At 64.7% G+C, this 49,823-nt stretch carries 44 protein-coding genes, 2 tRNA genes, 3 pseudogenes and 1 other annotated feature (1 of these 50 running past the window's edge); of the genes and pseudogenes, 22 read left to right on the top strand and 27 right to left on the bottom strand.

Annotated features, from left to right (window positions below):
* Positions 1-160: 160 nt before the first annotated feature.
* The gene (gene maiA, locus GBZ48_RS18555) at positions 161-796 is read right to left on the bottom strand and encodes a maleylacetoacetate isomerase (RefSeq protein WP_174472347.1); all 636 of its coding nucleotides are present in this window, start codon (positions 794-796) and stop codon (positions 161-163) included.
* A 10-nt stretch (positions 797-806) separates the two neighbouring features.
* Positions 807-998 carry a hypothetical protein gene (locus tag GBZ48_RS18550; protein ID WP_174472346.1) on the bottom strand — a complete coding sequence of 64 codons (192 nt, stop codon included), beginning with the start codon at positions 996-998 and terminating at the stop codon, positions 807-809.
* A 127-nt stretch (positions 999-1,125) separates the two neighbouring features.
* On the opposite strand from GBZ48_RS18550, the gene GBZ48_RS18545 reads away from it, so the two are divergent.
* A complete protein-coding gene (locus GBZ48_RS18545) occupies positions 1,126-1,632 on the top strand; it encodes a MarR family winged helix-turn-helix transcriptional regulator (RefSeq protein WP_174472345.1) in 507 nt (168 codons plus the stop codon).
* A 42-nt stretch (positions 1,633-1,674) separates the two neighbouring features.
* On the opposite strand, the gene GBZ48_RS18540 is transcribed toward GBZ48_RS18545, so the two are convergent.
* Together GBZ48_RS18540 and GBZ48_RS18535 are read right to left on the bottom strand one after the other, a co-directional pair.
* Positions 1,675-3,456, bottom strand: coding sequence for a cytochrome c biogenesis protein DipZ (locus tag GBZ48_RS18540; RefSeq protein WP_174472344.1), 1,782 nt, complete (start codon positions 3,454-3,456; stop codon positions 1,675-1,677).
* A gap of 50 nt (positions 3,457-3,506) precedes the next feature.
* Positions 3,507-4,277, bottom strand: a complete 771-nt coding sequence (locus tag GBZ48_RS18535; protein WP_174472343.1) for an alpha/beta fold hydrolase — start codon at positions 4,275-4,277, stop codon at positions 3,507-3,509.
* Between the two features lie 226 nt (positions 4,278-4,503).
* Between GBZ48_RS18535 and GBZ48_RS18530 the strand changes: the two genes are divergently transcribed.
* Positions 4,504-5,244, top strand: a complete 741-nt coding sequence (locus GBZ48_RS18530; protein ID WP_174472342.1) for a response regulator — start codon at positions 4,504-4,506, stop codon at positions 5,242-5,244.
* 44 nt (positions 5,245-5,288) lie between these two features.
* Entirely contained in the window at positions 5,289-6,578 is a 1,290-nt protein-coding gene (locus GBZ48_RS18525) for a sensor histidine kinase (RefSeq protein ID WP_209798469.1), read from the top strand.
* Between the two features lie 8 nt (positions 6,579-6,586).
* On the opposite strand, the gene GBZ48_RS18520 is transcribed toward GBZ48_RS18525, so the two are convergent.
* A complete protein-coding gene (locus GBZ48_RS18520) occupies positions 6,587-7,228 on the bottom strand; it encodes a TetR/AcrR family transcriptional regulator (RefSeq protein WP_209798468.1) in 642 nt (213 codons plus the stop codon).
* Between the two features lie 115 nt (positions 7,229-7,343).
* Between GBZ48_RS18520 and GBZ48_RS18515 the strand changes: the two genes are divergently transcribed.
* Both GBZ48_RS18515 and GBZ48_RS18510 read left to right on the top strand, forming a co-directional pair.
* Positions 7,344-8,942 (top strand): ABC-F family ATP-binding cassette domain-containing protein, encoded by a 1,599-nt coding sequence (locus GBZ48_RS18515; protein ID WP_174472339.1) that lies wholly within the window; start codon positions 7,344-7,346, stop codon positions 8,940-8,942.
* Between the two features lie 198 nt (positions 8,943-9,140).
* On the top strand, positions 9,141-10,217 hold the full coding sequence (locus tag GBZ48_RS18510; RefSeq protein ID WP_174472338.1) for an alpha/beta fold hydrolase: 1,077 nt from the start codon (positions 9,141-9,143) through the stop codon (positions 10,215-10,217).
* Between the two features lie 119 nt (positions 10,218-10,336).
* Here the strand turns inward: GBZ48_RS18510 and GBZ48_RS18505 are convergent.
* Both GBZ48_RS18505 and GBZ48_RS18500 read right to left on the bottom strand, forming a co-directional pair.
* A pseudogene (locus GBZ48_RS18505) lies at positions 10,337-10,636 on the bottom strand (transposase); the annotation flags it as partial.
* Between the two features lie 232 nt (positions 10,637-10,868).
* On the bottom strand, positions 10,869-11,144 hold the full coding sequence (locus GBZ48_RS18500; RefSeq protein ID WP_246307279.1) for a LytTR family transcriptional regulator DNA-binding domain-containing protein: 276 nt from the start codon (positions 11,142-11,144) through the stop codon (positions 10,869-10,871).
* A gap of 175 nt (positions 11,145-11,319) precedes the next feature.
* On the opposite strand from GBZ48_RS18500, the pseudogene GBZ48_RS36320 reads away from it, so the two are divergent.
* Positions 11,320-11,484, top strand: a pseudogene (locus tag GBZ48_RS36320) (IS3 family transposase); the annotation flags it as partial.
* Here GBZ48_RS36320 and GBZ48_RS37065 read toward each other — a convergent pair.
* The gene (locus GBZ48_RS37065) at positions 11,459-11,941 is read right to left on the bottom strand and encodes a di-heme oxidoredictase family protein (protein WP_281362440.1); all 483 of its coding nucleotides are present in this window, start codon (positions 11,939-11,941) and stop codon (positions 11,459-11,461) included. The pseudogene GBZ48_RS36320 and the gene GBZ48_RS37065 overlap by 26 nt on opposite strands.
* A gap of 1,790 nt (positions 11,942-13,731) precedes the next feature.
* Between GBZ48_RS37065 and GBZ48_RS18490 the strand changes: the two genes are divergently transcribed.
* The 3 genes from GBZ48_RS18490 to GBZ48_RS18480 all read left to right on the top strand — a co-directional run bounded on the left by GBZ48_RS18490 (position 13,732) and on the right by GBZ48_RS18480 (position 18,201).
* Positions 13,732-15,042: a ferritin-like domain-containing protein gene (locus GBZ48_RS18490; protein WP_174472336.1), complete on the top strand. Its 1,311-nt coding sequence runs from the start codon at positions 13,732-13,734 to the stop codon at positions 15,040-15,042.
* 65 nt (positions 15,043-15,107) lie between these two features.
* Positions 15,108-16,961 (top strand): LodA/GoxA family CTQ-dependent oxidase, encoded by a 1,854-nt coding sequence (locus tag GBZ48_RS18485; protein ID WP_174472335.1) that lies wholly within the window; start codon positions 15,108-15,110, stop codon positions 16,959-16,961.
* 64 nt (positions 16,962-17,025) lie between these two features.
* A complete protein-coding gene (locus GBZ48_RS18480) occupies positions 17,026-18,201 on the top strand; it encodes a tryptophan 7-halogenase (RefSeq protein WP_174472334.1) in 1,176 nt (391 codons plus the stop codon).
* A gap of 22 nt (positions 18,202-18,223) precedes the next feature.
* Here the strand turns inward: GBZ48_RS18480 and GBZ48_RS18475 are convergent, their stop codons facing one another.
* From GBZ48_RS18475 to GBZ48_RS18465, 3 genes are all read right to left on the bottom strand, one after another.
* Entirely contained in the window at positions 18,224-19,882 is a 1,659-nt protein-coding gene (locus GBZ48_RS18475) for a Hint domain-containing protein (protein WP_174472333.1), read from the bottom strand.
* Between the two features lie 526 nt (positions 19,883-20,408).
* Positions 20,409-21,377, bottom strand: a complete 969-nt coding sequence (locus tag GBZ48_RS18470; protein ID WP_174472332.1) for an IS5 family transposase — start codon at positions 21,375-21,377, stop codon at positions 20,409-20,411.
* A 584-nt stretch (positions 21,378-21,961) separates the two neighbouring features.
* Positions 21,962-22,035, bottom strand: a tRNA-Gln gene (locus GBZ48_RS18465).
* Between the two features lie 1,386 nt (positions 22,036-23,421).
* On the opposite strand from GBZ48_RS18465, the gene GBZ48_RS18460 reads away from it, so the two are divergent.
* The 5 genes from GBZ48_RS18460 to GBZ48_RS18440 all read left to right on the top strand — a co-directional run bounded on the left by GBZ48_RS18460 (position 23,422) and on the right by GBZ48_RS18440 (position 26,485).
* Positions 23,422-23,802 (top strand): hypothetical protein, encoded by a 381-nt coding sequence (locus GBZ48_RS18460; protein WP_174472331.1) that lies wholly within the window; start codon positions 23,422-23,424, stop codon positions 23,800-23,802.
* Positions 23,799-24,092 carry a hypothetical protein gene (locus GBZ48_RS18455; protein WP_174472330.1) on the top strand — a complete coding sequence of 98 codons (294 nt, stop codon included), beginning with the start codon at positions 23,799-23,801 and terminating at the stop codon, positions 24,090-24,092. The genes GBZ48_RS18460 and GBZ48_RS18455 overlap by 4 nt, the downstream gene beginning before the upstream one ends.
* A complete protein-coding gene (locus tag GBZ48_RS18450; protein WP_174472329.1) occupies positions 24,089-24,427 on the top strand; it encodes a hypothetical protein in 339 nt (112 codons plus the stop codon). Before GBZ48_RS18455 ends, GBZ48_RS18450 begins: the two co-directional genes overlap by 4 nt.
* Entirely contained in the window at positions 24,424-26,142 is a 1,719-nt protein-coding gene (locus GBZ48_RS18445) for a DEAD/DEAH box helicase (RefSeq protein WP_174472328.1), read from the top strand. The genes GBZ48_RS18450 and GBZ48_RS18445 overlap by 4 nt, the downstream gene beginning before the upstream one ends.
* Positions 26,143-26,281: 139 nt before the next feature.
* The gene (locus GBZ48_RS18440; protein ID WP_174472327.1) at positions 26,282-26,485 is read left to right on the top strand and encodes a hypothetical protein; all 204 of its coding nucleotides are present in this window, start codon (positions 26,282-26,284) and stop codon (positions 26,483-26,485) included.
* A 122-nt stretch (positions 26,486-26,607) separates the two neighbouring features.
* Here GBZ48_RS18440 and GBZ48_RS18435 read toward each other — a convergent pair whose 3' ends face one another.
* Positions 26,608-27,384 carry a metallophosphoesterase gene (locus tag GBZ48_RS18435; RefSeq protein WP_174472326.1) on the bottom strand — a complete coding sequence of 259 codons (777 nt, stop codon included), beginning with the start codon at positions 27,382-27,384 and terminating at the stop codon, positions 26,608-26,610.
* Positions 27,385-27,861: 477 nt separating this feature from the next.
* On the opposite strand from GBZ48_RS18435, the gene GBZ48_RS18430 reads away from it, so the two are divergent.
* Positions 27,862-28,464 carry a hypothetical protein gene (locus GBZ48_RS18430; protein WP_174472325.1) on the top strand — a complete coding sequence of 201 codons (603 nt, stop codon included), beginning with the start codon at positions 27,862-27,864 and terminating at the stop codon, positions 28,462-28,464.
* A 66-nt stretch (positions 28,465-28,530) separates the two neighbouring features.
* Positions 28,531-29,730: a hypothetical protein gene (locus tag GBZ48_RS18425; RefSeq protein WP_174472324.1), complete on the top strand. Its 1,200-nt coding sequence runs from the start codon at positions 28,531-28,533 to the stop codon at positions 29,728-29,730.
* A gap of 1,282 nt (positions 29,731-31,012) precedes the next feature.
* On the opposite strand, the gene GBZ48_RS18420 is transcribed toward GBZ48_RS18425, so the two are convergent.
* From GBZ48_RS18420 to GBZ48_RS18400, 5 genes are all read right to left on the bottom strand, one after another.
* The gene (locus GBZ48_RS18420) at positions 31,013-31,441 is read right to left on the bottom strand and encodes a hypothetical protein (protein WP_174472323.1); all 429 of its coding nucleotides are present in this window, start codon (positions 31,439-31,441) and stop codon (positions 31,013-31,015) included.
* A gap of 478 nt (positions 31,442-31,919) precedes the next feature.
* Positions 31,920-32,013 (bottom strand) — tRNA-Ile (locus GBZ48_RS18415).
* 223 nt (positions 32,014-32,236) lie between these two features.
* Positions 32,237-32,713: a hypothetical protein gene (locus GBZ48_RS18410; protein WP_174472322.1), complete on the bottom strand. Its 477-nt coding sequence runs from the start codon at positions 32,711-32,713 to the stop codon at positions 32,237-32,239.
* A gap of 62 nt (positions 32,714-32,775) precedes the next feature.
* Complete coding sequence (locus GBZ48_RS18405) at positions 32,776-33,813, bottom strand: HIRAN domain-containing protein (protein WP_174472321.1); 1,038 nt, start codon at positions 33,811-33,813, stop codon at positions 32,776-32,778.
* An 82-nt stretch (positions 33,814-33,895) separates the two neighbouring features.
* The gene (locus tag GBZ48_RS18400; protein WP_174472320.1) at positions 33,896-34,276 is read right to left on the bottom strand and encodes a hypothetical protein; all 381 of its coding nucleotides are present in this window, start codon (positions 34,274-34,276) and stop codon (positions 33,896-33,898) included.
* A gap of 134 nt (positions 34,277-34,410) precedes the next feature.
* Between GBZ48_RS18400 and GBZ48_RS18395 the strand changes: the two genes are divergently transcribed.
* Together GBZ48_RS18395 and GBZ48_RS18390 are read left to right on the top strand one after the other, a co-directional pair.
* Complete coding sequence (locus GBZ48_RS18395; protein ID WP_174472319.1) at positions 34,411-34,965, top strand: hypothetical protein; 555 nt, start codon at positions 34,411-34,413, stop codon at positions 34,963-34,965.
* Positions 34,956-37,979, top strand: a complete 3,024-nt coding sequence (locus tag GBZ48_RS18390) for a DotA/TraY family protein (RefSeq protein ID WP_174472318.1) — start codon at positions 34,956-34,958, stop codon at positions 37,977-37,979. The genes GBZ48_RS18395 and GBZ48_RS18390 overlap by 10 nt, the downstream gene beginning before the upstream one ends.
* A gap of 84 nt (positions 37,980-38,063) precedes the next feature.
* Here the strand turns inward: GBZ48_RS18390 and GBZ48_RS18385 are convergent, their stop codons facing one another.
* From GBZ48_RS18385 to GBZ48_RS18375, 3 genes are all read right to left on the bottom strand, one after another.
* Entirely contained in the window at positions 38,064-38,549 is a 486-nt protein-coding gene (locus tag GBZ48_RS18385) for a hypothetical protein (protein WP_174472317.1), read from the bottom strand.
* Positions 38,550-38,662: 113 nt separating this feature from the next.
* Positions 38,663-39,349: a hypothetical protein gene (locus tag GBZ48_RS18380; protein ID WP_174472316.1), complete on the bottom strand. Its 687-nt coding sequence runs from the start codon at positions 39,347-39,349 to the stop codon at positions 38,663-38,665.
* A 38-nt stretch (positions 39,350-39,387) separates the two neighbouring features.
* Positions 39,388-39,681 (bottom strand): SH3 domain-containing protein, encoded by a 294-nt coding sequence (locus tag GBZ48_RS18375; protein WP_174472315.1) that lies wholly within the window; start codon positions 39,679-39,681, stop codon positions 39,388-39,390.
* 123 nt (positions 39,682-39,804) lie between these two features.
* Here GBZ48_RS18375 and GBZ48_RS18370 point away from each other — a divergent pair, with 123 nt between their 5' ends.
* The 4 genes and pseudogenes from GBZ48_RS18370 to GBZ48_RS18355 all read left to right on the top strand — a co-directional run bounded on the left by GBZ48_RS18370 (position 39,805) and on the right by GBZ48_RS18355 (position 42,297).
* Positions 39,805-40,155 carry a helix-turn-helix domain-containing protein gene (locus GBZ48_RS18370; RefSeq protein WP_174472314.1) on the top strand — a complete coding sequence of 117 codons (351 nt, stop codon included), beginning with the start codon at positions 39,805-39,807 and terminating at the stop codon, positions 40,153-40,155.
* Positions 40,156-40,785: 630 nt separating this feature from the next.
* Complete coding sequence (locus tag GBZ48_RS18365; RefSeq protein WP_174472313.1) at positions 40,786-40,956, top strand: hypothetical protein; 171 nt, start codon at positions 40,786-40,788, stop codon at positions 40,954-40,956.
* Between the two features lie 40 nt (positions 40,957-40,996).
* A pseudogene (locus GBZ48_RS18360) lies at positions 40,997-41,722 on the top strand (IS3 family transposase); the annotation flags it as partial.
* Positions 41,101-41,217, top strand: a sequence feature (AL1L pseudoknot). (Overlaps the previous pseudogene by 117 nt.)
* Positions 41,723-41,835: 113 nt before the next feature.
* On the top strand, positions 41,836-42,297 hold the full coding sequence (locus tag GBZ48_RS18355; protein WP_174472312.1) for a hypothetical protein: 462 nt from the start codon (positions 41,836-41,838) through the stop codon (positions 42,295-42,297).
* Between the two features lie 19 nt (positions 42,298-42,316).
* On the opposite strand, the gene GBZ48_RS18350 is transcribed toward GBZ48_RS18355, so the two are convergent.
* The 7 genes from GBZ48_RS18350 to recD2 form a co-directional block, all read right to left on the bottom strand.
* A complete protein-coding gene (locus GBZ48_RS18350; protein WP_246307278.1) occupies positions 42,317-43,399 on the bottom strand; it encodes a type II restriction endonuclease in 1,083 nt (360 codons plus the stop codon).
* Positions 43,400-44,798: 1,399 nt separating this feature from the next.
* Positions 44,799-45,104, bottom strand: coding sequence for a response regulator (locus tag GBZ48_RS18345; protein ID WP_174472311.1), 306 nt, complete (start codon positions 45,102-45,104; stop codon positions 44,799-44,801).
* A 307-nt stretch (positions 45,105-45,411) separates the two neighbouring features.
* The gene (locus tag GBZ48_RS18340) at positions 45,412-46,191 is read right to left on the bottom strand and encodes a hypothetical protein (protein WP_174472310.1); all 780 of its coding nucleotides are present in this window, start codon (positions 46,189-46,191) and stop codon (positions 45,412-45,414) included.
* Positions 46,176-46,694, bottom strand: a complete 519-nt coding sequence (locus GBZ48_RS18335; protein WP_174472309.1) for a hypothetical protein — start codon at positions 46,692-46,694, stop codon at positions 46,176-46,178. Before GBZ48_RS18335 ends, GBZ48_RS18340 begins: the two co-directional genes overlap by 16 nt.
* A gap of 128 nt (positions 46,695-46,822) precedes the next feature.
* Positions 46,823-47,401 (bottom strand): 2OG-Fe(II) oxygenase, encoded by a 579-nt coding sequence (locus tag GBZ48_RS18330; RefSeq protein ID WP_109049144.1) that lies wholly within the window; start codon positions 47,399-47,401, stop codon positions 46,823-46,825.
* Positions 47,402-47,415: 14 nt separating this feature from the next.
* Complete coding sequence (locus GBZ48_RS18325; protein WP_146255436.1) at positions 47,416-48,159, bottom strand: hypothetical protein; 744 nt, start codon at positions 48,157-48,159, stop codon at positions 47,416-47,418.
* A 901-nt stretch (positions 48,160-49,060) separates the two neighbouring features.
* Positions 49,061-49,823 carry the final stretch of an SF1B family DNA helicase RecD2 gene (recD2, locus tag GBZ48_RS18320; RefSeq protein ID WP_174472307.1) on the bottom strand. Its footprint extends 1,421 nt past the window's final position, so the window shows 763 of its 2,184 coding nt (coding positions 1,422-2,184); the start codon falls outside the window, past its right edge — the gene reads right to left on this strand; the stop codon is at positions 49,061-49,063.

Here is a 49,823-nt window from a genome sequence, read left to right as displayed (position 1 = left end):
TGCTCAAGAACGGGCTCGATCACCCGAGAGATCAAGAACGGGCTCGATCACCCGAGAGATGGGCGGGCTCCCGTCCGCCGCCAGCCTCGCCGGTGTCGTGTCAGCGGGCAAGGGAGAGATACAAGAGTTTGGCCCGTCTGGCAGGACCCGTCAGGCACCGTCAGATCCGAGGCAAAGGCGCGTTGGCTGCAAATGCGGGAATGATGCGCAAGGCCGAGATCACGGCAGCGACGCGCGGCCATTGCTCCAGCGCCAACCCCGCCCGCTCCGCGTTGATGGCCTGCGGGAAGAGAACGATGTCCGCGACCGATGGCGCGTTCCCGACAGCGAATTGTCCCTCCGGCTGCCGGGACAGCAGGGCGTCGATTGCAGTCAATCCTTCCTGAATCCAGTGGCGGTTCCAGTCCGCGACAATCGTGGACTGAGCGCCGGGAATAGTGCCCAGCCGCTTCGCCACCCGGGGTGGCAGAAGGGGATGGATGTCCGATGCGATGGCAAGGGCGATCGACCGGGCCAGGGCGCGCTGGGCCGGGTCGGCCGGCAGAAGCGCCGGCTCGGGGAAGCGTTCGTCGAGATATTCGACGATCGCCAGCGACTGCGTGATCAAAACGCCATCGTCGGTCAGCAGCGCCGGCACGAGGCCCTGCGGATTGACCGCCAGATACCCGGGGCTGCGGCTGCGCGCCTCGGCACCAAGGATGGAGATCGGGACGCTGTCGACCTCTACCCCTTTCAGGGCCAGCGCGATCCGCACACGGGCGACGGCCGACGAGATCCGATCTTCGAACAGCTTCATGTCTTGGTCCTCACTGACGGGGAATGGTCACCTGCACCGACGCTTCGGTGGGCCGGTGCGGAAGAACGGCGGCAGAAGAAGGAAGGGGCTGCGGCCGCGAGAGCAGCGCCAGGATGGACGGCGCCTCACGGGGATCGTCGTCCCAGGCGCAGGGGGCGGCGGCGAGCCCGATGGCCGCCGCCGCCGCAAGAAGGACACGCATGGTGCTGTCTCCTACTGTATGGGTGTGATAATCATTATGATCGTAATTACGTCACCACCCCGCACCGGCCGCCTGGACCGGCGGGTGCCGCGATGGTGATCAGGACAACCGATTTCCCGGTGACGACATGAGCCGCAAGACCGCCAGCACTCCCACCACCACCGCCACGCCGGCCGCCACCGCCACGCCGGCCGCCAGGTCGCAAACCGCCCGGCTGGCGGATTTCATGTGCTTCACGATCTATTCGGCCAACCTCGCCTATTCGCGGGCCTACAAGCCGGTGCTGGAGCAGCTTGGCGTCACCTATCCCCAGTACATCACCATCATCGCCCTGTGGGAGGAGGATCGGCAGACCGTCAAGAGCCTCAGCGAGAAGCTGTTCCTGGAACCCAGCACCATGACGCCGATGCTGCAGCGGCTGGAGGCCATGGGCTATGTCACGCGAGCCCGCGACGACGAGGACGAACGCAGCGTCCGCGTTTCCCTCACCGAAGCCGGCCGGCAGCTTCGCGAGAAGGGCCTGGGCTTCGGCGAGTTGACGGTGAAGGCTTCCGGACTTCCGCCCGACGAATTCCGCGCCCTCCAGAAAGCGGTCGCCCGGCTGCGCGACAACCTCCGGGAGGCCAGCAAGTGAAAGAGATCGAATGCGGAGGTTCAAGACCATGCGGGCTTCTCCTCAGCCGAAGGTGAAGGCGTAGGCGTCGACTCCGGGATCGAGAAAGCGCAGCTCGAACGTCCGCTCCCGCACCGCGCCCGCCTGCCGCACCAGCTGATAGAGCCTGGTTTCCGAAACGGTGCCATTACCCTCGGCGTCGATGTCCGTTCCGTGATCCGGCCCGGGCGCCATGCCGTCGACCAAGACCTGGAAGCGGACCGGCCGGCCGTCCCGGGCCGGACCGAGGATGAGGTGCAGGTCGCGGGCCCGGAAGCGGTAGACGATCGCCCCGCCCGCCCGGTTCAGCCGGGCCTGCTCGGGCCCGACCGTCCAGTTGCCCGAAAGCCCCCAGTGGTTCAGCCGCAGCGCGCCAACCGTGTAGTCCTGCGGCCGGTCGATGCCGTCCCGTTCCGGCGACGCGAAGTTCGCAGCCTGCCGGTAGCCGACATAGGTTTCACCGGAGCGGACTTCACCGAGGTCGGCGGGCGCCTGGGCGCCCTGCCCCGCCGGGCTGACCAGCCCGCCATCACCAGCCCGTCCTCCGACAGCCCGGCCTCCGGCTGCCTCCGCCAGCAAGTCCTGGATGACCCGTTCGGTCTGCTCATACCCGCCCTCGCCGAACTGATGATGGCGGATTCGGCCCGTGGCGTCGGCGATATAGAAGGCCGGCCAATAGCTGTTGCCGAACGCCCGCCAGATGCGGAAGTCGTTGTCGACCGCCACCGGGTAGGTGATGGCGAAATCCCGCAGCGCCTTCTGCACATTGCCGATCCGCTTTTCGAAGGCGAACTCCGGGGCATGGACACCGACCACAACCAGCCCCTGGTCCCGGTATTTCTCCGCCCATGCCCGCAGGTATGGCAGCGTGCGGATACAGTTGATGCAGGAGTAGGTCCAGAAATCGATCAGGACGACCTTTCCACGCAGCTCGTCCGTGGTGAGCGGCTTTGAGTTCAGCCAGTCCGTCGCACCGTCCAGGGACGGGAGAACGCCCTCGACCGGCAGGCTGCTGCGGTAGACCCGCCGGGCATCGGCGAGCACCAGACCCGTCGCGGACGTCTCCGGCGCACCCGACGTTGCGGCAGCCGCAGAGGCAGCGGCAGGGTCGAACCGGTCGATCAGCGACTGCTCGACGCCGGACGTTCCGGCATAGGACAGGCGGGCCAGCAGCCCGGTATCGAGCCCCAGGGCGATGACGCCGACACCGGCGAGGACGGCGATGCCGAGTCCCTGGCGGAGCCGCTCCCCAATGCCGAGCGACCGCTTCATCGCCGCCAGCAGCCGGCCGCCGGCAAGGACGGCGAGCGCCAAGGAAGTCGCGGCACCCGCCGCATAGGCCACCAGCAACAGCGTGGTTTGCAGGCTGGCGCCGTGAAGCGCAGCACCGGTGAGGACCAGCCCGAGGATCGGCCCGGCACACGGCGTCCAGAGCAGGCCGGTGGCGACACCCAGCAGAAGCGATCCGGCGACACCGCCCCGGCCGGACAGCCGGTTGCCGGCGGCGACCAGCGGGCGGCTGAGCAGCGTTGCGGCGCGGGGCGACAGGAGCGTCCATCCGAACACCGCCATCAGCGCGATGGCGGCAGCCCGCCCGGCACCATTGGCTTCCACCGCCCAGCCTCCGCCGACGGCGGACAGCGTGGCGACCCCGGCGAAGCTGGCCACCATGCCGAACAGCATTGGCAGGATACCACGGAACAGCGGCTGCCCCGCCCGGGAGAAGACGAAGGGCACGACCGGCAGGATGCAGGGGCTGACGATGGTCAGGGCGCCCGCCAGGAAGGAGACGAGAAAGAGGATCATGGCTGAACCCTTCGATAGGCCGGGCGCGGGTTGATGCCCGGCCCGGCAAATCAGTGGGAGACCGCCTCGGCCGCCTCGACGATCAGGGCGGCGACGGCCTCGGGCTTGGCTGCATAGACGGCATGGCTGGCCTCGACCGACCGGACATGGCTGCCGGCCCGGCGGGCCATTTCCAGTTCCAGCTCGGGGTTGATCGAGCGGTCGGCGGTCGCCACCAGCGCCCAGCTCGGCTTCGATTTCCATGCCGGATCTCCGGCCGGCGTCGTGAAGGCGGCCTTGGCCGCGAACACCTGGGAGCGGGCGAGGAAGGCCGCGTCGGCCGGCGGAAGGTCGGCGGCGAAGGCCCCGGCGAAGGCCGGGGGGTCGAGATAAAGGTAGCCGTCGGCGGTGGCCTTGACGGCACCCGGCGCGGCACCGGCCACCGGTTTGCTCTCGGCCAGTTTGGCGATGCTCTCACCCGTGTCGGGCTCGAAGGCGGCGACATAGACCAGGGCTGCGACATGGCTGTCGTTCCCGGCCTCGCTGATCACCATCCCGCCATAGCTGTGGCCGACGAGGACGGTCGGGCCCGGCTGAAGCGAAAGGACACGGCGGGTGGCCGCGACATCGTCGCCGAGCGAGGTCAGCGGCTGCTGGACGATCGACACGGCATAGCCCTTGGCGGTCAGGATGTCGGACACTGTGCGCCAGCCCGAGCCGTCGGCGAAGGCGCCGTGCACGATGACCACGGACTTCACCGGAGCGGCGGCGGCCGGCGACCAGGGAGCGGCCAACGACAAAGCCAGACCGAACAGGGCAGCCGGAAATTTGCACGGAAGCATGGAGGCATCCCCTCATGTGGTTTGTGTCATAATTATTATTTTGATAAGTATATTGATGGAAGGCAGGCTGTCCAGACGGAGCGATGCGGATGCCGGCTTGCGGCAGGGGGATTTTTGTACCGGCATGTATCGGCCGACGGGGCGGATACAGACCGACACAAACCGCCGGACGCAGGCAGCGCTCTGCCCGTCATAAGACCGCCGAACAGCATCGGGGTTCGACCGAATGGATCACATCGACCACGTCCTGATCGTCGACGACGACCGGGACATCAGGGAACTGGTGTCCGGCTATCTGAAGAGGAACGGCCTGCGCGTAACCCTCGCCGCGGACGGACGGCAGATGCGGTCGTTCCTGGAACGCGACCGGGTGGACCTCATCGTGCTCGACATCATGATGCCGGGCGACGACGGGCTGGTGCTGTGCCGGGAGCTTCGTGCCGGGCGGCATGCCGCGACGCCGGTCCTGATGCTGACCGCGCGCAACGACGAGATGGACCGCATCCTCGGCCTGGAGATGGGGGCCGACGACTATCTGGTGAAGCCGTTCGCCGCGCGCGAGCTGCTGGCCCGCATCAAGGCGATCCTGCGCCGGGCGCGCATGCTGCCGCCCAACCTGCAGATCAGCGAGGCTGGGCAGCTGCTGAGCTTCGGCAACTGGCGGCTCGACACCGTCGCCCGCCATCTGCTCGACCAGGACGGCACCGCCGTCGCGCTGAGCGGTGCCGAATACCGGCTGCTGCGCGTCTTCCTCGACCATCCGCAACGGGTCCTGTCACGCGACCAGCTCCTCAACCTGACGCAGGGGCGCGAGGCGGAGCTGTTCGAACGGTCGATCGACCTGCTGGTCAGCCGGCTCCGGCAGCGGCTGCGCGACGACGCGCGCGAGCCCAGCCACATCAAGACGGTCCGCAACGAAGGCTATGTGCTGGCGATGCCGGTGGAGATCACGAGGGCAAAGTCATGAGGGGCACGGTCATGACAGGGGCAATCCTCCGGTTCAGGCATGTCATGCATCCGCCGCGCACCCTGCGCTGGCGGCTGTTCCTCATTCTCCTGACCGGGCTCGTCTTGGCGCATGGCCTCTCCTTCGGCGCGCTGTTCCTGGAGCGCACCAGCGCCGCCAAGGCGATGATGCTCGGCACGCTGGAGCAGGATGTGGCGACCTCGGTCGCGCTGCTCGACCGCCTGCCACCGGAGGAGCGCGGCCGTTGGCTGGCGGTGCTGGAGCGGCGCACCTACCGCTATGAGCTTGGCCCCGGCCTGCCGGGCGTGCCGGACCTGGGCAGCCGCGGTACGGAGATCGCCCGTGCCATCAACGGCGGTGCCGGCTCCGGCTTCCCGGTGGTGGTCGAAACCATTCCGGGTGGCCGCCCGCATCTCCAGGCCCATGTCACGCTTCGCGACGGCTCACCGGTGACGATCGACGTGACACCGGCGCTCATGCCGCTCGCCGCCTGGCTCCCCCTTCTGCTGGCCGGCCAGCTCCTGCTGCTGGTCCTCTGCACCTGGCTTGCCGTGCGGCAGGCGATCCGCCCGCTGGCGCGCTTCGCCAAGGCTGCCGAGACGCTCGATCCCGGCGGCACGTCGGCACGGCTGGCGGAGGACGGCCCGAGCGAGGTCGCCCATGCCGCGACCGCCTTCAACGCCATGCGCGACAGGATCGCCCATTATCTGGAGGAGCGCGTGCGGATCCTCGCCGCCATTTCCCACGACCTCCAGACGCCGATCACCCGCATGGCGTTGCGGGTCGAGATGGCGGAGGACAGTCCGGAGAAGGAGCGGCTGCTCGGCGATCTGTCGCAGATCGAACGGCTGGTGCGCGAAGGGGTGGCCTATGCGCGCAGCGCCCATGGCGATGTCGAGCCCCCGGCCCGCATCGATGTCGGGTCTTTCGTCGAAAGCCTCGCCTTCGACTATCAGGATATGGGCAAGCCGGTGACCGTCCGCGGGCTTTCCGGTGCGGTCCTGACCACCCGGCCGCACGCGCTGCGCCGCATCCTGACCAACCTGATCGACAACGCCCTGAAATTTGCCGGAGAGGTCGAGATCACGGTGACCCGGGACGGCGCCGGCCGGATCGGCATCGCCGTTCAGGATACCGGCCCCGGCATTCCGGAACATCAGCTCACCGCCGTCCTCCAGCCCTTCTACCGGCTGGAACAGTCGCGCAACCGCGATTCCGGAGGAACCGGCCTGGGACTGGCCATCGCCCACCAGCTGACGCTGGCGATCGGCGGGTCGCTGACGCTGCGGAACCGACCGGTGGGCGGCCTCTGTGCCGAGGTGACGCTCGGCTGACGGGGGAGTCAGCCGCTTCCGAAGGCAGCGGTGAAGACCGCCCAGCGCTCCTCGAACAGACGCAAGAGGGACGGTCCGCCCGCCGTCTCATCATCGCCAAGCCGGATCCGGTTGTTGACGCCCTCCAGCAGGTCGATCAGGATCCCGCAGACCGAAGCTGGATCGCCCGACCGCAATTCGCCCGCCTCTTGCGCGGTGGAAACGAACCCGACCAGCGGTTCCAGCGCATCGCGCGACCAGGAGGCCAGCCGCTCCCGAAGCACCGGCGAGACCGCAGCCTCGGCGCTGACGGAAAGATAGAAGGCGGCATAGTCGCGCGACGACCCGATCTCGACGTAGCGGAACGCGGCACGGCGCAAGGCGCCGAGCGCTCCCTCTCCCTCCTTGCCGGCGGACAGCAGGGCGTCGCGGAAGCGACCGACGTCGCGCCCGACCACCGCTTCGAGAAGGGCGGCCTTGTTGGGGTAACGGCGGTAAAGCGTGTGCTTGGACACGCCGAGTTCGGTGGCAATCTCTTCCAAACCGCTGTTGGCGAAGCCCTTGCGGCAGAAGACGGCCCGTGCGCCATCCAGGATGCGCGCATCGATGGCCGCGGCCTGTTCTCTGGTCGGCCGTCCCCCTGGCTTGCGCCCGCCGGTGTCCACCTTCACGTCCCTTCCGCTCTCCATCCGCCGGCAAAACAGCACAGGTCCGTTGCGTTTTCCATCGCCATCTGTTATCAGCACGATTGCGTGCCGATATTATGAAATCAACAAGGGGCGACGCATGGCCTCCATTTCCCTGTCCCGGATCGGTTGGGCGACGCCTGACGGCCACAGCGTCCTGACCGGTGTCGACCTGAATTTCGGGCAAGAGCGCACCGGCCTCGTCGGGCGGAACGGCGTCGGCAAATCGACCCTGCTGAAACTCATCACTGGGGAACTTCAGCCGCTCGCCGGCACCGTCCGGGTCACCGGCACGCTCGGACTGCTGAAACAGGCGGTCCGACCCGGCGAACGGGAAACGGTGGCCGATCTGTTCGGCGTGACCGGGGCGCTCGCCCTCCTGCGCCGCGCCGAGGCCGGGGCGGCAGGCGTGGAGGAACTGACGGACGCCGACTGGACGCTGGCGGAGCGCATCGCCGCCGCCCTGGCCCGCGTCGGGCTCGATGCCGGTCCCGATACCCGGCTGGCCGAACTTTCGGGCGGCCAGCGGACACGCGCCAGCCTTGCTGCGGCGGTCTTCGCCGCACCGGATTTCCTGCTGCTCGACGAGCCGACCAACAATCTCGACCGCTCCGGCCGCGACGCGGTGATCGCCCTCCTCGCCGGCTGGCGCGCTGGAGCGATCGTGGTCAGCCATGACCGCGAGCTTCTCGACCGGATGGACGCCATCGTCGAACTGACCTCGCTGGGTGCCGCCCGCTTCGGCGGCAACTGGACGCACTATCGCGAACGCAAGGCGACGGAACTGGACGCCGCACAACAGGATCTGGCCCACGCGGAAAAGCAGGCGGCCGAGGTCCGGCGCAAGGCGCAACGCGCGGCGGAACGGCAGGACCGGCGCGATGCGGCGGGGTCACGGAAGGCGGCGCAAGGCGACATGCCGCGCATCCTGCTGGGCGCGCGCAAGAGCAACGCAGAGGCAAGCCGGGGGGCCGGCGCCAAACTGGCCGACCGCCAGCGCGCGGAGGCCGAAATGGCACTCACGTCGGCGCGGTCCCGTATCGAGATCCTGCAGGATCTCTCGCTGGCGCTGCTGCCCACCGGGCTTCCGGCCAACCGGACCGTCCTGCGGCTGGACGGGGTCACCGCCGGCTATGAAGCGGACCATCCGATCATCCGCGATCTGTCCTTCACCATGGAGGGGCCGGAACGCGTCGCCATCGTCGGACCGAACGGATCTGGCAAGACGACGCTGCTGACGCTGATCGCCGGTGGGCTCGCCCCGATCCGGGGGACGGTGTCGGTCGCCGTTGACTTCGCCATGCTGGACCAGCGCGTCGGCATCCTCGATCCCGCCGCGTCGATCCTCGACAACTTCCAGGGCCTCAATCCCGGCGCAACCGACAATGCCTGCCGGGCCGCACTCGCCCGCTTCCTGTTCCGGGCGGACGCCGCCCTGCAACAGATGGGGACGCTGAGCGGCGGACAGATGTTGCGCGCCGGCCTCGCCTGCACACTGGGCGGACCGCGGCCACCGGCGCTGCTGATCCTGGACGAGCCGACCAACCACTTGGACGTCGAATCGGTCGAAGCCATGGAGGCGGGGCTGAGATCCTATGACGGCGCCATCCTGCTGGTCAGCCATGACGAGACATTCATGACCAACATCGGCATCGGCCGGCGGTTGAGCCTCGGCGCAGCGGAAGGCGACGCCCCATAGCCTCCGCCGGCATGACCGATCCGGGACAGGGCCAGGACAGGGCCGGGACGATCTCACCTCCATCGGGACTTTGTATCCGACTGTATCCGATGGGCCGAACGGTACAGACGCTTTCACCATGCCCCATGGCCGGACATGCGGGGGATACATCGGCATCTCATGCTGCGGCCACGGATGAACACAGTTCGGGAGAGATAAATGGTACGGAAACTGGAGACGGAGACCACCGGCACGACCCCGGTCGATTATGGACGCCGCCACTTCATCGGCACGGCGACCCTTGCAGCCACGGCGGCCGGCCTTGGGCTGGGAATGGGGCGGGCGCAGGCAGCGGAACCGCCCGCAGCCAGACCGATGGCGGGCTCTTCGTCGCCCACGGGATTTAAATCCTTGAAGCAGATCGATGCCGGACCGCTCAACATCGGCTATGCCGAGGATGGTCCCGCCGATGGATCGGTGGTCCTCCTCCTGCACGGCTGGCCCTACGACATCCACAGCTATGTGGAGGTGGCCCCCATCCTGGCGGCGGCCGGCTACCGTGTCATCATCCCCCACCTGCGCGGCTACGGCACGACGCGCTTCCTGTCCGCCGAAACGCCGCGCAACGGCCAGCAGGCCGCCATCGCCGCCGACATGATCTCCCTGATGGATGCGCTGAAGATTCAGACGGCGATCCTCGCCGGCTACGATTGGGGCGCCAGGACGGCGAACATCATGGCGGCACTCTGGCCGGAGCGCTGCAAGGCCATGGTGTCGGTCAGCGGCTATCTGATCGGCAGCCAGGACCTCAACCGGGCACCGCTGCCTCCCAAGGCGGAACTGCAATGGTGGTATCAGTATTACTTTGCGACTGACCGCGGCCGCGCCGGTTATGCGAAGTATACGCATGACTTCGCCCGGCTCATCTGGCAACTGGCCTCCCCGAACTGGGCCTTCGACGACGCCACGTTCGAACGCTCCGCGGCCTCCCTCGACAATCCGGACCATGTCGACATCAGCATCCACAACTACCGCTGGCGGCTCGGCCTTGCGGAGGGGGAAGCGCAGTATGACGCGGTTGAACGGGCGCTGGCGGCCTTCCCGACCATCAAGGTTCCGACGATCACCATGGAAGGCGACGCCAATGGCGCGCCGCACCCCTCACCGGAAACGTACCGTGCGAAGTTCAGCGGCCGGTACGAGCATCGGCTGATCACCGGCGGCATCGGCCACAACCTGCCGCAGGAAGCGCCAAAGGCCTTCGCCCAGGCGGTGTTGGACATCGGCAAAGCCTGATCCGGCCTTGACCGCAAAGTGAAATGGGCCTTCCGGTAGACTGTCGATAAGGTTCCGGCAGCTTCGCGCCAGCTTGATCGAAACGGCGGGATGCACGTAGAGGGTTCACCTCGGTGTACAGGATGATCAATCCAGCGGCCGCGCCCGTCCGTCGACATTCGAATGCCGGCCGCGGTCAAGAGGCCGGTGAAGCGCGGGCTGGTGAACTGGCTGCCCTGATGGCTGGTTTCGGCGGCTTCCGCCTTGCCGGAGAACACCCCAGCCATCCCCGCCATCGCCTGCTTCTTCCAGGCGTCGATCAGCGTCTGGTGTACGCCGTGCTTGCCCACCGGCTGCGACCCCGTCAGCTCGCCCCGGATCGCCTCCAGCGCCACCTTCGCCTTGAATTCTGCCGAATACCGCTTCGGTTTCCCCGTCATCGGGTCTGTCCTTCATCCTGGACAAACCAAGCTTATCCGACTGTCCGGAAAATGGAGGCCATCTCGCTGTACCGCCCCAGTTCACGCCGCGCCGCCTGGACCGAATTGTCCAGCCAAGGGACCAGGTCGTCCCGGCTGGTTCAAACAGCCCCCAAAGGGCATCGGATACGAGAGATGCAGCCATATCCCTCTCAACGGCCCAAACGCCGTTCTGGCAGGCGTTCAAGCCGGATCAGAGGATTCCAAGCCGCTCCTTGATCTGCGGGAAGAAACGCCGGCTGACGGGAATGATCTGCCCGCGTCTCGTTCGAATCTCCGCCAAGCCATTCTCCAGAATATTGATCTTCCCAATGAAGTCGATGTTCACAAGATATTGCCGGTGGCAACGCAGCAGAGGCGTTCGATCCTGCAGGATATGCAGCGGCAGCTCGGTCGGCAGTTCGCTGCCGTCGGTGGTGACCACACAGACGCCGCTGACACCGGACGCCACATATTCGACCTCCTCCATCCTCACCAACTGGACATGGTGCTGTCCGAAACGTGGGATCTGGCGGAGTTGGTTGCACCCGGAATCGCGCTGCCCTCGCGCTCGGCGCAGGACGCCGATGGCATCAACTGGGCCGCTTGACGACGTGGGCGCCGCGCCTCTCCGCGCCCACCGTCAAACTTTGCAACGGAACCCGATCCGGCGCCGCGGGCCATGGCACAGCCTGGAGGCCGTCGAGTCCGCCGCCTTGGAATGGGTCGACTGTTTCGATGACCGGCGCATCCTCGAACTCGTCGACACCATTCCGCCCGCCGGAGCCGAAGCGCGCTATTCGGTCAAAACGGCACCACCGCTCCAGGCAGGGGCGGCAGACGCAAACTCGCCAGATAAGCGATCAGCGCCTGTTGGTCGCCAGGGTTCAAGGCGTAGAAGGCGTTGATCACCGGGTCCGCTTCGCTGCCGGCGCATTGGTAGGGGAACTCGGCTGCGATGCTGTCCGGGCGGGTGCCGCCATGGAAGCGGATCGCCTGGACCAGATCCAGCGCGCGTCCGTCATGCAGGTAAGGCCAGCTGTCGGCAACGCCCCACAGGGGCCGGGTCAGGAATTGCTGCGGGGGAACGGCGATGTCCGCCACGTCGGTGGCCTGTGGCGCGATGTCGGCGAGGCAGGGGCCCATGTCGTGCAGGCGCAGGTCGCTCAGCAGCGGCACGTCCAGGGGAGCGTCCGGCGTCTTGAAGGGCAGCCGGGCGCGGGCGTAGGCCGGCAGCGGCCCTGCCTGATCCTCGGCCCTTCCGCCGTCCAGATTTTGCCACGGCATCGTCGTGGCCGCCCGGCTCGCCAGCGTGTTCAGGTTGATCTCCAGCCCGCCGACCGCCACAGTGTCGGCATCGGCGACCGCCTTGGCGTAGAGGGCGGCGACCGCTGCATCCGGCGCGCCCTGGCGGACGGCCGCGCCGGCATCCGCCGACGCCTTGGCCAGCCGCGCCCGCGCCTCGCGCACCACCGGCAGATGGTCGGTGCCGGGCAGGGCGTTGACCAGGGTCGGCGAGGCGACGGTCCGCCTGCGCGTTTCCTCGGCGCGCCCCTGGACCCGCGAGGGCAGCGCTATCCCGGCGTCGGAGCCGGCCCGATCGGGATGTCCCAGCACGGTGCCCCACTCGATCGTCACCACCGGCCGGTCGAGCGTCTGCACCGGAACATGGCAGGACGCGCACATTCCGGCCGGAAGCCCGGCGTCGGCCGCCGTGCCGGCGAACAGCGCCGCACCGCGGGCCACCCTGTCCTTGGCGGCCGGATCGGTCGGCGTCTCGACCACTGGCGGCCGGGTCATCGCGACGAAGCTCGTCAGCGCCCCGACGTTGCCATAGCTCAGTTCGTTGATCACCCCGTCGGCGTCGTTGTCGTTGTTCTCCCCGACGATCTCCACCCCTTCCATGCTGAAGTGGAACTGGGTCGCGGAGGCTGCGAAGTGGCGGACCGACGAAGCGATGCCCTTCCACTGGAACGGGCGCACGACCAGATCAGGGGAGACCCCGGTCAGCCGGCTGTAATCATAGACGATCCGCTGCGCCTTGCTGTCGTAGGTGGCGCCCAGCCAGCCGAAGGACAGGGTCTTGGCCGCCAGCGGCAGCGTCACCGGCTTGTCGGGTGTGTAGCGGGCGTGGTCGGCGAGAAGGGCCTGCTGCCCGAGCAGCTGCCCGGTGATCTCGTTGGCCAGCGCCTGGGTGTAGCCGGTCCCGAACACGTGCGGCGGGTTGCGGACCAGCTGGGTCAGCGGGTTGGGAAACTGGCCGTTGATGAAGGCGGTGTTGGCGATGCCGGCGGCGCCGCCGATCGCCGGCTGGGTGCGGGTCGCCGGTCCGGGCGGGTTGGCGCCGGCGAGGTCGGGCTGGACGGTGGCGCCGATCGAGGTGTGACACTCGTAGCAGCTCTGGCTGTCAATGCCGTTCAGACGCAGGAAGGGGATCGGCGGCGGCACGGTCCCGTCCGCCGTCGCGTAGGGGCTGAACGGCGAATTCGGGTAGAGCGCCTTGCGCTGCCACGCGCGCGGGCCGTCCGCGCCCTCGCCCCAGCCATCCTGCGGGAAGTAGGGATAGCTGAAGAAATGCGCACCGGATTCTAGGATCCGCCGCAGGGGTACGCTACCCTTCATCACATCCTGCTGTTGGATCGTCACGCTTTCGGTGATGTTGGCCTGCTGGGCACCCGCCTTGGAGGTGAGAAGCACAGAAAGACCCATTATAACGATTGGCCATGCCGCGACGCGAACGCTTGCCATGCGCATGAACTCCCGATTTTTGCGTATCGCCCGATACTGTCGGAGCATTCTCGAAAATCAAACCAAATAATCCAGCTCAATATACTTAGAAATCTAATTTTCTGCGGGCTATGATGCCGGAAACATCAAAATTATTCGTGCTCGTTCAGATAAATTTCTGAGAAATAGGCGAACCGTCTGAACTCATATCATGGTATGTGTATGCTGAATTGGACATTGACTCGTTGATTATTTGAAATTTCTTCCCGATATTCGACGCACGCGACGCATCGACGCGCGCCGGAACGGCGGCGCGCGAGCGGCATCACCGAGCGGGAGGGACGCGGACCATGACTGAGCAACGTCTTCTGGAGCGGGCGCAGGGGAAGGCGGCGGCCCCGCTGTCGGTCGCCTACACGCCGATTTCGACCCTCGCGGATCTGCGCGCCGCCGCGCAGCTGGCGATCCAGGTCGAATTCACCACGGTGCCCGCCTATCTGACGGCGCTCTACTCAATCACCGACAAGAGCTCGGCCGCCTACCAGGCGCTGCGCAGCGTCGTGGTGGAGGAGATGTTCCACCTCAACCAGGCGGCCAACATCCTGGTCGGCATCGGCGGGCAGCCCAAACTGACCGGGAGCGTGGTGCCCGTCTACCCGGCCTATCTGCCCTCGGCCAGCACCACCGCCACACCCTATGTCGGGCTGTACCGGGCCTCGCAGGCGGTGTTCCGCAATGTCTTCATGGCGATCGAGACCCCCGCCCCCTTCACCGCGCCGCCGCAGGGCAGCGACTATCAGACCATCGGCCAGCTCTACAAGGCCCTGTCGGACGGCATCGAGCGCTGTGTCGAGCAGTACGGCCCGGCGGCGGTCTTCGCCGAGAATCCGGCGGCCGAGCAGCGCACCGACATCTACCTCGGCAAGTTCGGCGGCAAGGCCGTGAAGGTGACCGACGCGGACAGCGCCCAGCTCGGCATCCAGCAGATCGTCCAGCAGGGCGAGGGCGCGGTGAACCCGACCCACCCGCTGGTCCCCCAGCAGCCCTACGGCGCCTACGAGCACTACGGCGCCCGTACCGACGGCACCTACGGGCCGATCCTCGGCACGCCCTACGAGCTGTCGCACTATTACAAATTCCTGCGCGTGGCCGACGCGCCGGATTTCCCCGACACGCTTCCCATCGTCTCCAACCCGCGGGTGTCGGATTTCACCAACGCCACGGCCGTGCAGGCGGTCAAGGCGTTCAACATCGGCTACAGCGTGATGCTGCAGAGCCTGGAGGCCTCCTTCACCAAGGCGGGCGGCGCGGCGGACTCCTATTTCACGCTGGCCCTGCCGCTGATGCACAACCAGCTGCCGACCCTGGCCAATCTGCTGATGCAGCTTCCCGTCTTCCCCGACGGCGACCCGGCGGTCGGGCCCAACGCCGCCCCGACCTTCGAGTATGTCGAGGGCGCCAGCTTCGACGGCTTCCTCGCGGAGCTGCAGGCCCTCGACAAACTGCTGGCCGGCCAGGGTCTGCCCGCGCTGCTCGTCGCCCCGGTGGCGCCGCCCGCCCCTCCGGGCCCGACCCCAAAGCACCGGGAGGCGCTGCACGGGGTGATCGACGGCGTCCGGACGCTGAAGAACCGCTCCGACGCCATCGGACTCGGGCTGTAACCCGGCCGGCACCGCCCAAACGGCACCACCCAGCCCGGCCAGATCGGGACAGCGAGGGGAAAACCATGTCCAACACCGTCTATTCCATCGTTCCCGCCATCGGCATCGCCCGCGTCGGCAACGCGCCGACGGCCTTCTACATCGGCCCCGAGACGGAGGGCGGCCTGCCCACCCTGCCCGACGGCAGTCCCGTCGGGGAGCGGGATTTCCGCGACGACGAGGGCCGGCTGTGCCGGCAGGCGGCGCGCTTCCGCCTGATGCGCAGCGTCGACGGCGGGCCGCCCGAGGAGGTCACGCTGAAAAGCGAGGGCGTGGCCTCGATCCGCTGGTACGTCCATCTCGCCAACAAGAAGTCGAGCTGGTACGAGTTCCAGACCTCGAAGGGCGAGGACGGCTACGCGTCGAACCACCCGCTGCGCAACGCCGACCGGACTGGCGCGGAGGATCGGCGCGCCCTGATGATCGACGCCGGCCCCCGCTCGATCGAGGGAAGCGACGCCCCGGCCGAGCACTTCTCGCGCGACACCATCCCGCCGGGCTACGCCGGCAGCTTTCCGCCGGAGGGGCTGAAGCCCTACCCCATCGACACGCTGGGCGAGCTGCGCACCGACGAAGAGGGCCGCCTTCTGGTGCTGGGCGGGCTGGGGCATTCCGGATCGGACAGGCCGTCGCCCCACATCGGGCAATACGCCAACAACGACGGCTGGTGGGACGACACCTCGGACGGGCCGGTGTCGGTGAAGATCAGCCTGCTGGACGATGAGGACGGCCCCCCCGACGTGGAGGTCGGCGGCGCCTGGGTGATGGTCGGACCGCCCTCCTACGCGCCGCAGATCCCCAATCTGGTGACGCTGTACGACACCATCTTCGACGTCGTGGTGCGCAAGCAGGGGCTCCGCCCCGACCTGTTCGCGGACGGGATGTGGAAGACCGGGCCGACCGGTTACAAGCCCTTCTTCGAGACCGACATCAAGCCGATTTTCGAGCGGGTCGCCCGCTACCCCTGGGTCGCGGCGATCCCGCCGAAGCCGCACAGCTTCGATTTCGGCAGGCTCGGCGATCCAGATCCCAAGCTCAACGGCTTCCGCGCCTACATCCTCGACATCATCCGTCCCCCCGGCGCGGACAACGTCCTGGTGAACGCCAGCACCGGCGCCACCGCCATGCCCTATCTGGCCGGCGACGACGCGCTGGGCGCCTCGAAGCCCGGCACCGTCACCGCGGCGACCTCGAAGTACCTGCGCCTGACCGACACCCAGTATTTCCTCCTCCAGCAATGGGCCGACGGCTGGTTCGAGCCGGGGGCCGAACCGGCCGGGACCGCCGGCGATCCGGTCACCCGCGGTGTGCTGGCCAACTGCGTCGGCGGCGCCTTCTCGCCGGGCATCGAGATGACCTGGATCTCCCGCAACCCGGCCATCTACGACGGCCCCTTCCGCATCAAGGCGCGGCCGGACGTGTCCGGCCCGCTCAGCCTCGGCTTCGATCCGGCGGCGGGCATGGAGCCCGGCGACGTCAGCCGCTACATGGCCGTCCCCTGGCAGGCCGACTTCAACGAATGCTCGTCGCAGCCCATCGAGGGCCGGATCCTGTGGTGGTGGCCGGCGCAGCGGCCGGAATTCGTCTATCTGCCGCCCGAGCCCAACGCCCTCCTGGCCGAGCCCAGCCCGGCCCTGGGGCCGCAGGTGTCGTGGATCGGCACCGAGTATAACCAGAAGGCCGACGACTACATCCAGTTCGCCGACGACCTGGACATGGTGAGGCTGTGGGACCAGCTCGGCTTCGTCTTCAACATCGGCACCGACGGCGATCCCTATTTCGTCGAGGTGGCGCGCCGGCTTCCCCGCACGCCCGGCTCCCAGGGCGACACCGCGGGGATCGGCGAGCCGGCGCGGCCGCTGGTGGCCGATGTCCCCTGAAGCGTTGTCCCCTGAAGCGTTGTCCCCTGAAGCGTTGTCCCTTGAGGCGTTGTCGCATGAGGCGTTGCGTGACCCGGTTCCGGGCGCGCCTCCGGGCACGGACGCGGCGGACGTCCTGATCGTGGGGGCGGGGCCGGCCGGCTCCGCCACCGCGCTCGCCCTGCGCGCGGCCGGCGTGCCGCGCGTGGTCCTGGTCGACCGCGCCGCCCACGGCTCGCCGGAGCGGGCGGCGCTACGGGTCGGCGAATCGGCGACGCCGAACGTCGGACCGCTGCTGGCCCGGCTCGGCCTGCCGGACGATCTCGGGCGGCTCGGCCATCGCCCCTACCACGGCAATCTCAGCCTGTGGAGCGGCGACAGGGAGAGCGCCGACGATTTCCTGCGGCGGGGCAGCGGGCACGGCTGGCATCTCGACCGCACCCGCTTCGACCACTGGCTGCGCGAGGCGGCGGCGGGGCGGGGCGCCCACCTCCTGGCCCCCGCCACCCTCGCCGGGATCGAACGCCGGCCGGAGGGCGGCTGGACCGTCGGGCTGCGCGGCGCCGGCGGCCGGCGCAGCGTGACCGCCCGCGTGGTGGTGGATGCCGGCGGCCGGCGGGCGCCGCTGGCGACCGCGCTCGGCGCGCGGCGGCGGCGGCTCGACCGCCTGATCGCCCTGGCGGTCGAGGCCGCTCCGGCCGCTAGGCCAGCCGGCGCAGGTTTCCACGGCCGCTCCTTCGTGGAGGCGGTGGAGATCGGCTGGTGGTACGCGGCGGTGCTGCCGGGCGGGCGGGCCATCGTCACGCTGATGACCGACGACGACATCGCCCGTGCCGGCGGTCTGGCCGGCGCGGACGCCTTCCGCTCCGCCTGGGCGGCCACCGCGCGCCTGCGCGACCTGGTTCCGCCGCCGGAGGACGGCTCCGGCGCCGGAACGGCCCCGACGGTCTTCTCGGCCGCTTCGCAGCACGTCGACCGGGCGGTCGGCGCCGGCTGGATCGCCGTCGGCGACGCGCTGATCGGCTTCGATCCGCTGACCTCCTCCGGCATCGCCGGGGCGCTCGACGACGCGCTGGCCGCCGCCGACACCATCCTGCGCTGGTTCTCCGGCGACGGGGCCGCGGCGCGCGACGCCGCGATCGGCTACGCCCGGCGCGCTGAGGACACGCTGCGCCGCTATCTGGCCGAGCGGACCCGCCATTACACCGCCGGGGGCCGCTGGCCCGACGCCCCTTTCTGGAGCCGCCGGGCCGCGCAGTGAGCGTGGATGAGGTGAGCCTGGATCAGGCCGACGCCACCCGGTCGGCCACCCAGCTGTCGAAATCCACATGCAGGCTTTCCGGCAGCTTGGCCCGGACGGCACGGTCGTCCTGGGCGGCGTCCCGCAGAAGCTGGACCTGGATCTGGTAGTCGCCGACCACGATGCCATTGGCGATCATGGTCGTCGGCCCGGCCCCTTCGGGAACGAGCCACAGGTTGAACAGGCCGCCGTTGGTCTGGGTCTCCTGGCGGGTGGCGGTCACCGTCGTCGTGCCGTGGCGGGTCAGCACCGTGTCGCCGACCGCCAGCGCCCCCGCATGGACCGTGCCGGACGGCGTCACCACCGGGTGGGTGGCCGATCCGGCGAGTGTGGCGCCGTCGGCGAACTCCAGCACGGTGATCGGCCCGCTGTGCGGCTGCGCCAGGGTCGCCTGCACCGGCCGCGTTCCATCGCCGCTGACGACGACGTCCTCGGACGTGAAGTCCTCCACCGCCTTGGTCGTGCCGTCGGCGAGCGTGATCTGCGTGCCGGCGACCAGGCAGTGCCAGACAAAGACGATGGGCTTGATGAAGGCGACGCCGTCCTTCGAATCGGTGTCCGGAGACAGCGAGCTGACGATGCTCGACCAGCCCGATCCGTGCCTTTCATAGTCCTCGAAGGTCACGGAGACGCGGGCGCTGAAGAAGGCCCGCGTGTCCGCAACCCAATTTTTGGAAGGGAATTCGATGGCGTCGCCCGCATCGTTGTAGGGCGGCCTCAGCAGGAACTTCAGCGTCCGCCCTTCGGGGTCGGTATCGTCGATCCGAAAATGCGGCAGGTAGCGCGAAGAGTCGCCGCCGGTCAGTTCGGAGATGCCGCCCTCCTTGTGAGCCAGGTAGAACTCCAAGAACGGGGGGTAGCTGTCGAGCGGAGCCAGCTTGTAATCGAATTTCATGCTCCCGGACAGCGGAACAAGCAGAGGATTCGTACCAAGATCGTGCATATTTTGCCAATACCAGTAATCAACGTCGGTTTTATTTTTTGTACCTTGGTTGTTATCGTAGCCGCGCGCCAGACCGATGACGATGTCGTTCAGGTCGCCGGTCTTGCGGTCGCTGCGGATGGCGGGATCGACGACGATCGGGTCGCGCGACGCCTGGGAGGCCCAGGGAGCCGCGGTCGAGGACACCTCGACCGTGCCGTCCTGGTAGGTGATCGCGAAGGAGATGATGCCGGTCATCGTACCCGCCGGCAGCGGCGGCAGGGCGGTTTCCGGGTCGGTCTCCACGAAGATCGTCTGGGTGGCGAAGCTGACCGCGACACCGGAAGCCAGCGAGGTCTTGGTGCCGCCGTTCTCGTTGACGACGTTCAGCCAGACGATGGCCTGGGCCACCGGCCGGATCCGGCTCAAGACGGCGCGGGCGGTGACCGCCTTGTTGCTCTGACTGCTCGAAATGTACTCGACATACTGGCCGTCGGTAACGCCACTGCTCTCGGCCGCTCTGTCCGTCGCCGCGCCTCCGCTCCCGATGGCCTTGAACAGCCCCGGGTAGCGCGCGGGGGTCAGGCCGCTGCGTTCGGCGTTGTCCCGCAGGAACGCCGTGTGCGCCGGATCGCCCGCCGACGGGACGTTCCCGGCCTTCAGTCCCTCCAGGATATGAACCAGCCGGTCGTTCTGGAGTTGGGTCAATGCAGCGCTCATAAGTCAATATCTCCAATCAATGAATCGTTGATTTTTGAGCAAACAAAAATCATTACTTAGGATACAAAGGTATCGTGCGGCATCAAATCCAGGTACTCCGCCATGATTACCATTGTATGATTTTCGACAGCTCAGGATTTATATTTGACTATACTTTTTTTTATTTTTCAACGATGGGAAGGACGCTGATTAGAGCAGGGACGCTTGTTGCCGAACGCCCCCCTCACAGATCCGTGCATGCAGCTTTCCCGCGTACAGCCGCCACCATAACGGTTGCGCTGAAACAGCCGGCTCTGTTGCAAAGTTGGCGGCTCCCGCTCGCCAACCTGAAAACACCGGTCACATCAGGAAGCTATCAGATTTCGCCCACATACTGTCAGCAAGAGCTGCAATGCGCGGCATCAGCAAAACGACAGGCTGTGTTGGAGGAAACGATGAGCAGGACGTCGCAGACGGTCCGTCCCGCCCCTGTCAGCGTGTCGCACGGAGGTGATGAGGGCAGCGGTTGCCCCGGCGGTGCGGCTGATCAGGCGATGCGGACGGAGTGCGGGCGTCCGAGGTCGAGCATGCGGTTGAGGACCGCGACGGCGATGGCGACCTCGGTCGCCTGCGCCTGATCGGTGTGAAAGCGCAGGGCCGGTCCGACGACCTGTTTCCAGCGACCGATCTGTCCCTCGACTTTGGCCCGCTGATTGTACCGGCTGTCACGCTGCCAAGCCATGCGCCCGGTTTCGGCGATCGCCAGAATGTGGCGGTCGCGCTGGGTGGGCGTGGCTGCGGCGGTGTCGCTGAGCACCGCATCGAGCCGGGGTGGCGCCACCACGGCGGCGTCCGGATGGCGCTCGTGCACGGCCGCATAGACCGCGGTCCGGTCATAGGCGCCATCCCCCGTCAGCGAGGCCACCGGCTCGCCGATCCGATCAAGCAACGGGGCCACCTGGGCGGCGTCATCCACATCGCGGTCGGTGAGCGTGGCAGCGACGATCCGCCCGATCGCCGCGTCCACGCCAATGTGCAGCTTCTTCCACGAGCGGCGCTTCTTCGTGCCGTGCTTCTCGATCAGCCACTCGCCCGGCCCGCCCAGCTTCAGCCCCGTGCTGTCCACCAACAGGTGAAGCGGCCCGCTGGTCGAGCGTGGTGTGGCGGGCAGCGTGACCGTTCGAGCGCGCCGGGCGATGGTGGAATGATCGGGCACCGGCAGGTCGAGCCCGAGCAGGTGCAGGATGGAGCCGATCAGTCCTTCGGTCTGACGCAGGGCCAGATGGAACACCGCCCGAAGCATCAAGGCCGTCGTGATCGCGAGGTCGGAGTAGTTCGGCTGCCCGCCGGGTGTGGTCCGTGGCGCCGCTCGCCAACTCGCGATCGCCGCGTCGGTGAACCAGACGGTCAGACTGCCACGCTGGCGAAGGGCGGCATCATACGTCGCCCAATTCATCACGCGCCGCTTGGGCCGGCGAATGTGATGACGACGAGCGGCGTTGGCCTTACGCGGCATAGGAGGCAGTCGAACAGGAGACGGGGGCTCTGCCTACCCCAACACATCCCACATCGGCAACTCCGCCCATCCCAGCAACACGACGCCCGCCGGGCGATCTCCTCCTGCCCCCGCTCCCCGCCCAGGGCACGCGCCACTTCCGCCCGTTCCAGCTCGCCGAGCAGGATCGGTTTGAGAAGGGCGCGGAGCGCGCTGTTGTTGATGATGCCGGCCTGCATGACCTCGCCTAGGAGCCTGAGCACGGCATCGACGACAACGCTGAGACGCCGCCCTCGCTGCCGTGCGAGGTCGGCCATATTTGTCCGCAAGGAGAGACGTATCTCTCGATCGGCGCATTTTTCCGAAAAATTTTTGAGAGTGCCGTCCTCACCGGCGGCGCCCCCGCATGCCGGCAGGATCCGGCGCCACCAATAGACGGAACCGCGGCGATAGAGGTGAGGGGCAAGCGGCATTGGCGGCTCCGTCTTGAGGAGCGCCGCGCGCGCGTGAGGGCACAGGCCGCTGGCACAGTTGGGGGACTCACCGGGAAGGTCCCGGAGCAGCCGACCCTAAGCGCTTGATTTACAAGGGAAACAACTGGGAGTTGGTTGGGGGACTAGGATTCGAACCTAGGCTGGCGGAGTCAGAGTCCGCTGTCCTACCGCTAGACGATCCCCCAGACCGTCACCGGGAAAATCAGGCGGCTTGAACCGACCTGGCCCGGCTTCTTGCACTCTCCAGATAACCGCATCATTGCTGATGTGGGGCAGGGTTTTGCAGCGTTCGGGCAGCGACGTCAAGCCTCGGATTTCGATGTGCCGCTGCTTGGGGACCGAAGGCGTCTGCGGCGGGCTTGCGCTGGCTGTGCCGCCAAGGAAGCGGGATTGGCGCCGGAGGCAGTCCCAGCTGCCAAGAGGTGATGGGCGGCTTCGAAACGTATCCGATGTCGGTGCCGCCTCTATCGAGACTGCCCTTCCCAGTCTGGCGTTACCGACGGCCACCCTTGAAACTGGCAGGCCACCCTTTCCTGCCTCCGATCACGGTGCCCTTGCCGCGTGAGAGTGGCTGGGCAGGCGGCCTTCTTCTAGCTCCAGGTGAGAACAAACCCCTCGATGGCTCGGGCAGCTACGGCCCCGTCGATTGAATATCCGTAGTCGCCATCTCCGCAGTAGTTGCCGGAACGGTCGGTGATAGCGAACGCATCCGCCCAGCACCCTTCGCACCCGGTGATGATCCCCGCGACGACGCTGTTGGCCCTCACCAATACGAGATTATAGGGCGCATCCACCGAGACCGCCGTGATGCCGTGGGCCGCAAAGGCAGCCACAATTGCATCGAATTTCCGCAATTACGCCAGTTGGCTGATCGCAGTCACCTTTAATTAACCAACACCTTTCCGAAATTGATAATTTCTGACCGAAATTACTAAGTAATTTACGGGATAATTTTTGGAGATCGTTATCGAACTCTGCGTGAATTCCATGCGGGTTCATAAAGCATCTCTTCTTTATGCTTGCACATGCGACCCAGTACGTGTATCTTCATGATTGTCACCGTTTCGGGTAGCGCCGAGGCGGTTCGTGCGCTCCCCGCCCGCAGAAGCCCTGCGGTGGCACCAGATTTACGTGCTAGCGGGCGTCCCCACAGGGACGGAAGTCGGCTAGGCCGCCATGCCTGGCCCGTCGTTGAGCAAGGTAGGACGGACGCGGATCCGTCGCGGCCAACGCACGGTACTTTGTACGCGAGGCTCCGGTGGCAGGGGTCCTGGCTTCACGCCAGTAGACCGTCCCCAGCTACCCAAGGAGCCCGCCAGATGAAATCAGAAGCAGAAGTTCTCCTGCCCGCCTGCCAAGCTGGAGCCCAGCGACCGGCCGCGCATACCCGCGGGCCGATGATCCCGGGTGCCACTCCTGAGGAGGCGCTCCGCAAGAAACGCCGCAAGGGTGACGGGGCGCCCTACGTCCGGCTCTCAAGGGCGACCACGATTTGCCTCGCCAACGATGTCCGGGCGTACCTCACCTCCCACCGTGTCGCCATCAGCCTCGTCAGGCAGGAGGGCTGACCGATGCCGACCATTCTCCACTCCCGCCCGATGCCCGGCGGTCAGCAGGTTCTCGTCGTGGAGACCAGGCCGCCCGCCATCTGTCGCCGATACGAGCCCAGGCGGCTGGACATCGTGCTCACGAACGCCGGGCGCTACACGCGCATCAACGGCCGGAGCGTCATCCGCTGCCTCATGCGCGAGACCTTCGTCGACGTCCGCTCGAAGTCGGCCCGCGCCTTCTACGAGCACGCCATCGTCACGTTCACCAGGGCCGCCGAGACCTTCGCGTTGAAGATGACGGAGAACCCGCGACTGCCGCTGGCGGGCGCCCCGGCTGGCTCCCACGAACTCACCATCGACGACATCGACGCAATGGGCCTCGCCCGACGGAGCGCACCATGAAGAAGACCAGCAACGACAACCTCACCATCATCACCGACGAGCTCTTCTTCCACCTGCTCGGAAAGGGCTACGTCATCCAGGGATACCGGTTCGAGCGGGGCACATCGCGCAGCCGGTACTGGGGCATCGTGCCCGCTGGGCACTGGGGCTGGGAAGTCCAGCGCTGGCGCGACGAAGGGGGTCTGGGCCCCATCGCCCGTGGCACCGCCCCCACGATGGCCGAGGCGGCCGCTGCGGCCGAAGCCATCGCGGTCGCGGAGATGCGGAAAGCCCAGCGAGGTGCAGCATGAGTGCCCTTTCCCCAAAAGCAGCCTGGGAGCTCTGGCGCGCCGGGCTCAAGGGCCTCGACACGCTCGACTTGAGCAGGGCGCTAACCTTCGCCGCCGGGCGGGGATGGGTGCGAGGCGAACTGGTCCTTTCGGTGTCGTCGGACGAACCGAACGCGAATGACGTCCTACGAGCCCGAAGGCTCTTCATCGAATTGAAGAGTTCCTTCCCGTCGGGAATGACGGCCGCGGAGGTGTCGGAGGTCCGCGCGGCGATCGCGTTGGCCCCGCCCTCCTGGCAGACCAGAGCCGAGCACAGCAACCTGATGATCAACATGCCCCGCGAAGGTGCAGCATGAAGCTCCGCTACGACACCATACCCACCGTCCCCGTCTTCCGCTGGCACGGGGGGTACGACACCCGGCACATCCCCAAGGGTGCTGGGTTCGACTATGAGCCAGGCTCCCGCACCTGGTCGACGAGGCTGGCCAGCAAGGCCCGCGCGCTGGCGGAATACGCCGATGAGGCGACGCTTGAGCAGATCGAGCGCATCGCTCTGGCGCAGGAGGCTGCGACCCGGGCGGCCGAAATGGTGGCTGCGGCGACGATCGCGGCATCCAGGGCGGTTGATGCCGACATCGAGATCCCCGTGCCGCCCGGGCTGGCCTACCTGCCCTACCAGCGGGCCGGGATAGCCTACGCGATGCTGCGCAAGGACGTGCTGATCGCGGACCAGATGGGGCTCGGGAAGACGATCCAGGCCATCGGCGTCATCAACTCGGAGCTCGGCGACCGGCCATGCCTCCGCGTGCTCGTTGTCGCGCCGAAGATCGCGCTGACCAACTGGTGCCGTGAGCTCGCGAAGTGGCTGGTGCGGCCGCTGACCGTCGGCGTCGCGACGACGAAGGCGTGGCCGGAGGCGGACGTCATCGTGGTCAACTATGACATCCTCTCGAAACTCGGCGATCGTCTGCGGTCGGTGCAGTGGGACATCGCTGTCTTCGACGAGGCCCACGCGCTCAAGGACGGCAAGGCCGCTCGCACGAAGGCGGCGCTCGGTGCGAAGGGACAGCCGCCAATCCCGGCGCGCCGGAGGCTATTCATGACCGGCACCCCGATCCTCAACCGGCCGATCGAGCTCTACCCGATTCTGAACGCGATGGGCGTGCGCGAGGCCAGCCACTACTACAGGTTCGCGGCACGCTACTGCGACGGGCGCAACACCAAGTTCGGGTTCGACGCCAGCGGGGCCAGCAACCTCGACGAATTGCAGACCGTGCTGCGGAAGTCGGTAATGGTGCGTCGGCTGAAGGCGGACGTGCTGGCCGAGTTGCCGGAGAAGCAGATCTCGGTTGTCGAGATCCCTTGCGATAATCCCAGCCTCAACCGCGCCGTCGCAGCGGAGCGACGGGCCCTCGACACCGCTGAGCGTGAGACAGGGCGCCTGAAGGCGGCTGTCGAGGCCGCAAGAGCCGGAGGTCACGAGGCGGCTTATCGCGCGGCGGTCGCCAACCTCAGAGCCGGGCGCAGCGCGGCCTTCCAAGAAATGTCGCGCCTGCGGCACGCGACCGCAGTGGCCAAGGTCCCACAGGTCATCGAACACCTCCTCGGCGTTCTCGCATCGGCGAACGACGCCGTGTTGGTGTTCGCGCACCACTCCGACGTGATCGCGGGAATAGTGGACGGGCTGCATGAAGCAGGGCACGAGGCCGCCGTCATCACCGGTGACACCTCGGACAAGGACAGGCAGGACGCGCAGGACGACATCCAGCTGGGCCGCAAACGCATCTTCGTCGGCAGCATGCGAGCCTGCGGCGTCGCCATCACGCTGACAGCAGCTTCGACCGTCGTCTTCGCGGAGCAGGACTGGACACCGGGCATCATGCAGCAGGCCGAGGACCGGGCGCACCGGATCGGGCAGCGCAATGCCGTCCTCGTCCAGCACCTCGTCCTTGATGGGAGCTTCGACGCCACCATGGCCAAGACCGTCGCGGCCAAGGGCGGGGTGATCGAGAAAGCCTTGGACGCGGAAGCCGAACCCGGCGATGCGCCCGAGATGTCCCTCGCCGTCTAAGCGGATCGAATGCCGCCGTTCTGTCGGAACGGCGGCCTGCCAACGGAGAAAGATCATAACGACATACCACTACGATGACTCTGTGCTGAACCGCGTCAAAGCCTTCGGACCTCTCTCACGCGCGCAAGAGGAAGATCTAATGGTCGCGATGACGAACGTCAGCAACCGCCCCGAAGAGTGGGACACCGAGGACGATGACGAAGCTCATCAAGGATACATCGAAGCAGTCCGGACAGAACTCGAGATGTTTTCAGAAAACGCATCGGAGTTCGGCGAAGGCTCCGAGAGTGAGACAGCGCTCATCGAATTGTTCAACAGGGCGTGCCCCGAACCAGACGAATAAGGTTGGAGCTTTATAGGAATTGCTCTCAAGAACGAGTGGCTTGAGCAATTTCGATGCCGTTGAGGAGATCCCTATCTCAACGGCATCGACCTGTCTGCATCTTCAGGTCCCGCCAGAAGATCTCACCGCCCTCTGGCCTCATCGTGGATGCTGTCGAACCGATCCCACGACGGCAGCCCAGCCCTCTCGGCGGCCGCCGCAAGTTCCTCGACGGACGTAAGCCCGACCTGCCGGACGGCGTCCTCGGACCCTAGCTGACCGGAGCACAGCCCGCTCCATGCCTCGTGGAGTTCGAGGAGCCATTCCTCGCTCGGGTGCTCCACCGGTGGCCTGGGCAGCGGCACGCCAAGGGCGCCGCCCGGCCCCGCTGGATCGACCTCGAGGTTGGCCGGTTCGAACAGCGCGAGCCGCTCCCGGGCTGCCGCCAGGGTCACCGGCGTGTAGCCCCAGCTGTCGACACCAACGTCCAGGCTTGCTCGACAGCAAGGCAAGCGCCCGTGCGAGTGACCGAAAAGTTGCAGGGCCCCGTACCTCATCCCGTTCCACACACGCATCCCGTAGTGGAGCAGGATGATCCGCTGTTTCTCCACGGAGATCTCACGGTAGTGAGCGGGCTGCGACGACCAGGCGAGCGCGATGGTGGCGCCGCTGTCGTGGTTGCCGATGATCAGGTGCTTGCGGCCATTCAGGCGCCTGAAGATGTTGACCATCTTCTTCGGATCGCACCGGACCGCGAAGTCGCCGAGGTGGAAGACGTCGTCCTTCGGGCCGACGACCGCGTTCCAGTTCGCGATCATGGCTTCGTCCATCTCTTCGGCATCGGCGAATGGACGGTTGCAGAAGCGGATAACGTTCGTGTGGCCAAAATGAGTGTCGGCCGTAAAATAGGTCTGCGGCATCTTGGAAATCCGGGTCGGTGAGCACGGCTTCAGGCCGCCGCCCCGGTGCGGATCGGGCGACCTCAGGGCGCGTCTCGTGCCTCGCGTATGTCGTCTATTCGAGTCATCTCGCCCCCCTGCCCGGCCTGCTTGCCGGTATGCGCCCGCGGATATTGCCAAGCCCGGCGGCCGGAGCCCAGCGGATTTTCCATCGACCCGCCCCGGTACAGTGACCCTTGGAGCCTTTCGATCCTCCACGCCTGCATCCCGAACCACATCGACCCAGAAAGGCATCGTCGCACCGGCCGCCAGCGAGAACCCGGCGTGGGAAGAGTTCCTTCAGCGGCGGGCCGGGCGGTGACCGGCAGCAGCAACGGAGCGGCTTCGGACCTCAGCAATTTTCACGTGCACCGGAGCTATTTTCCTATTGCAGTAAGAACAAAAAGTGAACATACTTTCGCTTGGCCCGACACTCCCATCGACAGGTGGACAACCACTATGATCAACGGCGACGATCCGACTCAGACACCGGCGAAACTCCCCACGTCGCCCTTCCCTCGCGTGCAGCTTGACTGGCCGACCGATGCCGAACTGGCGTCCTTGGCCGGTGAGATGGCCGCAGATCGGGAACCAGTGGCCCGACTGGACGATTGGGTGCCAGTCGTCCAGCGTTATGCTTTCGGCTCCGATGCCTTCGAGATCGTCCTTGTCGGCAGGTCGAAACAGTATGGGGTGCAGGTCACCAAGCCCCTCAGCCTTTTGGACCTTGGCCGCGGCTGTGCGATTGCCTTCGATGGCATCTATGCGCTGGGCAAGCAGGGCACCGGCAGCCTGCCTAAGGAATATTTGGAGCACCTCATCTTCGGCCTTGAGGAATGCGGCTGGGAGGCCTGGGCCGGTGGCGGGAACGATCACGGGCTGACTCTCGGCGTCGAACTGGGCGCTGCCGACGAGAACTGCGACGACGGCGAGATCGCGGTGACGGTGTCCTACGGCGACCGCGCAATCTTCAAGGACGACGCCGACGAGCTCCGGGACGCACTCGAGGAGCTCGCGCGCGACGCCATCACCCAGGCCATCGAGAACCGTAACAACCGCTGACGCAACCAGGACCGGGGCGGGGCCCGCCGGGGCGCCCGCCTCCTCCTGAGCCAAGGAGAGACCGCAGTGACCATGGAAGCCGGGAAGAGCAAGATGGGCCGCCCTCGCGAACTGGGGACCGAACAGGTCGGGCTAGACGTGCGGGTGGAGCCCTTGGATTTGGCCATCGTTGACGCCCGCAGCACCGGGGAGAAGAAGCGCTCGGACGCCCTGCGCGACATCCTGCGTCGCTACGACGGTCTGATCGCCGCGGCCACGCCGCGCCTGCCGGAGATCGCCTGGAGGCTGGCTCTGAGCGCCCTCCGGGGATCCTTGGAAGAAGCCACCCTCGACGACGCGATGCCTGGCCGGGTCCATGAGACGAGCGCCATCTCGATCCGGACGGCCCTGCGCTACGAGGTCGAGGATGTGGTGGCGTCGGAGAAGGTGGAGCAGACCTGGGCCGTCTACGCCGCCCAGAGCGATGTCGCCCTGCTCGCGATGGGCGATGTCGCTCAGCGGTTTTGGGCGCAGTCGGAGGAGGGGCGCACCCTTGAGCGCGTGCTGGACTGGCGCCACGTGTCGGATTGGGCGGCTCCTGGAGAGCCGGACGGCCCTCCGTTGCCGATCGGCACGTTCGGCGGCCCGATGCCGCGCAGCGCCAAGGGTTGCAACCGTCCCTGGGGACTCCTGGCCGATGCTCTGTACCGCAACGACACCGTTCCGAAGGTCGTAGACCGCTGGCTGATGCACGGTGTCTGGAAACGCCTCCAGGCTACGGGCGGAGAGTGTCTGGTCACCGTGGCCGAGCCGACGCCAGCCGACACCGGGGCTCCCATCCTCGGCCAACTGCTGCACTACCGGCTGGACAACAACCGCCCGACGGTCGTCGAGTGGGAGCGCGCCGACGGTGGAACGGCCGGTGCCCTGGTGCTCCGCCTAAACCGACGGGACGCCCATCTGGTCGTCCCCGTCGATGTCGAGCCTGGAGTGGACGGCCGGGTGATCGTCGGCCCGGCGATGGCGGTGGTCACTCGGGTCGGTGCGATCACTCCGGTCTCACTCCAGTTCGGCGGCGTCGAAAACACCCTCCTTGTGCCGGATTTTGACAACGAGGACGTGGCAACCGATCCGGTGGATCTCGTCGCCCTCGGTCTGCCGGGTTTGAGCTTCAACGGCCAAGCTCACCCGGTCAGCAGCGAAGGGGGATGTCTTGCCCTCCAGTGGGGCGGTGTGCCTCCAAGCCTGGACCGACGCCTGCGGGAACTGATCGAGGCGCTCGCCTGAATCGATCTGGGACGCATGCGCCCCCTTTAGAGCGATCTTTACCGTAAACGTATCCAGAGCGGCGTGCCGGATGTCGGTTCTGTCGTCTCGCTCGGAAGCGATCACCTCCCGGCAGGATGCAGGATGGGCACCTATCCTCGCTGCGGATGCCCCGCACGTCGCGGCCGCCGCGCGGGTCAAACGGCAGCGGTCGACCACATCATCCACGCTGTGGTCGCCGGTCTGCTGGATGTCGCCATGCTGTCGGCGCTAGCGTGGAAACTCCGGGCGGTCGGCGGGACGCTGGGCGAGGACGTCAACCTCTTGGCCCACGCCGCTATGAAAGATGCCGGGCGCCCTGGTGAAAGCCCAGGCCCGCGGCCCGCACCGGCCGTTGCCATCGCCGAGGCCAGGAGAGCTGTGGAGGCCACTGGAGGCACTGTTAAGGCTGTCGCGGACCCGGTGGTGCAGGAAGCCTCCCGCGGCTACCAAGCGCCTCACGCGCCGAAATAAGGCCTGAGCCGGTCGATCCCTCGGCCCGCAGCATGGCTTCGGCAGACAGGGCGCTGGCCGCAGGCAGAGGCTTGCCTGTTCGGGACGTCGCCGGGGCGACGGACGCCAGCGAATCCAGTGTTCCTGGATCCTCAGGATCGATTGCCAGCGCTCCCTCTCCGTCCACTCGCGCCAGCCAACGGCAACGTAGAGCAGGGCGAATCATCGGCTCGTTTAGGGGAGCCAAGGTTTCCAGCCTGGCTCCCCGGACCGGCTCAGGAGGACGGCGCGCAGCGCCGTTCCGGTCCCCCGTAGTGCCCCACCGACATGGCGCACGTGCCGGTCTCGGGTGTGGAAGGCAGGCAGACGAAAGGCCGTGCCCTTTATTCGCAGGCGATGTCGCCACAGCCACGCCGCACTTGCGTGCACTCATCCCCCTCAACACGTAACGCATTGAGGCAATCATGCACCCGATTGAACACTCTCAAGGCCAGTGTAGAGCCACGAAAAAACCATCAAGTGCCTAAGAAATCAGGCCTCTCTAAGCTCTGAACAGGCTGCAAAAACGCCGTGCGGTCATACCCCCCAGCGATGTAACGCTATCAACGAATCAGGCCCCACAGGCGACGTATCCGCCTGCACGGGCCTCATTCAGCGGCGCGGGGTACGCCGCTGATGTCGGCGACCACTGCCCAGTGATGCGGCGTTAAACTTGCTCTTCCTGGTCACGGTGCAGCATGGAGGGGAGGCGGCTGGCGCGTTACGGCATCGACAAGACATATCGTGCCGGTTTCTGGTCGACCCCACACGCTCAGGGAGTCCCTTCCCGCCCGACCTCGATGAGCGCCAGCGCCTGTCCTCGGCTCAGGGGCTGGAATCCTTCCTCGGCGGCCAAGTCGTCGAGCGCCCGAATAATGCCGTCGTCGCTCCGGTCGCGGCCGAACTTCAGGAGCAGCGGCAGAACTTGGCGGCACCGCCCCTCGGCGAGGGCGGCCTCGGGCGCCTTGGCGATCGCGGTGAGGGCCGCCGCCAGGTCGCCATCCCAGCCGCCAGCGGGTTCGAAAGCACCGGTAGTCGCATCCCAAAACATAGTGACCTTGTTCACGCGCAGCCCGTCGATGGAGGTGACGCGATCAACGTAGACGCGGGTTTTTCCCGCCTTCTCCCAGGCATGGGCGCTTTTCACCAGCGGATGCGTGGCAAAGGCGGCGGCGAGCAGTTTGAGCGATGGCGTGGACATGAGTACCCCTGGAGGTCCGATGGTCTGACACCGCCAGATGGCCGGTGCCGCGGCCCGTAGGCCAACCCCTCGAGGGGAACTGGAACATAGATGCAGTATGAGGGAAGCCCGCACAATTTGACATGTCAAATTGGCGGTTAAATTTTTGCGGCCGGTTCTTCGACCGGGGCTGTGTACTACCAACGTTCGAAACGTGGAGGAGACCGCGACGCCGTAGATCCGTCGTCGGTAATGTGAAGCACATGCTGAAGAACATGATCCGGTCCACCCTTGTCGGCATCGGCCTGATGCCGCGCCCGGATTTGCTTGGAACCCTATCTTTCGATCATGTCGCGCGATCCATCGACGACGATCTGAAGTCCGCTGGATCCGGGGTAGTGGCTCTGGGGACGCGGCAGTGCTGCGGTTGCCCCGGAGGATGTCGATCAGTTGGCTGGTGCGCTGCCGGATGCCAAATGATGCTTAGTTGAATCATGGGTGGTAGGGGTGCCCGGATTCGAACCGGGATCGTACGCTGATCTGGCGCTCCGCGGTGTATAAAGCCGCCTGCTCTACCGTTAAGCTACACCCCCATCACGCCCGGCGAAGACCGGGTGAAGAACGTCGTCAGCGACGGCGTATGAGGGTAAGGTGAACCATGCCGCAGATCATACCGCCACCGCTGCCGTTGGCAAGAGCTTCAGTCCGGGAGATGACGCGTGATCGAAGTGAACGCGCACGACGTGACAGAGAGATTCAAAGTGTTTCTCCGGCGCCTCCGGACACGAGCCGAGAGGAACGGTATCCAGTTGGACCTCACCGACATCGCGTTGCGTCGACGAATCCACCGCGCGGCCAGACGCATTGAGGTAGCTCGCGCTCGGCGGGGCGATACCCGCCCATTTCTTGCCGACAACTACTAAACCGGCTGCGCACCATCCTACTGAGGCAGAGCTCGCGCACGAAGTCCGAGAGGTCGGGCACACTCGGCGGAGGGGGCGGCACCGCAGGGTCGCGGTTCCACACGGCGTCCTCGAGCATGACGGCGCCCGGCAGCCGGTCCCGCTGACCACGCCAAGCGGCCACCAGGTCGCGGCCGTCCGGCACTGCGATCTCGATGTCCTTGGCCGTGAGCGACTTCAGGACTGCGGACTTGCCCTTGGTGAATAACGAGCGGACGCGATTCACGCCGGTGTGCTGAACGGTGACGGCCGCGCGTGTGCGGGCTTGCATAGTCTTGGCGACGCTCTCGCGGAAGCGCACGCGGCACCCGTGAACGACTTCTCCGATCATGGTGGAACTCCTGACAGGTGGCTCCTGGAATCATCGGCGGGGCCCGGGGCCCGGCGCAAGGATCACCACGGGATCGGCATGTCGTCGGGATCGGCGGCGCGCGGCGCTTTGCGCTTCGGCCCGGCGGCCACCCGCTCCTGGTCGACCTCCGGCAGATACAGGTAGAGCGGCGTGTTGTAGGCCGTGGTGCCCTCGGCGACGATGCGGCAGTGCTCCGGATTCATGCCTCGGGCCTCGATGTCGTTCCGGCGCAGCCAGGGCAGGTACGGCTCCACGCCCCGCGAGAACGCCACCGGCCTGCCCGTCTCGTTGAAGCGGGCGACCAAGCGGGCCGCCTCGGCGCGGCGCCCGGCCTCCCGCCTCTCCGCGGCCCGCTGGCGGCGCCGCTCCCGCGCCTCTTCCTTACGTGCGATCTCCGCGTCGATGATCGGCTGGAAGGCGGCGGTGGCGGCCGCCCGGCGCGGCGCCCGCATGGCCTCGTCGGCCCGACGCACCTGCTCGCCGGTCCACCAATCCTGTCTCGCCCTGGGCGTCCAGGCGGTGTCGGTCGCACGGTGCGGGCGGCCGCGGTGATCCGTCCACGACTTCTCGAGCTCGACCAGGACGCCATCCCACCCGAGGAATCGGCGGCTCACGCGGTCCAGCCCCTCGTTGATCTCGTTGCGCAGCTTCTCGACGGCACGCACCGCGGCGGCCTCGGCCTGGGCGTCGGCGGCACGGGCGGCGCGCACCGGCGCGACGACGTCGATCGCGGCGCCCTCCAGGCGCACGGCCAAGGACCAGGCGCCGTCCTTGGTGCCGCCGTGCACGAACACGTCCATGCCGTGCCCCTCGTCTAGCAACGGCGCCAAGTCGGCGGCAAGGCCGCGTGGAATGTGACCGATCTGCCAAGTCTCGCATGGCTCGTTGGCGGGGATGAGCTCCAGGATCTCCCACGCCACAGCCTCGGCCCGGTCGAGCCAGAGCGAGGTTGCGTTGCGGTCGCTCCAGTTGTCAGGGTCGCGCTGCCAACGCAGTCGGATGCCCTGTTGCAAGGACTCGGCCACAAGCGGCAGCTGGTAGAATTGGAGCCCGGCGACGGACTCGATGAGCTCAGCCACGATCGTTCTCCTTCTTCTAGGGGCGGCGGCCGCAGGGGCGCGGCGCCGGAGCAGGCTTGTCCGGCCCAATTTCGGAACACGCTCACGCGACAGGCATCTCGAGCACCGGGTTGACGGCCGCCGCCCGACGGCCCGGCCGAGCGATCGGGTTCGCGTACAGCACCTCGAGAAAGTGGCGGACGTCCTCGCCCAGCCGCTCTGCCGACTGCCTGTCGCCAGCGATCAGCGCCTGCTCGAAGGCCTCTGAAGCCCTGCGCAGCCGACGCACGACGCCGTGCCGGAGCGCCGCCTTCCTCCAAACTGCGGCCGCCCGGGTCTGCGGCGGCCAGATGTCACGGCCGCTCATGCGGGATTCGTAAAACCTCATGTATTTTTCAGAAGTCGATGGGCTCGGCTGATAAGTGTCGCCCTCAATCCGCAGCATGGCCCGAGCTTCACCAAACATCGTCAACAAATTATCCATCGCGGACCTCTGGAAGAAGAATTGTATTCTTCATTATTGACTTATGAAAACACCCCGATCAACGCTGGGATATGCGAATTTTTCGCTGTCAAATATTTTGTTCGTGCATCGCAGAGGGCGCCATGAGGCTAAAAATGTTGACAAAATACTTGTCAGGCGTCTGGCGCGATACCGCGACGGCCGCGTTGATCATCGTCATCGCGTTCACCGTGTTCCTGCTAGACCACGGCGATGTCTATCTGCGAATTTTCGCGGCGCAGATCGGCGGCGCTGAGATGCCGCCGGAAGCTCTACGGCTCGCCCTCGTCGGAGCCCACGCCCTGTTCATCGCGACCATCCTGCCGGTGATCGCGGCCCTCTCGGCCGTGATTCGGGGGGCGGTGATTGCCGCGACCGCCATCCGCCGGACCATCCGGGTTCGCCGCGGGCTGCCGCCGGACCCGGTGGCTCCGGCGCCGGTAGCGGCTCATTGGCGGGAAGCCGCCAATGATGCCGCGCTCACCGTGATGTTTGGCGGCATCCTGGTCGTCGGCCTCGCCCAGGCGCTCACCAGCCGCCTTGCGATGCCGTGGGACTCCGCTCTGGAGCTCGCCGTCCTGCTCGCCGTCCTGACCGCCGCGGGCGGCCGCGCCACCTTCCGCCACGTCCGAGCCGCCCGCAGCTTCAAGGAGAGCACGCCATGCAAATGAACGCCCAGCGGGCCAAGCAGGCGCTCGGTCTGCTCGTGCGACCGACCGTCGGCCGACGGTCGGTCGAGATCGCGGCCCATCAAGTCGCCGTGGACACGAAGACGGTCGCGCGGCTGGCTGACAGCGCCTTCGAGCGCGAGGCTGCGGATCCGGGATTCGAGCCGGTGGCCAAGGCCGACCCGCACATTCTGTTCAATGCCGTGGCGCAGGCATACGAGACCGACCTGAACGTGGTCGAGAGGGCAGCACAGGCGCGGTTCACATCATGGTTTGCGCTCGCGCTAATCTACATGATGTACCTGATCATCGCGCCCAACTCGTGGTTTCTGCTCGATATTCCGCTGGTAGCCCCCGGGCAGCCGCGCTGGATAGCCGCTCTGCCCTTCCTCGGCTGGCTGCCTGTCATCACGGTTGGCACCCTGATCCTGGCCCGGCTGGCCCGAGCCTCGTTCTGGCTCTACCAAGTCAAATCCCGCGCTTTGGTGCCGTTCAGCGCCTGGTTGCAGGATCCGGCAGCATGGTTGGGCGCGCCGCCGTCGGCGTTGCTAACCGCCCTTGCTTTGGCCGGGACCGGGGCTTGGTTGCTGGATCCAGGCACGGCCACGGCTCAGACACCACCGCCCGGTTCCGGCTCGGCGTCCGGCAGCATCGGGACCGCGGTGACCTGGCTCCAAACGGCCATCCACGCGAACGACTTGAGCATGCGGTGGCTGAGCAAGCTATTCCCCGATGCGATCAGCGTCCTAGGCAGCAATCCGGCGTCCACCGGCAGCAGCACGGTTGGGACCGACAGCTTGCGTCCTCTGTTCCAGATGTTCAACTCGGTCATCCTGTTCATCGCCGCCGCCATGATGAGCGTCCACACCATCATCGGCACGGCGGCGACGGCCCACGAAGGCAAAGTCCTGGGCGGCCGCTGGAACACGATGTGGGCGCCGATCCGCATCAGCCTCGGCGTGGCCTCGCTGGCGCCGGTCAAAGGGTATTGCATGGCGCAACTGCTGGCCGTCCAGGTCCTGATGGGCGGCTACGCATTCGCGGACGGCTTGTGGTCGATCTACGTTGCCAACTTAGTAGCGCCGACCAGCGCCGTTGTGGCCACTCCCAGCGTCGACTTGGGCGACCGAGTCATGGCCCAGATCCTGACCAACGAGGTCTGCGCAAAGTTCGTGGTGGCAAAAAAAATTAATGTCGAGAGTAGCGGCCTGACCTTCTGGCTCTACAAGGTCAACCCGTTTTCTGAGGACCGCCCGGCGGCCGCGGTTCCCATCCAGTCCAAGCCAACCGCCGACGGTGGCGCGCTCTGGGACTATGGAACCCTCTGCGGCGCAGTCAAACTGCCGGTTAGCCCTGACGCCGTGCCTCCGGTCGGCGAGCAGGGCATGGTCGACTACACTGTCGTTGCTCCGGCGATCAAGGCGTTCGACGCGGCGCGCGCGCAGCTGCTCGGCCAGCTGATTTCCTCAATCCGCTCCTCCGGCCTAGTCGAGAACATCGTCAGCGCGAAGATGATCGGATCCTTCATCGCGCCGGACCTGGGTGCGATGAAGGATCAGTACAGCAAAGTCCGGGAGGCGGCGACGAAGTACAACGCTGACCTGATCGCGGCCGCCAAGACCATGGCGGACGCCCTGGACACCAAGACTCGGGCGCAGTTCATCGCGCAGTCGGTGCAGCTGGGATGGGCCTCGGCAGGTGCTATCAACGCCGCCCTGGTCCAGCTGTCGGCCTCGGCGTTCGATCACGCGCAGTCCGGTCTGCCGGAATACCACGGCCCCGACCTGCGGCGGCTCGGGAACTCTGACAAGGAGCTCCAAGGCGCCATCGACTTGACTCAAGTGCTGATCGGCGCCATGGGATCTGCTGGCGCACTCGAGAACGGCAATGCCGCCGCGGCGTTTGGCATGACGGAGTCCGGCGACATCGTGGAGCGGGTCTTCAAAAGCCCAATCAACGGCTTGGCCAGGTGGGTGTCCGGGAGATTCCCGCTCGACGAGACGAACCCGATGGCGACGATTCAGAGCGAGGGGCAAGCGATCCTCATCGCCGGTGAAGCCGCTCTCCTGACGTATGGCGGCATCCGCGCAGCCTTGGCGACGGCCGAGAAGGCTGGCGAGAACGGGATCTCGAACGTCACCGCGGCTCCTCAGTCGGGCTTCTTGGAGCTCGCTCGTGTCGGCTCGCCGATAATCATGACTATCATCGGCGGCATGCTGATCTTGGGGACCGTCGAGGCCTACATCGTTCCAATGATCCCGTTCGTGTCCTGGTTCTTCGCCATCATCGGCTGCGCGTCATTCGCGGTCGAGTTCGTCATCGCAGCGCCCTTGGCGGCCTTCATGCACGTGCGCATGGACGGGGACGAGCTCATTGGGCCGCAGCAGAAGCCGTTCTATTCAATGCTGCTCGGCGGGGCTATGCGGCCGACGCTGCTACTGTTCGGTCTATTTTTGTCGACGATGGTGTTCAGCGTGATGGCGGGGTTCCTGAACTCGACGTTCGGCTTGGCGATGTCGTCAGCCCAGGGCAACCACATCACCGGCGTCGCGGGCATCTTGGGCCTGATGTGCCTGCTCATGTACCTGCACTACCAGCTAGCGATGCGCACAATGGAGCTCGTGCACCGCGTGCCAGCGATGGTGAGCCGGTTGACCGGTGTCGACGACCTCGACCAGGACACGCACCGCAACTCGACGAGTATCGCTGGTGCTGTGGTCGGCATGGTTCAGCGCGGCGGCGCCCACGTTACCAACGCCGCGTTTACCGCGGGCGGACCCGGCGGCAATGGTGACGGGCGCGACGGCGGTGGGAAGCCAAACCGCCGCGGAGGCGGCGAAGGCGGTGACCCGTCAACGCCAGCAGCATCCGTGTCGGGCGCCTCGAAGCTCGCCGAGGGCTCGTTTGCAGCGGCAGACAAGCGCCCATCGGCGAACGCAGAGGGCGGAACCTCGTCGGCTGGGGATGGCAGCAGCATTGCCGAGGTTGAGAGCACCAACACTGATCGAGACCGGTGAGCTTGGCTTACGGCTGACGCCAAAACATGAACGGGGGCGCGCACTCGCCCCCGTTTCGTGACTAACTTCGGGACCCGGCGGATCTCAGTCTACTCGACGGTCCGCCGGGTTCGAAATGCCGAGCTTGTTCCGGCCATGAGCATCGAAAGCCGCCTCGTATATCAAGCGAGCCTTCGTCTTAATCTTGCCCGATTTGAAGCGCTTGCCACTGTCGGCCATCAGCGGACTGTCCGGATGCTGCGCGGCAAAAGCGTCAAACTGGGCCAAGCGGCCTTCAGCCTCCATTTGGGAATCTTGGGCAACCTTAGACAGCCGGGCAACCTCGGCCTCCAACGCGGCGATTCGAGCATCACGCTCGGCGATCATAATGTTGGCTTTCGCGATCTCTGAGTTGGCCTTTTTGGTCTCGTTCTCCTGCCAGTCGAGCTTGCCCTCGAGTTCGGCGGCGTAATCGCGCCACTCCGCCAAGTTCGCCTGCGCGCGCACCGCGGCACGCCGGTTCGCCTCAGAAACGTGGTAGTTGCGGATCATGCCGCCCAAATAGATGCCGCTATTGTTGCCCTCGAACATTGAGTCAACCTCCAATACGTAGCGGCCGGGCGGGGTAGCATACAACCCAGACACTGTCTTTCGTGAGCTCCGACTTCAGCATGTGAAGTCTCGGTTTCCAATTTAGGAAGAAATCACGAGAATGCTACGGCTACATTTGGCTCCTGCTTCTGTTGCGTAGCATACAAATCATCAATTAGTTTTTGATGATGTCCTTTTATCTCGGAGAGGACGTCAAGCTGTGCCCGCTTGGCTCCGTCGGTCGACTTGCGACCTGAAAGCCGCAAATAGATGAGCGCCCCGAGAACAAGAACGCCCACTCCATAAACCAGCAGGAGGGCACAACCTACAAGCCAGTCATTTATGCTCACATAATTTGGCATCTTTACGGCCTCAGCAACACCATTGAGATGCCAGCATTTATTTACCGAAGAGTCAAAAACAGAGTATGCAGCGCTGAATTTCTTGTTTTCATTCAGGTCTCTGCCCGACAGAAAAATGCAATGGACGTGATGACCTTCTCTGAGAGGGATGTCCTGATTGAATCTAAAGTGATGCTCTTGGCCATTGTCGTCGCGTAGCCACAAGTCACGCACCACATCGATCTGCGAGTTGATGTTCGTTCTGCCACCGCCGGTGCCGTCGACAATGACCGTTCCACCACCGCCCCATACCTTTGTGTCGCTTCTCTGATCTGTTCCGAGCACTGTTCCGGAGGTAACGCTGAACTCGAAGTCAACGTCATTCACAGTGAATGTATAAGAGCGAGCCGTCATACCTATTTTTCTCCAGAAGACAGTGCTTTCAACCAAGTAAGCCATTGCCACTTATGCTCTGGCTCAGAACTACAGGTATGTTTTCAGTTATTCCATTCGGGACGGATACGAGGCCTGAGATCAGACTCGCGGACGTAGCCACTCTTCCCATCATGGTCGACGCGAACCCAGCCATGGGGAAGGCGGCAGGCCGGTTTCACCTCGAGCACTGCGACGGCCATTCCATTTTTCAGCCCGCTGATAATGCGAGCATCATCCCGCGGTTCGGTGCGTAGCTTGCCTCCAGGCACTCCGTCATAGACGGACGCGCCTTTGCCCACAGGGCATTCGAATGCCATGGCCGGTGATGTCGCCAACGTGATCGCGGCGATCGACATGAGGAGCGTCCGCATACATGCCTCGGGTTGAGTTGCCGTCAACGTTTCATACACAAGGAATCCTGTTTTGTCATCAAGGATGTCTTTATAGACCAAACGGCAAACCGCGGGCACACCGACCTCATGGAAGGATTCGGTGGAAGATTGCGGGCCTGTGCGCAGGCACTCGGGCTAAGCGATGCGGAAATTGCCCGAAGGGCTGGACTCAGCGAGCAGCGCTACGGCAACTACGTGCGAGATGTGCACGCCCCAGACCTGGACACCCTGGTCAGGATCGCACGCGTGCTTGGCACGACCACCGACAGCCTGCTGATCGGCGACAAAGGTTCAGAACCCGACCAAGTCAGGATCGCTCTTGAGGCGCGGCTTCTTTCTGCTGCGCATGTCTTGGAGACTGGTGATCTGAAGGTGTTGGTCGGACAGGCCGAGGTATTTGCGCAGCTTCGCCAAGAAGAAGGTCGCAGAGTGCCCTGAACCGAGAACGTATCCAAGGCGGCCCTGGCCCAGGCCGTCGGCCTCGGCGCCTCGGCCCAGAGGCCCCAGCAGCTGACCGTGGCAATGCCCTGGCCGATGCAGCCGACGCGCTGGCCCTTGCCGACGTCTTGGTGCACGTCACCGACAGATGAAACCTGCACCAGCAAAAGTATAGACGTCTATACTTTTGCCAGGGGCCAGGCTCGAGGTCCCAGGCCCTTGGTTCGCGCTCCGCGCCTTCGATAGCAGCGGCCTTTTCTGAGGCCACCACCACACCCTCGCCCTCTGCGGCTCGGACTTCGGCGCCGGTGTCCCTGGGACGGGCGGGGGTGTGCCTAGGCCTCCGCCGCCAGACAGGTGCGAGCCCCCCCCGCCCCCCGTGGTTCTTCCAGGGCGAGGCATTGCCCTTGCTTGGCTCGCGCCTCGCGCCTTCGATAGCGAGCACCGTTCCGAAAACAGCAACCACCAGCGGGTTTGGCCGGATTGTTCCAAATTTGACAATCGGGAGAGATGGCGGATTGCCCTGTTCCACCCCTTCGAAAAGCGCGCAAAACGGAGGGATACCAGGAAAAATGCCAGCCCCACCCCCATCGCAGGCCCGGAACATCCCCAAGCTGGTCAGCCAAGGGTATGGCAGACCAGCTGGGCGTTGACCGGCACACCGTCGGGGGCTCGGCTGTCCACGACGGCTGCCCCTGCGTCGGGCGCCGCGAGTTGCTGGCCAAGGCATCGCTGTGCCTGCTGCCCGGGCAAACGTTCGACATGCTGGCGCTCAAGTCAGGCCTCGAGCCAGTGGTCTGATGGCAGGGCAAAAGTGTAGACATCCACACTTTTGCGCCCGGGAAAACGACCCGGCCCAACGACGGACGAACAGGAGCGGATCAAGGCGCTGGAGCTCGAGAACCGGAAACTGCGCCAGGCGAACGAGATCCTGCGCAAGGCGTCGGCGTATTTCGCCCAGGCGGAGTTCGACCGCCCGTTTCGGAAATGATCGCCTTTATTGACGCACACCGCGCTGTCCACTGGGGCGAGCCGATCTGCCGAATGCTGCCGATCGCCCCGTCGACCTACCGCGCTCACGCCGCCCGGCAGGTCAATCCGTCCAGGGCGTCGGCCCGTTCGCGGAGCGACGCCGAGCTGAGTTTGGCAATCCGGCGGGTCTGGGATGAAAACTTCCGGATCTATGGGGCACGGAAGGTCTGGCGGTAGTTGCGGCGGGAGGGCCTCGACGTGGCGCGCTGCACGGTGGCCCGACTGATGAAGCAGAGGGGCCTGAAGGGCGCGACACGCGGCAAGACGGTGCGCACCGCGATCAGCAACCGGGCAGCACCCTGTCCGCTGGACCGGGTGAAGCGGCAGTTCCAGGAATTCCGTGCTTGGCAGGGCTTCGTTTACGTCGCCTTCGTCATTGACGCCTTCGCCCGCCGCATCGTAGCTGCGCTGGCCCTTCGGGCTCGGTTGGCGGGTGTCGCGCACCGCCCACGCCAGCTTCGTTCTGGACGCCTTGGAGCAGGCGCTCCACGACTGCCGACCGGCAAAGGGCAGCGGCCTCATCCATCACTCCGAGCCCGAAGGGCCACCGCCGCCGCCCTTGCCCTCATTGTTGCCGTTGGGAGCGGGACCGCCGCTGCACAGACCGCGCTGCCGATGAACCACGCCGCTCATCATGCCGAGGCGCCCATGTCGCCGCCCAGCGCGGTCCCAACGATGCCGGGCCAGGATGCATTCGGCACCATCCAGGAGATCGTCCGCATTCTGGAGGCTGACCCGGGCACGGACTGGTCCCAGGTGGACATCGAGGCGTTGCGCCAGCACCTCGTCGACATGAATGAGCTCACGCTCAACGCGAAGGCTGTTGCGACGCCGCTCGACGGCGGAGCCACGTATGCGGTCACCGGCGACGGGCGGACCCTGGAGGCGATCCGGCGCATGGTCCCGGCGCACGCCCACGAGATCAACGGCGTGAACGGCTGGACCGCCAAGACGGAGCCGACGACGAACGGCGTCGTCCTGACCGTCACCGCGGCGGCCCCGAAGGAGACAGCGCGCATCCGCGGACTCGGGTTCATCGGCGTCATGGCCCAGGGCAGTCACCACCAGGCGCACCACCTCGCCATGGCGAGGGGTGAGTTCAGCCACTGACGCCGGAACTGCAATCCGCTCAGACCAAGGTCTGCGCGATGGCGTTGATGGCCTTCATGCCGGAGCTGAACCGCGCGATCGACTTCCGATGGGACTCCAATTCGCCGTACGGCAGGTAACGCACCTGGAGGTCGGCCACGCGGCTGAACGCCGGTCGGGCCAGTTGGGCACGCACCTCGTCCTCCCGGCCATTCGGCGCCACCAGGAACATCCCTTCGAGGGCGTGGGCCTGGGTGCCGAGCGCCAGGTCGAGCATGCGGACAATGCCCGAGTAGATCGAAGTGGAGTGCTCGACCTCGAAGGCGGCGGCAACATGCGCCTTGCCCCGGTCGAGCCACAGCACGTCGATGAGCCGGACGGCGTCGGCGCCGGGCGCCTTCTCGATGGTCTCGGGCAGCCGCTCGAGGCAACCCTCCCCGAGCTTGCCGCCGTCGTACGGACGCCCGCGGTCGTTCGACGCGATCCACACGTCGTAGCCCAACGCTTGGCCAAGGTCGCGCAGCCAGCCCTGGATCTCGGTGTGGGTGCGGTCCCCTTCCCGCTCCGCCGCCGCGGCCTTGGAGGCCTTGGCGCTCTCCTCGCGCACCTTGGCAAAGTCGGCTTCCCAGGCGGCGCGAGCGGCCGCGTCATCTTCCCGCGGCGGGGGGGTGTACCGGCCGGAGCCAACATCGAACAGCAGGCCGCCGATGGCGCCCAGGTCGTTCGACAGCAGGGGGCGGTATTCGGCGTTGAGCGCCAGGATGCCCCGGCGCATGGCCAGGAACTCGTCCCACTTCCCGAGCTTCACCTTGGCGCCGGTGAGCGCGTTGTAGCCGTTCACGATGGCGGTGTTGAACGGCGGCACGATGGTCGGGTGCAGAAAATACAACAGGTTGGCGACGGCCGGACCGAGGCCTTTGACCTGCTTGGCATCCAGCTGCTGAATGGCGGCGAGGACCTGGGCCTCGGCGTTGCAGCAGACGCAGGTGTCGAGCAAACGGCCGAAGGCGCGCTGGTTGTCGGCGTTCTCGTAGATGTCCGGGATGCGCAGCTTGGGCTTCCAGAAAAGGGCGTGGTCGGCGCCTTTGAAGACTTGGCGTTGCTCGGCGATGGAGTGGACCACGGTCTCCAGCGACGAGCCCTGGTAGGCGTTACCGAAGGTGCCCGCCTCGATGTCGGTGACGACCTGCTGGATGCCGCGGCGGATCGAGCGGAAATTTTTGACGCGCTCTTCCCAGAGAAATCAGCTGCGGTAGGTGGCATTGGGATCCTCCCGCCACCGCTGGATCAGAGTGCGCATCGCGTCCGACAAGGCCGTTCCCCGGAGAAAGTCCACACTCGGCCGAGGTAGATCACCGGACCGCCGAGGCGCAATCGTCGAGGTGTGGATTACCCGGCAGCTGCAACTTGGACAGCACGTACCCCTCTCCCATCAGCACAAAACGATACATGGCAATCACAACAGATCAGGCAGGATCCGCGGCTGATCGCCTCCGCCCAACGAGCGCAGGGTGGCTGAAGAGGGCCTCGTGTATAGGGAGTTTAGTCCAGTTTTCTAAAATCTCGAAAACTCCAGAAAACTCGGCTGCCAATGAGCCCAGGACCTGCGGATCCTAGCCATGGCCATGGCTATGGCGGCCCCGATTCCCTCGGACACGCCCCATGGAATCGTTGGCTGGCACAGATTGGCCGCAAGCTGGCAAGAGCACTGCCCCTCGGACAAGGTTTGGACGCAGCGCTGGTTGCCTTGCGCAGTCTCAATCCGGCATCGGTCAGGTTAACCGCATACGAGCGCTTGGTCCTGGATCCCGTGAAAAGCAGCATTTAAGGTCGCTGCTGGGACGCCAAATTAGAGATGTCCGGGATGGCCCAGCGTCTGCATCGAGGAGGTCTCGTCGCCATGAGCTTCCCCGGCCGACAGAAGGCCTCACGATGTCGGGGCGGACCCAGGGTAGACCGGTGCGCACGCTGCGGTCGTCGGCCGGACCAGGTATGGTTCGGACCCAATGCTCTGGATGGACGGGACTGGTGGTCGATATATGAGATCGTCACGCTCTGCCCGGATTGCGTGGCCCGCTTGTGGCGCAGAGCGCCTGAGATGACGGACTGGGGTGACTATGAACTAGCCTGGGCGATGCTGCTACGCCATGCCGATCTACTGGATGACCGACAGCGACGTCCTCCGGGCACGCCGACCATGCTCGAGTAAGACCACCTTCTGCTCACGGTGGGAAGGCCTCCTCCGGAGTGGCGTGTCTGTGCATCGACGAATGGGCTGGAACCCGACACATTGTGATGTCCAAAGCCCTCGTCGGCCCGTTGCATGAAGCTCGCTGGATAGGGGGAAAGGTGGCCGCAGAACAGAATGCTGCGGTGCGGTATAAATTTTCTTCGTTTATATCAACGGTTTATCTTGGGAAAACCGGTAGAATCATAGACTCTAAAGAGGGGCCGTTGACGGTTAGGCAACTCCCGAGTTGTCCGCGCTTGACGCACCCGATGCCCCCTTTGCTCCCACGGATTCAAGGCCTGTGCCGCAAGGCGATGTATCGACCGGCAGGTGACAACGCATGTGCTGCCAACAGCTTCAACTTCGCACCGGTCATAATAGGGTCGGCCAGAGCTTCCGCTTCCATGACCATTGCGAACGCGCATTCCAAGTCAGAGAGCCGGAACGGCTTTTTCAGGAAGTCTATGGCACCGGCAGTCCGCGCATCCTGGGCGGCTGCATGCCCGCTGCACACGATCACGGGAATGCCGTTCCGGTCGGTCAAATGCCGCACGGCGGTCAGGCCACTCGAACCATGAGCCAGCCAGACGTCAATCAACCGCAGCCTTGATGTCTGCGGCGCTCGATCAAGGTCATCGCAACCATCCCGTACCGATATAAGATGCACCGCCTGCTCAATGACCCAGGGGATGCTGCCAGCAAGCGAGCTTACCGACAGTGCTGGAAGGTCGAAACCGTTATGTCGATTGCGAGGCGGAGGCGGGGCGAGGCCCTATCCGGCCGCACCGACTTCATGTAACGATCTCAGGCTGTACTCCGGGGTTTCGCATACAGCGACAATTGCCTTGTTCTCCTTGGTATTTCCGCATGAGTCTTTCGACACAACAAGACACTCTAGGCGTTGCTTACCGGAACGATTTTTTCTTCCAAAACCAAGTCCTATATCTGCCATCACTTCCTTCGAGCTTAACTCTTTCACTATTTATTCGACGCTGATCGACGGCGTCGGCAAACCTCACAGTGCTCCTGTAATTCTCGCGTCGAAACGGAATAACTTGTGCGAGGGGTGTTCCCCGTTTGAGCATCCATTTACCGCGCCCATACTGCCGGAACATTGCAAGTACATTTGCAACATGGAACGAATCGTGGTCGACAATCCCTGGAACAATTTGAAGTGGAGAGGTTGGATCCGAGTAGAATGGAGCAACTAGCAATGAACTGTATCCCGTTGGCAAGATGATACGCCACGGGCTCTCGAACTTCAGCACACCACGGTAAGGGCGTATCATCTCCGCCATTGGCTTTGCCCCCTCCAGTTGCTCTGGCGAATGGAAGCTGATTTGCGCCCATGGTGATGGAGATGACCAATTCAATGTGCCTAGATCGCTATCGTACTCAATAATATAATCGGCCCAGGCCGGAATGATGTAGCCTGCACTCATCATGTCATGAATGCCTGGGCACTTTTTGATTGTTCCTATTCCATGTGCTAAACGCTCGATTGGACAGTCACTTTTTTTCGAAGAAACCACAGAATCCATAGATTTGAACCACGATGGAATGAATTCCTGCGCTGGGCGCGGCGGGGCTACTTCCTCAACGCCGTCCACAGTGGTGACAAATTGGATCTCTGGACCTGAATTATCAGTATCCTGATTCGGCCTTTTATTCAGAAACGAAAGCATGGCTGAGCCTGTTGGGCGAGTTCAAGGTAGTCGGTTGGAAGTACTCTTGAGTCGGATACGGTATAGTGCATGAATGTTCCGGCATACCATCGCCCATTCAGAGGAGCTTTACGGAAATGATTTAAGCGCACACCCTCGTATAATAGCATGTGCCCCTTTTCGATATTAACTTCTTTCTTAATACCCCCGCTTTCAACTGAGATATTCCAGGGCTCATCTAAATCAGAGTCCACATGCATTGAGGCGCTGATGATGTGCGATAAAGGACGATCAATGTGCTCGTGCAGGATCGCTCCGCGTTGGTACAAGCGAGGGCCATACCAATAAGTTGGCTTTAGACTGCACCCACAGAAATCTTCCAGAATTTGGATCAGTTGAGGGCTTTCGTGTATAAGTGATGGCCTATTGTCACCAAATCCAGTTCCACCAAGGACAAGAGTTGGCGCTCGGTCAGCACTTTCGACAATGCCGTGTGGTTTCTCCGGCAAAAACGCATCGAACATGTACCGGCCCTCTATGAAAATCTCCAGCAGAGTAGAATAGAGATTTTCTGGGACCGGTACGACTGCATAGCCTCGCTCTGAGAAATGGGGAACCATTTCTTGGAGACGGAGAGAGAGATTATCAAGGGTCATCGGAAAGGCGGGCCAACAACCCAGTTCACCAGCGATCTGCGTTCACCGTTCGTAACCTCTGTCACGCGATGTGGCAGCCAACTTGGGAAAACGATGACGGAGCCTCGGCTTTTTGCTTCTAGTGCAGGTACAATTCTCGGCTCGTCGGTCTCTTCACCGAGCTTGAACTCAACAGTTCCCCCTTCATAAGTCGAAGGATCAGACAGCTGAAGAATGACGCTGATCTTACGAACCATGCGAGCTTGCGGTGGTTCGCCTCCACTATCTCGATGCCAATTGTAGAACTGTCCGGCGCCATACCGTGTAAGCTGAACAGGGCTGGGGGCCGCAATATCATAACGCCACGCTTGCGCGTTGGCGACTGCTGCGAAATGGTAAAGCAACCCCATTGTCCAATGACCTTCCGGAAGGAAGGCAATATCCGAGTTTCGGTAACTCTCGTTCAAATCCCCTTGCCCAGCGCCAACAGTCCCCTTCATGAGCCGTTGACGATTACAGATAGCTTCAATCGCATCAAGAAGTTCTGGCTCAATCTGTCCAGAATAGACTTGATATGGAGTGTTACTTGTCATCATTCTTTGTCAACCATTCAGGATGTGGCGTATATCCAATAAGCAACGCCTTCGTAACGGTAAGTGGCAGTCGTCTTCGAAACCGTACTCATCTCTGCCTCGGATGCCGTATAGAAGTGCGCTCCAGTTGCGGTATTAAAAAGCCTGTAGAGCGGACTTGTTCCAGGGGAAGAATTGTTAAATGCTTTGTAAGCTACCCCTTCATAACTAAATGTCGATAGCTTTTGGACTGCTTCCTTCTCAACATCTGACGACGTATAAAAATGGGTTCCTGTGGATGTATTAAGAAATCTATAAACATTTGCCGTACCTGTCTCGCTTTCGCTGGCTTGGAAAGATACGCCCTCATATCGAAGATCCGAATCCTTTGCTTCCTTTAATGTAGTAGCTTCATCAATTGATGCGGTATAAAAATGCACCCCAGTCTTCTTGTTGAAGAAGCGGTGGATTGCATCATGGCCATATATTAAATCATCTACATCATAGTTTTTGCCATTCAACAAAACATGCTCGATGTTTTGAAGATTTGTGACATTGAACAGGGGGTCAGTTAATGTAAATCCCAAAGAGCTATCGCGCGATACGTTGATAATATTAACCTTGCTCCTATCGACAGAGAAATATGCATAGTCGATACCAGCGCCACCGTCCATGGTATCGTTACCAACGCTACCAACGAGGGTGTCGTTTCCAAGTTTACCTGTAATGTAATCATTGGAATATGTTCCAACGAGGTAATCGTTACCATCTGTACCAGCCAAGGGGTTGGGCGTGCTTGGCGTATATGATGGAATATAATAGGAAGGAGTGTAATAAGAGGGGATGTACGATGGAGTATAAGAAGACACATAGTAAGAAGATGGAATGTACGACGGATAGTAATATGAGGAAACGTATGAATACGAAGGCATGTAAGATGGATAGTAATAACCAGGCACATAAATACCAGGCACGTACATGCCAGGGACGTACCCATAGCTATACGCATAAAATCCAGGAGAGTAAAATCCTGGAGAATAGAACCCTGGAACGTATGTCATTTCTCGCGCCTTACTTAAAAGATTCCGCTCGTAGTATGAATTTACTCAAACTAGTGCCGCACTTTTCTTTCTTCAGCAAAAAAGACCACAGCGGACACACTGGATCCCAACCCTCTGGTTGACTATTTCATAATCTATGTAACATTTTATCGTCAAGTATCGCTGCTTAGATAGGCTTGGAATTGTCATCTCTGCGGACCATTCGCGGGCGATGGTGAGACGGCAGCGGATGATCGCGGAATTGACCACCAAGGCGGCGCGCCCCGGTGGATGCCTCATCGATCATGCAGCGGTCGCACGTGATACCCCCGCGGCCGCATAGATGCGGTTCGAGCCGCTCTCTTGGATTCGGAGATTATGCTGGCGTCGGACGGTCCGGGAGCCTTGCCTCAGGCGACCAGATCCGGTGCGAGCGAATTTGCGTGAACACGGCCTGCACGCAGGAGGTGACAGATATGGAAAGGCGGCAGCTTCATGGTTCCTCAAGCTTGGACAGGGTCACTCTCGAGTTCGAGGGTCACCTGATCACGACAGAGGCACGCGAGTGCCCCCCACTCCCTGAAGCAAGCCCTTCCGGAGCGGACGTGGCCCCTTGGGCCAGAGGAAGACATTCCCGCCGCTGTCAGGCCGATTTTGTCAGAAGCCATTCCTTCAGCTTCGACCACCGGCGACCCTCCTGCCGTGCCCGCACCGCCATCCCGAGCGCCTTCCGCTGGCCCACGACGACGACCAGCCGCTTCCCGCGGGTGACGCCGGTGTAGACGAGATTGCGCCTCAGCATCGTCCAATGTTGCATCGCCAGCGGGATGACGACAGCCGGGTACTCGGACCCCTGGCTCTTGTGGATCGTCGTCGCGTAGGCCAGTGACACCCGGTCCAGTTCGCCGAAGTCGTAGGCCACCTCACGGCCGTCGAAGTCGATCAGCAGTTCGCTGTTCTCCGGGTCCATTGCGGTGATGACGCCCAGGTCGCCATTATAGACCTCCTTCTCGTAGTCGTTCTCGGTCTGCATCACCTTGTCGCCGACGCAGTAGGTCCAGCCGAAGCGCTCAACCCGGACATCGCCCGGCGGGTTCAGGACCGCCTGGAGTTCCACGTTCAACGACCGGGCACCGAGACCCCCGCGGTTCATCGGACAGAGCACCTGGACGTCGCGCACGGGGTCCAGGCCGAAGCGCTTCGGAATGCGGTTCCGAACAACTTCGATGAGCTTGCGAACGCCGTCCTCAGGCTCCGCCGCCTCGACGAAGTAGAAGTCCGAGCCTTCTACGGGCGTCAGGTCCGGCATCTGGCCCTGGTTGATGCGGTGCGCGTTGACGATGATGCGGCTGGCCGCCGCCTGTCGGAACACTTCGGTCAAGCGCACCAAGGGTACGGCGCCGGAT

It is taken from the genome of Azospirillum melinis, assembly GCF_013340935.1.
Taxonomy (GTDB): domain Bacteria; phylum Pseudomonadota; class Alphaproteobacteria; order Azospirillales; family Azospirillaceae; genus Azospirillum; species Azospirillum melinis.
This window is presented reverse-complemented; position numbering and strand designations above follow the sequence as displayed.

Excerpts from the sequence above, each read along its gene's own strand:
- GBZ48_RS18500 (WP_246307279.1), bottom strand. The coding sequence starts at position 11,144 with ATGGAGGAGGTCGAATATGTGGCGTCCGGTGTCAGCGGCGTCTGTGTG.
- GBZ48_RS37065 (WP_281362440.1), bottom strand. The coding sequence starts at position 11,941 with ATGCCGTGGCAAAATCTGGACGGCGGAAGGGCCGAGGATCAGGCAGGG.
- GBZ48_RS18470 (WP_174472332.1), bottom strand. The coding sequence starts at position 21,377 with ATGCCGCGTAAGGCCAACGCCGCTCGTCGTCATCACATTCGCCGGCCC.
- GBZ48_RS18515 (WP_174472339.1), top strand. The coding sequence starts at position 7,344 with ATGGCCTCCATTTCCCTGTCCCGGATCGGTTGGGCGACGCCTGACGGC.
- GBZ48_RS18455 (WP_174472330.1), top strand. The coding sequence starts at position 23,799 with ATGAAGAAGACCAGCAACGACAACCTCACCATCATCACCGACGAGCTC.
- GBZ48_RS18460 (WP_174472331.1), top strand. The coding sequence starts at position 23,422 with ATGCCGACCATTCTCCACTCCCGCCCGATGCCCGGCGGTCAGCAGGTT.
- GBZ48_RS18545 (WP_174472345.1), top strand. The coding sequence starts at position 1,126 with ATGAGCCGCAAGACCGCCAGCACTCCCACCACCACCGCCACGCCGGCC.
- GBZ48_RS18535 (WP_174472343.1), bottom strand. The coding sequence starts at position 4,277 with ATGCTTCCGTGCAAATTTCCGGCTGCCCTGTTCGGTCTGGCTTTGTCG.
- GBZ48_RS18400 (WP_174472320.1), bottom strand. The coding sequence starts at position 34,276 with ATGGATAATTTGTTGACGATGTTTGGTGAAGCTCGGGCCATGCTGCGG.
- GBZ48_RS18395 (WP_174472319.1), top strand. The coding sequence starts at position 34,411 with ATGTTGACAAAATACTTGTCAGGCGTCTGGCGCGATACCGCGACGGCC.
- GBZ48_RS18365 (WP_174472313.1), top strand. The coding sequence starts at position 40,786 with ATGGCAGACCAGCTGGGCGTTGACCGGCACACCGTCGGGGGCTCGGCT.
- GBZ48_RS18430 (WP_174472325.1), top strand. The coding sequence starts at position 27,862 with ATGATCAACGGCGACGATCCGACTCAGACACCGGCGAAACTCCCCACG.
- GBZ48_RS18375 (WP_174472315.1), bottom strand. The coding sequence starts at position 39,681 with ATGTCGATCGCCGCGATCACGTTGGCGACATCACCGGCCATGGCATTC.
- GBZ48_RS18550 (WP_174472346.1), bottom strand. The coding sequence starts at position 998 with ATGCGTGTCCTTCTTGCGGCGGCGGCGGCCATCGGGCTCGCCGCCGCC.
- GBZ48_RS18420 (WP_174472323.1), bottom strand. The coding sequence starts at position 31,441 with ATGTCCACGCCATCGCTCAAACTGCTCGCCGCCGCCTTTGCCACGCAT.
- GBZ48_RS18385 (WP_174472317.1), bottom strand. The coding sequence starts at position 38,549 with ATGTTCGAGGGCAACAATAGCGGCATCTATTTGGGCGGCATGATCCGC.
- GBZ48_RS18335 (WP_174472309.1), bottom strand. The coding sequence starts at position 46,694 with ATGTTCGATGCGTTTTTGCCGGAGAAACCACACGGCATTGTCGAAAGT.
- GBZ48_RS18435 (WP_174472326.1), bottom strand. The coding sequence starts at position 27,384 with ATGCCGCAGACCTATTTTACGGCCGACACTCATTTTGGCCACACGAAC.
- GBZ48_RS18530 (WP_174472342.1), top strand. The coding sequence starts at position 4,504 with ATGGATCACATCGACCACGTCCTGATCGTCGACGACGACCGGGACATC.
- GBZ48_RS18450 (WP_174472329.1), top strand. The coding sequence starts at position 24,089 with ATGAGTGCCCTTTCCCCAAAAGCAGCCTGGGAGCTCTGGCGCGCCGGG.
- GBZ48_RS18510 (WP_174472338.1), top strand. The coding sequence starts at position 9,141 with ATGGTACGGAAACTGGAGACGGAGACCACCGGCACGACCCCGGTCGAT.
- GBZ48_RS18370 (WP_174472314.1), top strand. The coding sequence starts at position 39,805 with ATGGAAGGATTCGGTGGAAGATTGCGGGCCTGTGCGCAGGCACTCGGG.
- GBZ48_RS18340 (WP_174472310.1), bottom strand. The coding sequence starts at position 46,191 with ATGCTTTCGTTTCTGAATAAAAGGCCGAATCAGGATACTGATAATTCA.
- GBZ48_RS18380 (WP_174472316.1), bottom strand. The coding sequence starts at position 39,349 with ATGGCTTACTTGGTTGAAAGCACTGTCTTCTGGAGAAAAATAGGTATG.
- maiA (WP_174472347.1), bottom strand. The coding sequence starts at position 796 with ATGAAGCTGTTCGAAGATCGGATCTCGTCGGCCGTCGCCCGTGTGCGG.
- GBZ48_RS18440 (WP_174472327.1), top strand. The coding sequence starts at position 26,282 with ATGGTCGCGATGACGAACGTCAGCAACCGCCCCGAAGAGTGGGACACC.
- GBZ48_RS18490 (WP_174472336.1), top strand. The coding sequence starts at position 13,732 with ATGACTGAGCAACGTCTTCTGGAGCGGGCGCAGGGGAAGGCGGCGGCC.
- GBZ48_RS18475 (WP_174472333.1), bottom strand. The coding sequence starts at position 19,882 with ATGAGCGCTGCATTGACCCAACTCCAGAACGACCGGCTGGTTCATATC.
- GBZ48_RS18410 (WP_174472322.1), bottom strand. The coding sequence starts at position 32,713 with ATGATCGGAGAAGTCGTTCACGGGTGCCGCGTGCGCTTCCGCGAGAGC.
- GBZ48_RS18540 (WP_174472344.1), bottom strand. The coding sequence starts at position 3,456 with ATGATCCTCTTTCTCGTCTCCTTCCTGGCGGGCGCCCTGACCATCGTC.
- GBZ48_RS18525 (WP_209798469.1), top strand. The coding sequence starts at position 5,289 with ATGCATCCGCCGCGCACCCTGCGCTGGCGGCTGTTCCTCATTCTCCTG.
- GBZ48_RS18390 (WP_174472318.1), top strand. The coding sequence starts at position 34,956 with ATGCAAATGAACGCCCAGCGGGCCAAGCAGGCGCTCGGTCTGCTCGTG.
- GBZ48_RS18355 (WP_174472312.1), top strand. The coding sequence starts at position 41,836 with ATGTCGCCGCCCAGCGCGGTCCCAACGATGCCGGGCCAGGATGCATTC.
- GBZ48_RS18330 (WP_109049144.1), bottom strand. The coding sequence starts at position 47,401 with ATGATGACAAGTAACACTCCATATCAAGTCTATTCTGGACAGATTGAG.
- GBZ48_RS18445 (WP_174472328.1), top strand. The coding sequence starts at position 24,424 with ATGAAGCTCCGCTACGACACCATACCCACCGTCCCCGTCTTCCGCTGG.
- GBZ48_RS18485 (WP_174472335.1), top strand. The coding sequence starts at position 15,108 with ATGTCCAACACCGTCTATTCCATCGTTCCCGCCATCGGCATCGCCCGC.